Here is a 56,949-nt window from a genome sequence, read left to right as displayed (position 1 = left end):
CAAGGGCCAGGTGCGGGTGAACAGCGCCGACGAAGCCCGCGCCGCCTACGCCAATCTGGGCGGCCAGGCCTGTGTGCTGGAAAAAATGCTCGACCTCAAGCTGGAAGTCTCGGCCATCGTCACCCGCGTGTCGTCCGAGCAGCTCAGCGTGTTTCCGGTGGCGGAAAACATCCACAAAAACGGCATTCTGGACGAATCCATCGTGCCGGCGCGCATCGCGCCGGCCCTGGCCGCGCAAGCGCAACAGATGGCTCGCCAACTGGCCGAGGCGCTGGATTACGTGGGCGTGCTGGCGGTGGAGTTTTTTGTGCTGGCCGACGACAGCCTGGTGATCAACGAAATCGCCCCGCGCCCGCACAACTCCGGCCACTACACCATCGACGCCTGCGTGAGCGACCAGTACCAGCAGCAAGTGCGCGCCATGTGCGGCCTGCTGCCCGGCCGCACGGAGCTGCTGTCGCCAGTGGTGATGGTGAACCTGCTGGGCGACGTCTGGCAGGCCGACGGCGGCGAGCCCAACTGGAACGTGCTGATGGAAGCGCCCAACGCCCACCTGCACCTGTACGGCAAAAAGCACGCGCGCCCCGGCCGCAAGATGGGCCACTACACCGTGCTGGCCACAGACGTGGACGCCGCGCTGGAACAGGCGCGCGCCTTGAAGGAAACCCTGTAAGGCCGCTGAGCGTGTGTTGACATCCCCCGCCCCTGGCGGCAGCCTGTCCGCCAGACCGGCCGTGCCGAGCCAGGGGCATTTTGCTTTTCCGGGCGGGCGGCGCGCCTGCCCATCATTGAATTTGAATTGAGGCCCTCATGACCGGCATCACCACCACCCAACTGACCAGCCTGAAAAAAATCTATTCGGGCAAAGTGCGCGACCTGTACGAAATCGACGATAAGCGCATGCTGATGATCGCCACCGACCGCCTGTCGGCGTTTGACGTGATTCTGGACGAACCCATCCCGGAAAAAGGCAAGATCCTCACCGCCATTTCCAATTTCTGGTTCGACAAGCTCAAGGACGTGGTGCCCAACCACCTGACCGGCGACCGCGCTGAAGATCTGGTGTCGGCGGCCGATTTGCCGCAGGTGCAAGGCCGCGGCGTGGTGGCCAAGCGGCTGACGCCGGTGCCGGTGGAAGCCATTGTGCGCGGTTATCTGGCCGGTTCGGGCTGGAAGGAATACCAGCAGTCCGGCACGGTGTGCGGCATCACCCTGCCCGCCGGCTTACAAGAAGCCAGCCAGCTGCCTGAGCCGATTTTCACCCCGTCCACCAAGGCGGCGGTGGGCGACCACGATGAAAACATCAGCTTTGCCCGCTGCGAAGAAATCGTCGGCGCCGAGCTGGCCGCCAAGGTACGCGACACCGCCATCGCCCTGTACAAGGCGGCGGCGGAATACGCCGCCAGCCGTGGCATCATCATCTGCGACACCAAGTTTGAATTCGGCATCGACGAGCACGGCGTGCTGACGCTGATGGACGAAGCGCTGACCCCGGATTCCAGCCGCTTCTGGCCGGCGGACAGCTATGTGGCCGGCAGCAACCCGCCGTCGTTCGACAAGCAGTTTGTGCGCGACTGGCTGGAAGCCTCGGGCTGGAACAAAACCCCGCCGGCGCCGGCTGTGCCGCTGGATGTGCGGGAAAAAACCGCCGCCAAGTATCGTGAAGCGCTGGAGCGCCTGACTGGCTAAGCGCCGCCAAGCGCGCTGACAAAACCCGCCTGGCAACCATAAAAAAACCCGCAACCTGATTCAGGTGCGGGTTTTTTTATGGCACAGCGGCAAAACGCTTAGCGCATCACCACGGTTTGCACGTTCAAACGATCGGCCACATCGCGCGCGCGCGCCATGGTGGAGAACGGGCCGATGCGCACTTTGTACAAGCCATCGCGGTTGACCACATCCAGGCGGCCTTCCACGTCGTTGCTGGCCGCCAGCGACAACATGCGCTGACGGAAGCTTTCGGCATTGCTCGCAGTGCCAAAAGCGCCCAGTTGCAGCCATACGCCACTGCCATCGGCGCCAGCCGGTTGCGGCACGCGCGCCACGTCGGCAATGCCGGACATCGGCGCGGTCAGGCTGGCGTTCATCACCCGCACGCTGTCATCACGCGGGTTGACGTTGGCCAGGCGCACCGGGCTGTCGGTAGGCTCGACATCACCCGCACGCACCCGCTCGACCACCACTTCGGCGCTGCCATTGCCGGCATAACCCAGCTTGTAGGCGGCGGCGTAGGACAGATCAATCAGCCGGGACGAGTGAAACGGCCCACGGTCGTTGATGCGCACCACCACCGAACGGCCATTGCTGGTGTTGGTGATGCGGGCGTAGCTGGGGATGGGCAGCGTGGGGTGGGCGGCGGTCATTTCGTACATGTCGTACGCCTCGCCAGAGGCGGTGCGCTTGCCATGGAACTTCTTGCCATACCAAGAGGCCTTGCCGCGGGCGCGGTAGGCGGACTGGTTGCTTTCCGGAATGTAGGTCTGGCCCATCACCGTATACGGACGATTGGCCGAGGTGAGCAAGGGCTCATTGACCGGCACGGCGTCCGGAATGGCGTCCGGGTTGTCGGGCAGGCGGCGGTCTCCGGGACCGTCGTCTTTATAATAGCCGCCGCCCTTGGTCACCGGGACCGTGGTGCGGGCAGACTTATACCCAGAGGTGGATTTGTGACTGACAGACGCCGGATTCGGCGTCGAACAGGCGACCAGCAAGGCGGTCAAGGTCACTAACCACAGCCAGCGGAGGACAGATTGCATCTAGGGCTCCCTTTTGCTGTTGTGTGCCAACACGTCTTCGGGATACGACACAGCCAGAAGAAACGGCGTCCCGACATCCACTGCGGGATGTCGCCAGGGAAGCCAGGCCATGTCGCGCTCGGGCGCACGCAGGGTGTGACGCAGCGCGCGCCTGTCGCGATGGCGCGTCTGTAAAGCACATCCTGGACCTGTAAAGAGAGGTCGGCGCGGTTACACGCCGCCGGCGAATCCGTGTTGCCGCCACGCTTCAAAGACGGTGACGGCCACGGCGTTGGACAGATTCATGCTGCGGTTGTCCGGTCGCATCGGCAGGCGCAGGCAGCGTTCCGGCGGGATGCCCGCCAGCACGTCGGTGGGCAGGCCCCGGGTTTCCGGGCCGAACAACAAGACGTCGTCCGGTTGAAACGCAGCCTGATCGGGGCGAACAGCGCCCCGTGTGGTGGCGGCGAAAATGCGCCTTCCGGCCAAGGCCGCCACACACTCCGCCCAGCTTTCATGCACCACCAGGGTGGCAAACTCGTGATAATCGAGGCCGGCGCGACGCATTCTGGCGTCGTCCAGCGGAAAGCCAAGCGGCTTGACCAAATGCAGCTCGCAGCCGGTGTTGGCACATAAACGAATCACGTTCCCGGTGTTGGGCGGAATCTCCGGCTGGTACAAAACGACTGTAAACATTTGGTCAAAAACTTTGGTTGCGACGGATTATTCCGCGGGATCAACAAGTTAGTCAAGCGCCGTGTGTCAACGCCTTCATCAGCGCCCAGGCCTCGACCCGTCTCGCGCCTTGCCTGGCAAGGCTTTGCGCCGCCTCGGCCAGTGTGGCGCCGGTGGTGCTCACATCGTCGATCAGCACGATAAAACGGCCCTCGACCGGCCGATTGACGGCAAAGGCGCCGGCCAGATTGTGCAAGCGGCCAGCGCGGTTCAGCCCGGCCTGCGCCGGGGTGTCGCGCGTGCGCAACAGCGTGTCGGCCTGGCAAGGCAGCCGCAGTATTTTACCCAACTGGCGGGCGAGTTCCTCACTTTGATTAAACCCGCGCTCGCGCAGCCGCGCGGCGCTGAGCGGAATCGGCGCCAGCCAGTCCGGGCGCGGCGCGTGGCGGACGCCTTCCGCCATCAGCTCGGCCAAGGGTCGCGCCAGCGCCAGTTGCTGGCGATACTTGAACGCATGCAACAGCGCATCCAGCGGCCAGGCATAAGGATGCGCCACATGCAGCGCCTGCCACGGCGGCGGCGACTGCCGACAGGCGGCACACAGCGCGCCCTGCCGCCCCGGCGTCGCGCAACGCGGGCAGCGCCCAGCGGCCAGCCGGGGCAGGTCGGCGCGGCAAGGCGGGCACAGCCAACCTTGGCCGCCGACGCCGCACAGCACGCAATGCTGGCTGAGGCGGGCAGCGCTGTTCAAAAAATAGCGGTATAAATTTGACAGCATCAGGCAAAGCTCCCACCATGGTGACGGCTGCCACCCGGCAGCCCACGCTTTTGTCATCTTGCCACGAGCCGCTCATGAACGCTTCTGCCCCGATTGCCTTTCACGCCCGCCCCACCCCGCACCCGGAATCCGCCACCTGGACCGTGGACGAAATCGAGGCGCTGTACAGCCTGCCGTTTCTGGATTTGGTGTTTCGCGCCGCCGCGCTGCACCGCGAGCATTTCGACCCGCAGCGCATTCAATTGTCCACCCTGGTGTCGATCAAGACCGGCGGCTGTCCGGAAGACTGCGGCTACTGTCCGCAGTCGGCCCACCACGACACCCCGGTAGAAAACCAGCCGATGATGACGGTGAACGAGGTGCTCAGCGCCGCGCGCGCCGCCAAAGACAATGGCGCCGGCCGCTTTTGCATGGGCGCCGCCTGGCGCGGCCCCAAGGACGCCGACCTGGACGCCACGCTGGAGATGATCCGCGAAGTGAAAGCCATGGGCCTGGAAACCTGCGCCACCTTTGGCCTGCTGCAAAACGGCCAGGCCGAAAAGCTCAAAGACGCCGGGCTGGATTACTACAACCATAATCTGGACACCGCGCCGGACAAATACGCCGACATTATCTCCACCCGCGACTACCAAGACCGCCTGGACACCCTGGGCAAGGTGCGCGCCGCCGGGCTGAGCGTGTGCTGTGGCGGCATTGTCGGCATGAAAGAAACCCGCCGCGACCGCGCCGGCCTGATTGCCCAACTGGCCAACCTCAGCCCGCAACCGGAATCGGTGCCGATGAACAGCCTGGTGAAGGTAGAAGGCACGCCGCTGGACGACGCCGACGCGCTGGACTGGACCGAATTTGTGCGCACCATCGCCGTGGCCCGGCTGACCCTGCCGCACAGCTATATCCGCCTGTCCGCCGGCCGCCGCGACATGCCGGAAGCGGTGCAGGCGCTGTGCTTTATGGCTGGGGCCAATTCGATTTTTTACGGCGACAAGCTGCTGACCACCGGCAACCCGGAAGTGGACCGCGACCGCGCGCTGATGAGCAAGCTCGATCTGTTGCCGCTGTGATATGCGGCTGATCGCGCAACTGCAAGACAAGCTGGCCGCGCTGGACGGCGACCACCGCCGCCGGCGCTGCCCTGTGCTGGACAGCCCGCAAGGCCCGCACGTAAGCATCGACGGCCGCGACTACTTGGCCTTTGCCAGCAATGACTATCTGGGCCTGGCCAATCACCCGGCGCTGGTGGCCGCCGCCCGCGATGGCGCCTTGCGCTGGGGCGTGGGCGGCGGCGCCTCGCACCTGGTGGCCGGGCACAGCACCGCCCACGCCGCGCTGGAGCAGGCGCTGGCCGACTGGCTGCGCCTGCCGGCGGCGTTGTTGTTTTCCAGCGGCTATCAGGCCAATCTGGCGGTGATCACCGCCCTGGTGGGCCGGGGCGACGCGGTGTTTGCCGACCGGCTGAACCACGCCTCGCTGAACGACGCCTGCCTGTTGTCGCGCGCCGAATTCAAACGCTTTGCCCACCATGACCTGGCCCAGCTGGAGCGCCTGCTGGCGGCCAGCACCGCGCCGACCAAGCTGATTGCCGTGGATGCGGTGTACAGCATGGATGGCGACTGCGCGCCGCTGGCGGCGCTGCTGGCGCTGGCCGAGCGCTTTGACGCCTGGCTGTATGTGGACGACGCCCACGGCTTTGGCGTGCTGGGCGAGGGGCGTGGCAGTGTGGTCGAGGCCGGCTTGCACAGCGAGCGGCTGATCCAGATGGTGACGCTGGGCAAGGCGGCCGGGGTGGCCGGCGCGGCGGTGGCGGCGCATGCCGTGGTGATTGACTGGCTGGTGAACAGCGCGCGGCCGTTTATCTTCACCACCAGCACTTCGCCGCTGCTGGCGCACACCGTACAGGCCAGCCTGCGACTGATGGCCGACGAGCCCGAGCGCCGCGCCGCGCTGCGTGCCCGCATGGCCGAGCTCAAGCACCAACTGGCGGGCTTGCCGTGGACCCTGCTGCCGTCGGACACGCCGATTCAGCCGCTGCTGATTGGCGGCAACGCCGAAGCGCTGGCGGTGTCGGCCGGGCTGCGCGCACGCGGCATCTGGGTGCCGGCCATTCGCCCGCCCACTGTGCCGCCCGGCTCGGCGCGGCTGCGCATTGCCCTCTCCGCCGCCCACCAGCCGCAGGATATTGTTCGGCTGGCGGATGCGCTGCGCGAGCTGGCCGCCAGCTAAGAGCGGCTAACAAAACCCTCCTGGCGTCGTTGCCCGACCTTGCCGTACTGCTTGTACTGTCTGCGGTCGTGCGCCTAGCCAGGATCGCTGCGCTGGGTTTTGTTAGCGGCTCTAAGCGCCGCTAACAAAACCCGTCTGGCGTCGTTGTGTGACCTTGCCGTACGACTTGTACTATCTCCGATCACACACCTAGCCAGGATCGCTTCGCTGCATTGTGTAAGCGCTTCCGCACTCGACTCAGCGTTACTCCCAATATCTTTTGGGAGGGTGGCGTGTGGCTCTTGCCCGCGCGGCAGAGCCTGCTGGCCCTGGCTGCTATCATGGCGTTTTGCCCGCAGGATGCCCGCATGAGCCAGACCCCCGCCGATTCTTCCGCCCTGAAACCCTGCCCGCGCTGCGGCCAACCGGCCGAGCTGGTGAAAGCTGGCTCGCGCCGTTTTTGGGTGCAATGCTCGCGTTACCCCAAGCAAGGCACATGCAGCACCATCGCTGCCCAGGCGGCTAATAAAAAAGAAGCGATTCATAACTGGAACAGCCGCATGTGATGGCGAGGCTCCAATTAGATTGATTTGGAATTTAAACCGTCAATTTGATTCTTAAAAGAACTAAAGCCGCACCCGTATAGTGAAGCCTTCTTTGGGTTCTTACTCTGGCGTGTGGTCATGTCTGTTCCGTCTGTTTCTTCCGATGCTTCGCTGCCCGACGGCGCGCAGCCCGTGACAGGGCGGCCGGCGCGCATGCCTTTGCTGGCCCTGCTCGACCCCAGTCTGATGGCGCAATACGCGCCGCGCCCGCCAGCGCCGCCCAAACCGGTGGCCCCGCCGCCGGCTGCGCCTGGCCGTCCCGGCCGGCGCAAGGCGGTCAGCCACGATCCGCAGTTGGCGCATTTCAACGCCCGCTTTGTCGCCGCCGGCCACCCGGCCGACAGCCTGCGGCTGACGCCGCAACAGCAAGTGGTGGCTAGTTTTGATGAATGGCGGCTGAGCAGCCAGTTTGCCCCGATTCTGGCGCCGGGCGCGGCCACGCCGTTTGCCTATAAAGCACAACTGCGCATCACTGGCCCGGCCGGCCACAGCGTGGCGCCGCCGCTGCTGTTTGCCGTCGAGCGCGCGCCATCGCGCACCGTGCTGCTGGACCGACTGTGCCGGGTCACCCACTGTCTGAACTTTGTGCGCCACGGCCAGCCGGACGCCGCGCTGCATCTGAATGTGCACGCGCTGCATCTGATCAACCTGCCCGACGGCCATGGCGAATTTTTTGCCGAGGCGATTGCCGAGCTGGGCTTGCGCCCCTCACAGCTGACGCTGGAAATTGTCGAAGACGCGGAAGTCGATTTGCTGCGCCTGCAACGCTGCATGGACAGCTACCGGCGCTTTGGCTTCAAGCTGGCGCTGGACGACTTTGGCGCGTCCGAACTCAGTCTGCCGCGCGTGTGGTTGCTGGAGCCGGACGCGGTCAAACTGCACGAACGCTTGCTGCATCGCGCCTTGTCGCACCCGGCGGCGCGCGACGCCTTGCCGCGCGCGGTGGGCATCCTGCACGCCGCCGGCTGCCAGGTGATCGCCGAAGGCGTGGACACCGCCCGCCACGCCGAGCTGGCCGGGCAAGCCGGCTGCGATGGCCTGCAAGGCCGCTGGGTGGGCCCGCTGCACAGCCGGCCGCAGGCCACCAGTCGCTAACACCACCCGCCGGCCGTGTCTGCGCGCTGTGGTGAGCGCGCCTGACGGCGATGGGCGCGCCAGCGGCTTTCTGGCATGCTGTGGCAATGGTTTTTTCCGATTGCCGCCTGGCCGCGCGCCAGGGCGGCCCGTGTAAAGGCAAGTCATGACCTCCCCGATTTTTGAGCGCTACCATGTGCTGGTCGTCCCCGGCTGGCAAAACTCTGGCCCCGAACACTGGCAAAGCCGCTGGCAAGACGCCCATCCGGCCTGGCAGCGGCTACAGCAAGCCGACTGGCTGACGCCCAGCCGCGCCGACTGGGTGGCCACGCTGGACGCCGCCGTGCGCGCGGCGGATCGACCGGTGTTGCTGGTGGCGCACAGCCTGGGCTGCGCCACCACCGCCCACTGGGCGGCGCAACACCCGGACAGCGCCGCGCGGGTGGCCGCCGCCTGGCTGGTGGCCCCGGCCGACACCGAACGCGCCGACGCCCCGCCCGCCGTGGCCGGCTTTGCCCCGCTGCCGCGCGCGCCGCTGCCGTTTGCCAGCCAGATCATCGCCAGCGACAACGACCCCTACTGCGCCGCCGCGCGCGCCGATGCCTTGGCCCGCCAATGGGGCAGCGCGCTGACCGTGCTGCATGCCGCCGGCCATATCAACACCGACGCCGGCTTTGGCCCCTGGCCAGAAGGCCTGGCGGCGCTGGCCGACTGGCTGGCCACCCTGCCGCTGGCGCAACCCTGAGCGCCGCCAAGCCAGCGCACCCGCTCGGCACGCGCGGCCAATCTGCGCTATGCTGCCGGCCATGGAACTGGAAAGACTGCTGCACAGCCAGGGCTTTGGCAGCCGCAAAGCCTGCCGGGCGCTGATTGAGGCCGGCCGCGTGGCGCTGGCCGCGGGCCCATGCCTGAACCCGAAAACCCCGGTCAGCGCCGATCTGGCCTTCTGGGTGGATGGACACCCCTGGCAGGCGGCCAGCAAGGTGTATCTGCTGCTGAACAAACCCACCGGCTATGAATGCTCGCGCGCGCCGCAACACCACCTGCCGGTGTTGCGCCTGCTGCCCGCGCCGTATGTCGAACGTGGCGTGCAACCGGTGGGCCGGCTGGATGCCGACACCACCGGCTTGCTGCTGCTGTCGGACGACGGCCAGTTTATTCATCACTTCACCTCGCCACGCCGGCATGTGCCCAAAACCTACGCCGTCAGCGTGCGCCATCCGCTGGACGACACCCAGCTGACCGCCTTGCGCCAGGGCGTGCAACTGCACGACGAGCCAGCCCCGCTGGCGGCGCTGGCCTGCGCCGCGCGCGACAGCCACACCCTGCTGCTGACCATTGGCGAAGGCAAATACCATCAGGTCAAGCGCATGGTGGCCGCCGCCGGCAACCGGGTGGACGCCCTGCACCGCGAGGCGATGGGTGAGCTGGCCTTACCCGCGAATCTGGCCCCTGGCCAATGGCGCGAATTGACCGCTGAAGATTTTTCTCAACTGGGCTGGCCCTGCGGCGGTTGAGCATGTCACGCCCTGCCGCTTACACTGCGCGTTTTATTTTTTTCAAGCCAAAGTCATGATTATTCGCCCCCGCCCGCACTGGCTGGCCATTTTGTTTGCGCGGCGCGGCTCGGTGCTGCCCAGCATCCTGCCGCAACTGGGCCTGGTCACCGCCTTGGCAACCATCATCACCACCAGTCACGGCACGGTGCTGGGCTGGAAAACCCCGCTCACCCCGATGCCGTTCACCCTGGTGGGCATTGCCCTGGCGATTTTTTTGGGGTTTCGCAACTCAGCCAGCTACGACCGCTACTGGGAAGCGCGCAAATTCTGGGGGCAAGGGCTGAACGAATGCCGCACGCTCACCCGCCAGGCCTTGAGCCTGCTGGACAAGCAGGTGGATGTGCGGCCGTTTGTGTATGGGCAGATTGCCTTTATCCACGCCCTGCGCGGCTATCTGCGCCGGGTGCCGGTGGAACGCGAACTGGCGGCGCTGCTGCCAGCCGAGCTGCTGGCGCGGATGCGCGAGGCCCACTATCCGCCCACGCTGATTGTGGTGTGGCTGGGGCAATGGCTGCATGAACAACGCCGCGCCGGCCATCTGCAACCGGTGTTGGCCGCCAAGATGGAAGACGCGCTGTCTGGCCTCAATCAGGTGCAGGGCGGCTGCGAGCGCATTGTCAGCAGCCCGATTCCGTTTGCCTACACGGTGATTTTGTATCGCACCGTCGGCGTGTACTGCCTGCTGCTGCCGTTTGGCCTGGTGGACACCCTGGGCTGGATGACCCCGCTGGTGACGGCGTTTGTTTCATACACCTTTTTTGCCCAGGAAACCCTGCTCAGCGAAATCGAAGAACCCTTTGGCAACGCCGAGAACGACCTGCCGCTGGATGCGCTGTCCATCACCATCGAGCGCACCCTGCGCGAAATGCTAGGCGAAGCGACATTGCCGGACATGCCAGCGGCAAAGGATTTTGTGCTGACTTGATCTTGCCGGCCAATCTGGTACGGTCGGATGTTTTATCCAACGGTTTGTGTCCCATGCGTCAACATCCGCTGTTCTACGCCCTGGCCGCCATCGTGCTGTGGGCCTCGCTGGCCACCCTCGGCGCCTCGGTGGCCGCGCTGCCGCCGTTTTTCACCGTCGGCGTCAGCCTGATGGTGGGCAGCCTGTGCGCCATCCGCCACTGGCGACAATGGCGCGTGCCGCCCGCCACCCTGCTGCTGGGCGTGGTGGGGCTGTTTGGCTACCATTTCTTTTTGTTTGTCGCCTTTCGTCTGGCCCCAGCGGTGGAAGCCAATCTGCTGAACTACCTGTGGCCGCTGCTGATCGTGCTGCTCTCGCCGGTGCTGCTGCCGGGTTATCACCTGAACACCCGCCACATCCTGGGCGCGCTGGCCGGCTTTGTCGGCGCCGCGCTGGTGGTCACTGGCGGCAAGCTCAGCATCGACCTCACCGCCCTGCCCGGCTACGGCTGCGCCGCGCTGGCCGCGCTGTTGTGGGCCGGCTACTCGCTGCTGACCAAACGCGTGCCGGCTTTTCCCACCGCCGCCATCGGCGGCTTTTGCCTGCTATCCGGCGCGCTGTCGCTGGCCTGCCACGCACTGATGGAACCCGCCGTGCACCCCAGCGCCAGCCAATGGCTGACCCTGCTGCTGCTCGGCGCCGGCCCGATGGGCCTGGCCTTCTTTCTGTGGGACAAAGCGCTGAAACTGGGCGACCCCCGCCAGATCGGCGCGCTGAGCTACCTCACCCCGCTGTTGTCCACCCTGCTGCTGGTAGCCAGCGGCCGCGGCCAACTCGGCCCGACCACTGGCGCGGCGATTGCGCTGATTGTCGGCGGCGCGTTGGCGGGGACGGTGGATTGGAAGGGGTTGCGGCGGCGGTAAGCCCGCTTGGGAGGTGGCGCGGGGGAGGTGTTTTCGGCTGAGCGGATGGGGGTATCCGCTCAGGCTGGGTGTTTGCGTGGTGATAGGGGCCGTGGCGGTTTGTTTTGGGGGGCAGTAGCTAACCAATATCTGGCATTACACTTCACCATCTTCGCTAAAGAAGACGTCTTTGACACACGACTCAATCCAGTCATATGCCTCTGGCTGAACCAAGTGCTCATATTTCTTGCGCAACCCCTTTGATAAGCGGCCTTGCTGCTGATAGCAGCCATTAATCAGGGTAGGCAGAATGGTGGCACGGATGTCGAACTGGTCATTCACCATCCCAAAGACACGGTCGTAACAGGCCAAAAATCGGGTTTCTTTTTGCAGGTCATGCTCCAGCGCTTCCTTCGCCATGCGCAGCCCAAACTCGACAATCGGAGTGGCATCCCAATAGCGATAAAGGTCAGCATTGGTTTGGGTTTGAAAACTGAAGTCATTGTCACCCGTCTGCCGAACCTGCCAAAGATTGCGTGCGGGTTTGGAGAAGGTCTGCAAGGCGGCCAGATAGTCCATCTCGTGCCGTTTAATGGCCATCGACACCGGCAACAGAAACCCCTTGGCCAAGCGCCCGGATCGGCACAAGGCGTGATGGAACAAAAAGCGGGAAAGCCGGCCATTTCCATCCATGAAAGGATGAATGAATACGAAGCCAAACGAGGCAATGCTGGCCACCAATAGCGGGTCCAGCTGCTTTGGCGGATGGTTACAGAACTGGTTGAATGCCTCCATCAGATCATCGACGTGCTCAGGGCCGGGCGGAACATAAGTCACCCCGAGCGGGCCACGCATAGAGTTTCGCAGCCAGTTCTGTTCTGTGCGGTAGGATACGGCTTGATCGAACGGATTGCTCATGACACTTTGCTGCAGCTCAACCCAGTAGGCTTCACTCAGTTCACGGCCATCGTGCGCATGATGCAGCAGTTGGACAAAGCGCTCGGCCTTGGCAGCATTTGGCGTTTCCCGCTCGATTTCGAAGGAGCTTTCCGTTTCGCTGAGATAGGCCCATGCCAGCGCACGGTCGAGCATGCCTTGGCCAACTTCCGCGATAAATGCTTCCATCTGGGCAAAAATATCGACTTCTTGCAACGCCAGAATGGCCGGAGTGCGCCGAATGGTGACGCAATACGCCAAAGACCCCACCCCATTGAACCTGACTCGCCAGCGTGCGTCCTTGACCTCGTCGCCGGTGAAATACAGCCTGGGGTCAAACACATCGACGTAGGGGCCGGTTATTTTAGGCGGGTCCGACAGGCGCGCCTGGGTATAGTGCTCCCAAAGATAGCAAGCAACCCGCACAAAACGGCTGTTGGGCATGGCGCGCATTTTTGCGTCCAGCTCGGCAGCGGGCACATGGCGCAATGCGTGCGACAGCACACCAAGATTGGCGCCCTCGTGTTTCAGGGCAAACAGGATATGGTCGAGAACGGAGTGAAGCTCAGCGGCGACTGAGGCCGGTATCAGCCGCTTATCGCCCACCTCGGTGACCCTGGTAGTTGCGCCAACCATGGACACTGGAGAAACCGGCAACGTCGGGAGCGCAAGGGTTTCCCGTAGCCATCCGTATCCAAGGAGTCTCATTTTTTTTCACGCGGCCCAGAAAATTTTCATTTTGGCCAGTTTAGCTGATTTTTTTATTGTGAGATATCGTGCAGATGGGCATGTGAAGGCAATTGACTAATTGTCCGAACCCGGCCGTTCATGTTCCGTCAACTGGGCGTCCGCTCACGCCGAAATCCAAACGTCTCTGCTGCGAGATGTCCATGAAAAAAGCTCCCTCAGGAGCTTTTTTCATTATCTTGGCAAGAGTTTCACTAACCGTGTCAACCGACACCCCTCACACATCAATATTCCGCGCAATCAGCGCATTGCTCTCGATGAAGTGCCGGCGCGGCTCCACCTGGTCGCCCATCAGCGTGGTGAACACGTCATCCGCGCTCATGGCGTCTTCGATGCGCACTTTTAGCAGACGGCGCACGGTGGGGTCCATGGTGGTTTCCCACAGTTGTTCCGGGTTCATTTCGCCCAGGCCTTTGTAGCGCTGGATGCTGATGTTGCGGCGGACTTCGTTCAAGAGCCAGTTCAGCGCTTCGCCAAATTCGTTGATCTGGCGGCCTTGTTCGCCACGCTTGATGGCAGCGCCGCTGTGCAGCAGGCCTTTGAGCAGGGCGCCGGTGGCTTTGATCTGGGTGTAGTCGCCGGATTGCAGGAAGCTTTGGTCGAGGTAGCTCACCATCACATTGCCATGCAGTTTGCGGATGATCTTCAGCAGATAGCCACCGTTTTTCTCGTCGGCGGTCAGCGACAGGTCAATGCTGTCGGCCGGCAGCAGGGCGCGCAGGGCGGCCAGGGCGGCTTCGGCGCTGGCGGTTTCGGCCAGGTCCACCGGGTCGGTTTTCAGCAGGGCTTGCAGCACGCTGGGGTCGATCAGCCGGCTTTCGCGTTCGATCACCGCTTGCGCCAGCAGGTATTGGCGGGCGATTTCGCCCAGGGTGTCGCCGGTCAGCGGGGTCATGCCGTCGCCGGGGATCAGCTGGGCGTTGCTCAGCGCCAGTTTCAGCAGGTATTGGTTAAGCTCGTGCTCGTCTTTCAGGTATTGCTCGGTTTTGCCGTGCTTGACCTTGTACAGCGGCGGCTGGGCGATGTAGATGTGGCCGCGCTCGACCAGCTCGGGCATTTGCCGGTAGAAGAAGGTCAGCAGCAGGGTGCGGATGTGGGCGCCGTCCACGTCGGCATCGGTCATGATGATGATGCGGTGGTAGCGCAGTTTTTCCGGGTTGTAGTCGTCTTTGCCGATGCTGGTGCCCAGCGCGGTGATCAGGGTGGCGATTTCCTGGCTGGCGATCAGTTTGTCAAAGCGGGCGCGTTCGACGTTGAGGATTTTGCCCTTCAGCGGCAGGATGGCCTGAAATTTACGGTCGCGGCCTTGCTTGGCCGAGCCGCCGGCAGAGTCGCCCTCCACCAGGTAGAGTTCGGACATGGCCGGGTCTTTTTCCTGGCAGTCGGCCAGTTTGCCGGGCAGGCCCAGGCCGTCCATGATGCCTTTGCGGCGGGTGATTTCGCGGGCTTTGCGCGCGGCTTCGCGGGCGCGGGCGGCGTCCACGATCTTGGAGCAGATGCTCTTGGCGTCGGCGGGGTTTTCCAGCAGGAAGGTTTTCAGCGATTCGCTGATGACTTCGTTGACCACCGGGCCGATTTCGCTGGACACCAGTTTGTCCTTGGTCTGGCTGCTGAACTTGGGGTCGGGCAGTTTGACCGACAGCACGCAGGCCAGGCCTTCGCGCATATCGTCGCCGGTGGTGTCCACCTTGGCTTTTTTGGCGATTTCGCTTTGTTCGATATAGCCGTTCAGCGTGCGGGTCATCACCTGGCGCAGGGCGGTGAGGTGGCTGCCGCCGTCACGTTGCGGGATGTTGTTGGTGAAGCACTGCACGGCTTCTTGATACGAGTCGTTCCATTGCATGGCCACTTCGACGGTCATGCCGTCTTTTTCGCCGATGCCGTAGAACACCTTGGGGTGCAGCGGGTTTTTGTTGCGGTTCATGTACTGCACGAAGCCGGCCACGCCGCCCGAGAAGGCAAAGTTTTCTTCTTTGCCGTTGCGCTCGTCGATCAGAGTGATGGCCACGCCGTCATTCAAGAAGGACAGTTCGCGGATGCGCTTGGCCAGGATGTCAAAGTGGAACTCCACCTTGCCAAAGGTGGCTTCGCTGGCGTGAAAAGTCACCTTGGTGCCGCGATGGCTGGTCTGGCCGGTTTTCACCAGCGGGGCCACCGGCTCGCCGTGGTTAAACTCCATTTCGTGCACTTCGCCATTGCGCCAGATTTTCAGCTTCAGCCAATCGGACAGGGCGTTGACCACCGACACGCCCACGCCGTGCAGGCCGCCGGAGATTTTGTAGCTGTTGCTGTCGAATTTACCGCCGGCATGCAGCACGGTCATGATCACTTCAGCGGCGGAGCGGCCTTCTTCCGGGTGGATGTCGGTGGGAATGCCACGGCCGTTGTCTTCCACCGAGATGGATTCGTCGGGGTGGATGATGACTTTGATGGTGTCGGCGTGGCCGGCCAGGGCTTCGTCGATGGCGTTGTCCAGCACTTCAAACACCATGTGGTGCAAGCCGGTGCCGTCCTGGGTGTCGCCGATGTACATGCCGGGACGTTTGCGCACGGCGTCCAGCCCTTTGAGGACTTTGATACTGCTGGAGTCGTATTCCTGCTCGCTCATGATGTGGTTCTCTGCTGTGTGTGCTGCGACAGCCCCCGCCGGGTGTGGCGGAGGCGTTCAAGCCGGAGCGGCTCCGGCGGGCCGGGGTGGCTCAGATGCGCATCGGCATCACGATGTACTTGAAATCCGCCTGCTCGGGCAGGGTGAACAGCGCGCTGCGGTTGGCGTCGCCAAACGCCAGTTGCAGTTGCTCAACTTGCAGATTGGTCAGCACATCGGTCAGGTAGTTGATGTTAAAGCCGATTTCCAGCGGCGCGCCCTGGTAGGCGATTTCCAGCTCTTCTTCGGCTTCTTCCTGTTCGCTGTTGGTGCACTGGATCGACAGGCTGCCCGCCGCCAGGGTCAGGCGCACGCCACGGAATTTCTCATTGGCCAGAATCGCCGCGCGTTGCAGCGCCTGCAACAGCGGCTGACGGTTGATGACAAAAATCTTGTCGTTATCCAGCGGAATCACCCGGTTGTAGTCGGGGAATTTGCCGTCCACCACCTTGCTGACAATCACCGACTGACCAAAGGCAAAGCGCGCCTGATTGGGCAATAGCTCGATGCAGACGGTGTCGTCGCTGTCGGCCAGCAGCTTGGCCAGCTCGACAATGGTCTTGCGCGGCAAAATGGCCTCGGCGCGCGCCACTTCGGCATCCAGCGTCATGCAGGCAAAGGCCAGGCGGTGGCCGTCGGTGGCCACCAGCTTGAGCTGATTGCCTTCGGCGATAAACAGCATGCCATTAAGATAATAACGAATGTCCTGCACGGCCATGGCGTATTGCACCTTGGCCAGCAGCGCTTTCAGCGCCTTTTGCGGCACGGTCAGCTTGGACAGCGGCTCGGCGCCCACCGATAGCAGCGGAAAATCCTCGGCCGGCAGGGTTTGCAGATTAAAGCGGCTCTTGCCGGCTTTCAGGGTGAGCTTGGCGTCTTGTTGGTCCAGCGTCACCGTGGCGCCGTCGGGCAGCGCGCGCAGGATGTCCTGGAGTTTTTTGGCGGAGGTGGTCAACCGAAAATCTTCGCCGGCCACTTCGCCCTGGCTGGCGGTGGTGATCTGGATTTCCAGGTCGGTGGCCAAAAAGGACAGCGCGTTGCCGCGCTTTTCAATCAGCACGTTGGCCAGAATCGGCAGGGTGTGGCGGCGCTCGACAATGCCGGTCACCGCATTCAGCGGCTTGAGCAGCGCATCGCGTTCAGCTTGCAGGATGTGCATGGCGGGATCTCCCGGAATCGTGAGGGGCGGCGCCCCAGGGTTCATGTTTTTGTATCAGTCCGTGTGCGGCTAGTTTTTCAGCATTTGCAGCAGGGCATTGTAATCGCGTTCAATCACCGTATCGGTGGTGCGCATTTCGGCAATGGTCTTGCAGGCGTGCAGCACGGTGGTGTGGTCGCGGCCGCCAAAGGCGTCGCCAATATTGGGCAGCGACAGCTGGGTGAGCTCTTTGGCCAGCGCCATGGCGATCTGGCGCGGCCGGGCGATGTCGCGGCTGCGCTTTTTGCTGTGCATATCGGCCAGCTTGATTTTGTAATACTCGGCCACGGTTTTCTGGATGGTTTCGATGGAAATCACCCGGTTGCCGGCGGCCAGGATGTCTTTCAGCGCTTCTTTCACCAGCTCAAGCTCGATAGCCTGGTTGGTGAAGCGCGAATACGCCACCACGCGCTTGAGCGCGCCTTCCAGCTCGCGCACATTCGAGCGCACGTTCTGGGCGATGAAAAACGCCACGTTATTGTCCAGCTTGAGGTTGTCCGCCTCGGCTTTTTTCATCAGGATGGCCACGCGCATTTCCAGCTCGGGCGGCTGGATTTCTACCGTCAGCCCCCAGGAAAAGCGCGAAATCAGCCGCTCGTCCATGCCTTCGATCTGCTTGGGGAAGGTGTCGCAGGTCATGATCACCTGCTTGCCGCCCTCGATCAGCGCATTAAAGGCATAGAAGAATTCTTCCATGGTGCGGTTCTTGCCCGCAAAAAACTGGATATCGTCGATCAGCAGCAAATCCAGGCTGTGGTAATAGCGCTTGAATTCGTCAAACGCCTTGTGCTGATAGGCGCGCATGATGTCGGCCACATAGCGCTCGGCGTGGATGTAGCGGATGCGCGCCTTGGGGTTTTTCTGGAACACATGGTTGCCAATCGCCTGCACCAAGTGCGTTTTACCCAAACCCACACCGCCATAGACAAACAGCGGGTTATACGCCGGGTCGCCGGGGTTGTCGGCAATCTGCATGGCGGCAGCGCGCGCCAGCTGGTTGCCCTTGCCGGTCACCAGGCTTTCAAAGGTGAACGACGGATTCAGCCGGGTGCTCTCATGGCCGCCGCCAATCGCCTGCACGGCCGCCGGGCGCGCCGATGGCGAGGTGGGCGAAGACGGCGGCTGGGCGCCAGCGGAGGCGCTGGGGCTGGCGGAAGAAGACGTCATCACTGGCGGCTCGACCTTCACCGGCGCGCCGATTTTGAGCTCCAGCAGGGCCGGCTCGCCCAGCACCTCGCTGGCCAGCGCCTCGATGCGCGCCAGAAAGCGATCCTTGATGAATTGCAGCACAAAGCGGTTGGGCGCCAAGAGCACCCAGCCCTCCGCCCCCGGTTCGCAGCGCAGCGGCTTGATCCAGGTGGTGAACTGTTGTGCCGACAGTTCCGCCTCCAGTCGTTCGAGGCAGGTCGGCCAGAATGTGTGCAGATCGGTCATTGATTCATCTAAGAATGACAAACCCGCCGGGCACGATGGCCAACGGCGGGAGAGCAGGCGGGGCGGGCGCGCCCGCAATCCGGCGCGGCCTGTTGTCAGGTGCGCCACATCGGGTTCTGGCGCGCCTGGCGCGCCGGCCGGATGTCTGCCGCCGTCAGGCCAAACCGGGCCACAACAAGGAAGCAGAACAAAATCAGCAGTATCCCCATTCTACCTGTTTGCCGCGCAGTTATCCACAGCCCACACAGGGCCAATTGCAACATTCAGTTGACAAAGCTGATCCAAGACGGTCTAATCTGGCGTTTATTCTCCTGATTTTTCATAGGGATCAAGCTCATGAAGCGCACCTACCAGCCTTCCGTCGTGCGTCGCAAGCGCACTCACGGTTTCCTCGTTCGCATGAAAACCCGTGGCGGCCGCGCCGTGATTCGCGCCCGTCGCGCCAAGGGTCGCGCCCGCCTCGGCCTGTAATCGCCTTGGCCTATCGCTTCTGCCGGGCGCAGCGACTGTTGAAAACGGATGATTTTTCATCCGTTTTTCGTTTGCGCAACAGCCGCAGCCAACGCTGGTTTCAGGTGTACGCCCGGCCCAATGGCGGTCTGCCGGCCCGGCTTGGGCTGGTGGTGGGCAAACGCACCGCCAAGCGCGCCGTGGCGCGCAACTATATCAAGCGCACCATCCGCGAAGTGTTCCGCCTGCAACAGCCGGCGCTGGACGGCGTGGATTTTGTCGTGCGCGCGCGCGAACGCTTTGATCGCGCGCAAGGTCATGAAGCACGCAAGGCATTGGCCGGATTATTTGCTAAACTGGCGCGATGTCGCGCATCCTCATCGCCCTCGTCCGCTTCTACCAGTTAGCCATCAGCTCATGGCGACCGCCCAGCTGCCGGTTTCATCCGAGTTGCTCGGCCTATGCCGTGGAAGCCATCCAGCGCCATGGCGCGTTCAAGGGCGGCTGGCTGGCGCTGCGCCGCATTGGCCGCTGCCACCCCTGGGGTAAAAGCGGCTACGACCCGGTTCCCTAACCCCTCGCAACGGTTGCCTTTACAGATGGATTCCAAACGTTTAATCCTGTTCATTGCGCTGTCGTTCGGCATTTTGCTGCTGTGGCAAGAATTCTTTGCCCCGCCGCCCAAGCCTGCTGCCGTCGCTGCCGCCAATGCCCCGACAACCGCCGCTGCACCGGCCCCGGCCCCAGGCGCTGCGCCTGCGGTGGCTGACGCTGGCGCACTGGCTGCCGGCCAGACCGTGCACGTCAAGACCGACCTCTTCGACGCCGCCATCGACACCACCGGCGGCGACCTGCGCGGCCTGACGCTGAGCGCCTACGCCGCCGCCGAAGACGAGAGCAAGCCGCTCAAGCTCTTGCAAACCGGCGAAGGCCGCACCTATGTGGCGCAAACCGGCCTGATCAGCGCCGGCAACCCGGCCCTGCCCACCCACCGCAGCGTATTTGCCGCCGAAAAAACCGACTACGCCCTGGCCGACGGCCAGAACAGCGTGGAAGTGCGCCTGACCGCCCCGGCGGCACAAGGCGTGCAGGTGAGCAAGGTGTACACCTTCACCCGTGGCAGCTACCTGATTCGCGTGCGCTACGAAATCCGCAACGGCGGCGCCATTCCGCTGGCGGCCTCGGCCTACTATCGCCTGCTGCGTGATGGCAAGGCGCCGGAAGGCGAAAGCCGCATGGCCTACACCTTTACCGGCCCGGCGGTGTACACCGAAGCCGACAAGTTCCAGAAGGTGAAATTCGAAGACATCGACAAGAACAAGGCCAACTACGCCCACGCTGCCGACAACGGCTGGGTGGCCATGTTGCAGCATTACTTCGTGTCGGCCTGGATTCTGAAAGCCAATGACGGCAAGAGCGTGTGCGTGACGGCGCAAAACTGTCGCTTCGAGCTGAAAACCGCACCGGGTGGCCTGTACTCCGCCGGCACGGTGGTCGATCTGCCGGCCATCGCCGCAGGCGCCACCCATGTGATCGACATGCCGCTGTACGCCGGCCCGCAGATCACCCATGTGCTGAAAGACACCGCACCGGGCCTGGAGCTGACCAAGGATTACGGCTGGGTGACCATCATCGCCACCCCGCTGTACTGGCTGCTGGAAAAACTGCACGCCATGGTCAATAACTGGGGCTGGGCGATTGTGCTGCTGACCATCCTGGTGAAAGCCGTGTTCTTCCCGCTGTCGGCCGCCAGCTATCGCTCGATGGCCAAGATGAAAGCCTTGGCTCCGCGCATGGAGCGTCTGAAGGAGCAATACGGCGACGACCGCATGAAGTTCCAGCAGGCCATGATGGAGATGTACAAAACCGAGAAGGTTAACCCGTTGGGCGGCTGCCTGCCCATCGTGGTGCAGATTCCGGTATTCATCGGCCTGTACTGGGCGCTGCTGGCGTCGGTGGAACTGCGTCAGGCGCCGTGGCTGGGCTGGATTCATGACCTGACCCGCCCGGATCCGTTCTATGTGCTGCCGGCCTTGATGGCCATCACCATGGTGGGTCAGACCTTCCTGAACCCGCCGCCGGCTGATCCGGTGCAGGCCAAGATGATGAAGATCATGCCGATTGCCTTCTCGGTGATGTTCTTCTTCTTCCCGGCTGGTTTGGTGTTGTACTGGCTGGTGAACAATATTCTGTCGATTGCTCAGCAGTGGTATATCAACCGCAGCATTGAGCAGGCGGAAGCCGCCAAGAAGCTTGGTTAAGCGTTATTGCGTGGTGTGAGTCTCTGGCAAGCCCGTTTCTTTGGAAACGGGCTTGTTGCATGGAGGGTGGGGTTTCTGTGCCTACGATGTTAGTTTGCTGGGATTGAATTAGGGCGGGGTTTCACCCCGCACCCGACCCTATTTCTTTGTCTCGCCAAAGAAATAGGGGAAAGAAAGGCGACCCGGGTGGCACGCCCTACGCCTGCGGCTTCGGGTGCCCTGCGCTTCTCGAAAACCGGGGCCGTCCCGAACTTGCGCCGGCTGCGCCGTCGCTTCGGACATGCGGGCCGGAAAGCCCCCCGGTTTTCTGCGATGCTCGGCGCGCCACACGGGAGTCAACGGCGGCTAAGCACAACGGTCGGTAAGATGGCCCATGTGCTGAAAGCGCGCAACACGGTGCTATCCCATATAGGCCGCACCACCCCGGCGCCACCCTCACCCCACGCCACTTCACCCGTTTTCAGGAATTTGTCATGTCCGCTGTTCGTTTGCCCACCATTGCCGCCATTGCCACCGCGCCCGGTCGCGGCGGGATTGGCGTGATTCGTTTGTCCGGTCAGGATTTGCTGCCGATGGCGCGCGCGCTCAGTGGCGGCAAGGCGCCCAAGCCGCGTGTGGCGGTGTTCACGGATTTTCCGGATGCCGACGGCCAGCCGCTGGATAACGGTTTATTGCTGTTTTTCCCGGCGCCGCATTCGTTTACCGGGGAAGACGTGATCGAGCTGCAAGGCCATGGCGGGCCGGTGGTGATGCAGCGCTTGTTGCGCCATTGCCTGAGCCTGGGCGCCCGATTGGCCGAGCCGGGGGAGTTTACCCGGCGGGCGTTTTTGAATCACAAGCTGGATTTGGCGCAGGCGGAGAGCGTGGCGGATTTGATCGACGCCGCCAGCGAAACCGCCGCCGCCAGCGCGCTCAAGTCGCTGAAAGGGGAGTTCTCCCAGCGCATTCACGCCTTGGTCGATCAGCTGATTCACCTGCGCATGCTCACCGAAGCCACGCTGGATTTCCCCGAGGAAGAAGACGTCGATTACCTGGCGGCGGCAGATGCGCAGGGCCAGTTGCGCGGCATTCAGGCCACGCTGGACGGGGTGCTGGCCAGCGCCCGCCAGGGCGCTTTGCTGCGTGAAGGCATGCATGTGGTGCTGGTCGGCCAGCCCAATGTCGGCAAATCCAGCCTGATGAACGCGCTGGCCGGCGACGACATCGCCATCGTCACCGACATCGCCGGCACCACCCGCGACACGGTACGCGAGCAAATCCTGATCGACGGCATTCCGCTGCACCTGATCGACACCGCCGGCCTGCGCGACACCGACGATGTGGTCGAGCAACACGGCATCGCCCGCACCTGGGCGGCGGTGGAGCGCGCCGATCTGGCCTTGGTGCTGCTGGACGACCGCGCCGGATTGACCGACGCCGATGCCGAGATTCTGGCCCGCCTGCCAGCGCGGCTGCCCCGACTGGTGGTGCGCAATAAAATCGACCTGAGCGGCCAGGCCGCCGGCGAAGGCGAGCACGACGGCGAGCGGGTGCTGCGGCTGAGCGCGCGCAGCGGCGACGGCGTGGACGCGCTGCGCCGCGCGCTGCTGGCGCAAATCGGCTGGCAAGGCGCAGGAGACGGCGTGTTTCTGGCCCGCGAACGCCACCTGGACGCCCTGCGCCGCGCCCGCGCCTTTCTGGACGCCGCCGAGCTGGACTACGCGCACAGCGAACTGTTTGCCGACCACCTGCGCATGGCGCAGCTGGCGCTGAGTGATATCACTGGCGAATTCAGCGCCGATGATTTGCTGGGCGAGATTTTTGGGCGGTTTTGTATCGGGAAGTGAGCGCAGCCAAGCGTCGCACACAAAACGCCGCGCAGCACCAGACAGCACCAGCCACCACGCCAGAGGGTTGTGTGCGCGACGTAAAAAAACACTGCCCCGCAGGGCTTGCCTGCGGGGCAGTGTTTTTTTAAGGCCGACCCATCACTGCAAATCAAACCGATCTGCGTTCATCACCTTCACCCAGGCGGCGACAAAGTCATGCACAAACTGCTCGCGGTGGTCGTCCTGGGCGTACACCTCGGCGCAGGCGCGCAGCACGGCGTTGGAGCCAAACACCAAGTCCACGCGGGTGGCGGTCCATTTCAGCGCGCCGGTCTGCCGGTCGCGCAGGGCGTAGCTGTGGCGGCCGGTGGGCGCCCAGGTGTTGCCCATATCGGTGAGGTTGACGAAAAAGTCATTGCTCAACACCCCCACCCGCTCGGTGAACACGCCGTGTGCGCTGCCGCCGTGATTGGCGCCCAGCACGCGCAGGCCGCCGACCAGCACGGTCATTTCGTGTGCGGTCAGGCGCATCAGCTGGGCGCGGTCCAGCAGCATTTCTTCGGCGCTGACGGCGTAGTCCTGCTTTTGCCAGTTGCGGAAGCCATCGGCCAGCGGCTCCAGCACGGCAAACGATTCAGCGTCGGTTTGCTCGGCGCTGGCGTCGCCCCGGCCTGGCGCAAACGGCACGTCCACCGTCACCCCGGCCGCCTGGGCTGCTTGCTCGATGCCGACATTGCCGGCCAGCACAATCACATCGGCCACACTGGCGCCAGAGGCGGCGGCAATCGGCTCCAGCACCGCCAGCACGCGGGCCAGGCGCTCGGGCTCGTTGCCAGCCCAGTCTTTTTGCGGGGCCAGGCGGATGCGCGCGCCGTTGGCGCCGCCGCGCTTGTCTGAGCCGCGGAAGGTGCGGGCGCTGTCCCAGGCGGTGCTGACCAGGTCGGCAATGCTCAAACCGCTGGCGGCGATGCGGGCTTTGACCGCCGCCACGTCGTAGCCGGTGGGGCCGGCGGGAATCGGGTCTTGCCAGATCAGATCTTCGGCCGGCACATCCGGGCCAAAGTAGCGCGCTTTCGGGCCCATGTCGCGGTGGGTGAGCTTGAACCAGGCGCGGGCGAACACCTCGGAGAAATACGCCTGATCGTCGCGGAAGCGCTCGGCAATCTTGCGGTAGTCCGGGTCCATTTTCAGCGCCATGTCGGCGTCGGTCATGATGGGCATACAGCGGATGCTCGGGTCTTCCACATCAACCGGCATGTCGGCTTCGTCGATATTCACCGGCTGCCACTGGTGCGCGCCGGCCGGCGATTTTTGCAACTGCCAGTCGTGTTTGAACAGCATGGCAAAGTAGCCGTTGTCCCATTGCGTCGGGTGGGTGGTCCACGCGCCTTCGATGCCGCTGGTGACGGCGTCGCGGCCGATGCCCCGGCTGTGCTGATTATTCCAGCCCAGGCCTTGTTCGTGCAGTTCGGCGCCTTCTGGGGCCGCGCCCAGTTTGGCGGCGCTGCCATTGCCGTGCGCCTTGCCCACGGTGTGGCCGCCAGCGGTCAGCGCGACGGTTTCTTCGTCGTTCATCGCCATGCGGGCAAAGGTGACGCGCATGTCCTGCGCGGTTTTCAGCGGGTCGGGCTGGCCGTCCACACCTTCCGGGTTGACGTAAATCAGCCCCATCATCACCGCCGCCAGCGGGTTTTCCAGCTCGCGCTGGCCAGAATAGCGACTGCCTTCGCCGCCGCTGGGCGCCAGCCATTGGCGTTCCGAGCCCCAGTAGATGTCTTTTTCCGGACGCCAGATGTCTTCACGGCCAAAGGCAAAGCCAAAGGTTTTCAGGCCCATCGACTCATACGCCATATTGCCGGCCAGAATCATCAAATCCGCCCAGCTGACCTGATTGCCATACTTTTTCTTGATCGGCCACAGCAGGCGGCGGGCTTTGTCCAGATTGCCGTTGTCCGGCCAGGAATTCAGCGGGGCAAAGCGCTGATTGCCCGTGCCAGCGCCGCCACGGCCGTCGGCGATGCGGTAGGTGCCGGCCGAGTGCCAGGCCATGCGAATCATCAGGCCGCCGTAATGGCCCCAGTCGGCCGGCCACCACGGCTGGCTGTCGGTCATCAGGGCCTTGAGGTCGGCTTTCAGCGCGTCCACGTCCAGGGTTTTCAGCGCTTCACGGTAGTTAAAGCCGGCGCCCAGCGGATTGGTTTTGCTGTCGTGCTGGTCGAGGATGTCCAGATTCAGCGCCTTGGGCCACCAATTGTGTTGCTGGGCCATGCCCGTGGTGGTCTGGCCGCCATGGGCAAACGGGCAGCCGCCCGTTCCTTGTTCGATTGCGTGTTCCATTGTGCCTCCTTCGTGGGGTGTGGGGTGCGCCGCCGGGTGAGGCGGACGCCATGCGCTGACGACCTGGCTGTGTTCTCACCTTAGCAGGCGACATGGCGTTTGCCTGTGCTTGGGCGACATCAGCGTGTGGCAGCAGATGGAAGGAGTGTGGACCAGCGATGATGATTAATCTAATTAAACGTTTTTCTTGTGTCGATTGCTTAAAGCTATACACCCACCTCAGCAAATCATGAACAAGGAATAAAATTCTGGCTTAGCCATTCATTCTTCACCCGATTGTCCGATGAAAAGCCATTGCGCCCGGCATACGCGCGGCTCACACAACTCAGTGCAGCACTCCTGGCCAGACGCACAAGCGCAGACCGTGCGCGTTGTACAACAAGGTCGGGCAACAACGCCAAGCGCGTGTGTGAGCGACGCTCAGCTCGGGCAGAGAACCCGCAGGACAGAACACAGGAGCGCAGCCCATGGGCAGCTACACCATTGTTGACACCAACCAGACCAGCTATTACGGCAACACCACCACTATTTCCACCCCGGCCAGCAATGCCAGCTTTTATGGCCAGGATGCCGGTTATCAGGGCAAGCAGCCGTCCTACGTGGACAACGGCAACAGCACGGTCACCGACCTGAACACCGGCTTGACCTGGATGAAAAGCACCACCAGCCAGGAAATGACCTGGGCGCAGGCAGTCAGCTATGCTTCCACGGCGGTGATTGGCGGCTATAGCGACTGGCGGTTGCCCACCATCAAAGAGCTGTATTCGCTGATTGAGTTTTCTGGCTACACCGGCACCAGCATCAGCACGTCTTCGCCGTATCTGGATACCCGCTATTTCAATTTCTCTTACGGCGACACCAGCGCAGGCGAGCGGGTGATTGACGCGCAAGAATGGTCGTCCACCCGCTACGTCAGCACCACCATGAGCGGTGACCCCACCGCATTTGGCGTCAACTTTGCCGATGGCCGCATCAAGGGCTATCCGATTTCGATTGGCGGCACCACGCAAACCATGGACGTGCGCCTGGTGCGCGGCAACACCAGCTATGGCCAGAACGCCTATGTGGACAACGGCAATGGCACCATCACCGACAACGCCACCGGCCTGATGTGGTTGCAAGCCGACAGCGGCTCGGCGATGAGCTGGCAGGATGCGCTGGCCTACGCCGAAGCCTCCACCGCCAGCGGCTACAGCGACTGGCGGCTGCCCAATGCCAAAGAGCTGCAAAGCATTGTTGACTACACCCGCTCGCCCGACACCACCGGCACAGCCGCCATCGACCCCTTGTTCAAGGCCACCAATATCGGCACATCCAGCGCGCCGGAATATGGCTTTTACTGGAGCGGCACCAGCCATGTGGAAAACGGCTCAGGCGACTACGCCGTGTACGTGGCGTTTGGCCGCGCGCTGGGCTGGATGCAGCAAAAAGACGGCAGCTACAAGCTGATGGACGTGCACGGCGCTGGCGCCCAGCGCAGCGACCCGAAAACCGGCAACGCCAGCGACTACCCGCATGGCTTTGGCCCGCAAGGCGACGTAATCCGCATCAACAATATGGTGCGGCTGGTGCGCGACGCCAGCAGCACCAGCAGCGACAACACCAACCAAAGCTTTACTGGCACCAGCGGCAACGACAGCTTTACCGGCGGCACCGGCAACGACACCATTGATGGCGGCGCCGGCATCGACACCGCCGTGTTCAGCAATAAAATCGCCGACTACACCCGCAGCAAGAGCGGCAGCGTGTGGACCATCAAAGCCAATGTCGGCACCGATGGCACCGACACGGTAAGCAATGTCGAGCGCCTGCACTTCAGTGATGGCAATGTGGCGCTGGACACCGACGGCGCCGCCGGCCAGGCCTACCGCCTGTACCGCGCTGCCTTTGCCCGCGAGCCGGACAAGGGAGGAGTGGGTTACTGGATGGCGCAAATGGACAAAGGCATGAGCCTGGCCACCGCCGCATCCAGCTTTATCGCCTCCAGCGAGTTCCAGGCCCGCTACGGCAGCGCCCCCAGCAATGGCGACCTGCTGACCAAACTGTATTCGAATGTATTGGGACGCGCCGCAGATCAAAGCGGCTACGACTGGTGGCTGACGCAGATGAACAACGGCCTGAGCAAAACCAATGTGCTGGTGGAATTTGCCCAATCCGCCGAAAACCAAAGCGCCGTGGCCACGCTGATTGGCAGCACGGGCTTTGCGTATACCGAGTGGCTGGGTTGACCGCCCCCGTCCTCTCGCTGCGCGAACCGGCCTTGAAACCAGAAAGGGCGGGGTAGCGTCTGGCCGCCGCTAGCACAGCCGCTACACTGAGTTTGGTGAGCGGCTCTAACGTGGGCTGTCCGGTATTCTTTTCTTGTCTTGCAGACTGTCGGGGTCGATCACCTCGACAGCACCTGCCCGGCCAGTTTTGCACTCGCCAAGCGATTAAGACTTACCCCTTGCTCCGCCGCCATCAGCGCGAGCTGACGGTGCAGTTCGGGTGGAATACGCACGCGAAACTCCCCGCTGTAGTGCTTCTCTGCCAAAGGCTGTGGGATCAACTCTCCATTCGCCTCCAGATCAGCAACCACCTCGGCAACCACCTTGCGCACACCTGCCAGGGCCTCTTCTGGCGTTTCTGCCAGCCAGCTTAGCGAGGGAAACTCGATGCACAACCCAACATGCTCACCATCCTCGGGGGACCATGTTACGCGATAAGTATAATGATCAAGGCTCATTGCCTACCCTCCAGTTTGTCTATTGCTTGCAGCACCTGCCGCACTTGATAAGGCTTGGCCTTACCACCAGCGTCTTGAATATTGACTCGCGGGTCCCCTGGCCATGGCATTTTGAAAATCAGGTGGCTTGTGCCGTTTTGGCGTGGCTCACCAAAAAACGCTTCACAAACTTTGCGCAAATCAACAAAGCGGACATTTGTCGGCTCTCGGCGTAACTGTTCGAGAATCTTTTTGACTGAGCTCATACGGAGGATGGCTCCATTAATGGAACCATCCATCAAGCAGGATACAAGCCGCGCAGATGCGCACATTTGGGCGTTACGTTGAACAATCGGGAGAGCTGAAAACCGGGGTCTGTCCCCATTTCTATTGCTCGCCCTACCGTTCCTGATCAGATTGCCAGCCGGAGGTGTCAGGCGTGCAGCGCTGCGTACTCGAGTGCGGTGGGCAGGCTACGCGGCATCGACCGGGCCTCCGGCTTGACCGCCTCCCAGCCCAAGCATGCCAGCCAGGTCTGACGGGGAATGGACTTGTGGGCGGTGCGGTAGTAGCTAACCATGCGCCGACTGATGCCCAACGCCTCGGCCGCACCACTCAAAGACAAGCCGTTGCGGCTCATCCAGTCATCGAACATCTCATGGCTGACCTCGCCGGCCTGCTCCTTGGCCCAGGCGTACACATTGTCCGCGCCGAACTCCTCGTCGATCCACTCGATACCGTGGCCCCACTCGCTGATGTGGACACGGGTAAACATGGCTGGATCAAGGATGGGGGCCAGGGCCGAATGGCGGCGCAGGCGATCCTCGACGTCGATCTCCAGCACCTCGCCGGTACTCCAGGTGGTACGCAGGCGGTACGGCGCCATGGCCTCGACCGCCTGCAACTGCGGAAAGAAGTAGTCGCTCATGCTCGATTCCTTTGCCATTGATGTTGTAGATCGACCTGGTGGGTCTTGATCCAGACGAGCGCCTCGCGGATTTCCCGCGAGGCAACCCGACCTTTGATCTCGAAGCTGTCCAGGTCTACGGTGCAGTCTCGGCCATCGCGTAGCTTGACGTACACATGCGGTGGCGGGTGGTCGTCCAGGTACATCACAGCCCGGCTGCTATCGAAACGCTGAAGGGTGCTCATAGAGCCAGTCTAGTGCAATGGTTGCCCTGGTACAATCCTCTCCCTGGGCCGGGGGGCCCACGTCCGCCACCGTCTGGCGGGTAGCGCGCAGGGTCTGGGTGTCCAGGTGGGCGAGCGGACATCGCCCAATGCGAATAATCGGGGTCTGTCCCCTATTATTGTTATTTCTTCAGCACACGTTCGCTGACACACCAAACCTCAGGCCCGTCGCCTTAAGCACCGCATTGAGCGTCCGAATGGTTGGATTGCCCCGGCTTGACAGCGTGCGATACAGCGTTTCACGCGACAAATGGGTTTTTTCGGCCACCACGGCAATGCCGCCACGAGCCTCGACAACCTTCCGCAATGCCACCAGATAGATAGCGGGATCGTCGTCCTCGCTGGCTGCATTCAGGTACTCGGCGGCAAACTCGGCATCCGCGAGTTGTGCCATCAACCAGTCATCGTGTTTGGCGCACGTTTTCATCGATTGCTCCTTGTTTGCCATTCGTTCCAGCGCTGAATCGCGCATGCAATGTCTTTCGATTGCGTCCGCTTGTCGCCACCCTCGCAGAGCAGAACCACCCGTTTACCGGCAATGGCGTAGTAAACCCGGTAGCCCGGCCCCCAATCCACGCGTAGCTCCCACACTCCTGAGCCGACCGGTTTACAGTCACCGAAGTTGCCGTTCTGCAACCGCAGCAAACGCACAGCGATGCGTGCCTGAGCCACTCTATCCTGGAGGTGATCCAGCCAATGGGCAAAGACATCCTGCCCTTCAGAATCAATGTAATGGCGCAATTCGTACATGGAATTATTGTAGCCCAAAGGCTACTGAGCGGAAAATATCTTGAGTCATGCCCCCGCCAAGGAAAAACCCCACCCCGCTGGTGGCGGGATGGGTTGAAGGGCTTGCCCCCGGTGAGCTGGGGGATAGGGGATATAGCTAAATAATTGGGGTCTGCCCCCCTATTGCTTTTTCAGCTAAGCACCTGAATGCCGTATTTCTGAACAATCGACAGGAGCTTGATCGCCATACCGCTTGGGCGTTTTGCGCCACTCTCCCACTTCTGGACGGTCGATTCGCTAGTATTCAGATAGCGGGCAAAAACCGGTTGGCTGACGTGGTTTTGCTCCCGAATCTGCTTGATCTGCTCGGGCTTGATCTCCTCAGGAACGACCAGGCATGCATCATCAAAATTGCGCAGCGTCGCCTTGTCTATGGCGCCCACCTTGAAAAGTGCGTTGGCTGACGAATGAATCGCCTCGAATGCATCGCTCTTGTATTTCATCTTAGCCATGGCAGATCTCTATCCAGTCCTTGTCACGCAACAACTGTTCGACTTGTAGCGCGGTCAATCCAGCATATGCCTTGGCAAGCGCTCGAAAGCTCACCAATTCGTCATCCTCGATATTTGCCTTGTTCTGTTTGGCAAACAGGTACTCATGCATCCTGGCCGTTCTGTGTTGTCTCAACAACAGCGTATTCGACATGACGCGCAAACCAGCGACGCCTTCCGCCGGCCTGAAGGCCGAAGCTTGTCGCGCACCGGGTCAAAAATCGGTATTGGTGAAACGGTGCTCAAATGGGCAAAGCCTGCTGTTTCTGCTGCATTTCATCCGGCAGCGCCATTTTGCGCGGTCGTCCGCGCGGGCGCACCTCGCAGCGCCGGCCGATCATGCGCTCAATCTGGTCGAGAAACCTCCCCTTGCCCAGTGGCTGCCCTTGCTCCAACGCCAGACGAATATCCGCCACCGCTTCACGATCAAGCTCACTGCGAAACAGGAACCGATACACCGCCTGGCGATTAGCCGCGTCGCCATCCAGGGCAAGATACAAGTCATGTGGCGTCAGCAACGCATCTGCTTGTCCCAGGCCATTGCTGCGATAGCTGCTCCAACGGTAATGGGCGGGATCGTCGGTCATGCCGGCGCGCACCGGATTCAGTTCGATATAGCGTTGGCAGAGCAACAAATAATCCTCAGCATGCACCAGCGAAGACTTGTAACGGCTGTCCCACAATGTCCCGGTGCGGCGATAGGTCTTGTTGATGTACTGCACATAGCGTCGGCCGAGCGACATGACCAGTTGCGATACCGCTTCGGCGCTGGTCGGCGTCAGCAGCAGATGCACATGGTTGGTCATCAGCACGTAGGCATGCAAGGCGCAGCCGGTCTTCTTCAACGCATCACCCAGCCACTCCCGATAGGCCAGATAATCCTCATCAGTAAAAAAGCAGGCATCGCGATTGTGGCCTCGCTGCACCAAGTGGATGGGCGCGCCGGGCAGATGGATGCGGGGACGACGGGGCATGGTCAGATTTCCGTACTTTCCAGGTACAGGCTTTCCGGTGCGATATCCACATCTTCGTTCCAGACCACGGTATTGTGCGCTACCCGCGCTTGCGCGAAGAGGCTGCGGGACTTCAAGGCCTCAAACGCCGGGTAAGCAAGATAAGGACTGACATCGAACTGCCGTATTTCGCCATTATTAAAAGTCACATTCAGCGAATAGTTCTCGGCAACTGAGACCGATACCGGTCTGGGTAATTTTCCTGATGCGCTCATTTCATGCTCACCTCAAGGGCTCAATCTTATAGGGCGTCGCACCGGAAACGGCCAGCTTCCAGTCTGCCATCAGCTCATCCGCATGCAACGCTATCCAAGCCTGCACCAGCTTGTATTGCTTTCCTGGCAACTCACCTTCCAGCAATTCACCGTCAGGAATCTGGAAGATGGCCTCTGCCTCTGCGTATTCAACGTGAATGTGCGGAAGGTGGTGCTACTTGGTATCAAGCACATACATTCTGATGAGTATTCCGTAGAACATGCTGATTGTTGGCATGAGAGTGCTCCGAGAACTTGATTGAGGCAGTGTACCAGATTTATATTGACCCTGACCCCTTTGACCCTTTTATTATGTTGCAATCGGCATTGCTAGCCGATGTGTTGCCACGCTTGCTGAGTTTCAAACACACGCTGCAGCTTTGGCTGGCATGGGATAGAACAGCGCGTCACGCCAGTGATGAAGAGAGCCCTGAGGCGTTGTTACTGCTAGTAGCCAAGCAGTCAGTAGGCAACCGCCCCGGGCGAATTGAACCACGCGCGCTAAAACGAAGGCATAAACCTTATCCCTTGATGACTCAAACGCGAGCTGCAGCAAGGGCTTATGTGCAAAAATATGGGCACTCAAAGAAGGTTAAGTAAGTGCCATTCGGGTCTGCCCCCTATTGTTCCCGATTGTTCTATGCGAGTAAAAATAGAAAACCCCGCCACTAGATGGTGACGGGGTTACAACATCCGGCAAATCAATTTACCGGATGATCATCTAGGCGAAATCAGCCGTAGATGAAAGTCGAGGAAGTACCGGCACCGCTAAACGAGGAGCTCGACAAATCAACCAGGCCGGTCAGTTTGACGAGCATATCTGCCGTACCATCATAAGCACCGTTGGTTTGGTCGCTGACCAAGTAGGTGTTACCGTCGTACTGGAACCACTTGATCAAACCATTTGAGCCACCGTTGCCAGCAGCAGCAAGGCCAACTGCTGCGGTCAGATCCGCTGCGCCGCTGACATCCACCTTGGTTTGGTAGAACACTTCATCACCCTTGTCCTTGAAGAGAATCTTCTCGCCCTTGGCCAGATCGGTAATCGTGGTCAGTACTGCTGCATGACCGAGTGCCTTGCTCACATCAAACGTATCCACACCTGCACCACCGGTCAGGGTACCGCCATTGATGGCTGCCTTCAGGGTATCGTTACCGGAGCCACCAATCAGGATGTCACCGATGGTGGCGGCGGTGCTGCCAGCAGCAGTGGTGTTGCCAGTCAGGGACAGGGTGCCGGTAAAAGCGCTACCGTCGATCTTGCTGCCAGTAGTTACGTTACCCGTGGCAGCCAATTTCAGCGACAAAGTCAGGTCCGAAGAGCCAGTCAGAGTCACAACGGAGTTATCAGCCGTAACCAACTCAGTGATGGTATTGGTGCTACCCGACACCTTGCCAGTCGAGCTCAAAGCAACAGTGTTAGCACCGTTCAGTACCAGTTTGGACACGGTGTGAGTACTAACATCTTGGTTATCCAGAGCCACCGAAGTGCTGGTCTCACCGGCCTTGTTGGTAACAGTCACCGTGCCCAGGTTGGTGCTGCTATCCAGGCTGTACTTGGTGGTGGACAAGGAGTTGGTGACGGTGCCGCTTACGCTACTACCTGCCACGGCAATCGCATTGATACCATTGGTTACCTTGGACAGGTCCACAGCCATGGTGCTGGCGCCAATACCCAACACTTCAAAGTTCTTGGCGGCATTGATGGCAGCATAGTTGTCGGAGGTCAACGAACTCGTTTCTTGCAGTACCAGGGTGTCAGTGCCTGCACCACCATCCAGCTTATCCGCCGCAGTCAGATAGCCAGCCTTGAACACCAGCTTGTCATTGCCCGAACCACCAGTGAAGGTCAGATTGTTGTCTGCACCAAGGCCGCTGGCATCAATGCTCACTTTGCCGGTGGCGCTGGCGGCATTGATGGTTTTCAGTGTGGTGATGCTCTCAACAATGGTGATGTCTTTGTCACCAGACAGGTTCAGCGTGGCCAGCGGGGCAGCGCTTGCAGTCAGAGAGATGTTGTTAATGGCAGAGGCCGAAGCAATGTTCAGCGTAGCCAAGGAAGCGCCTTGCACGTCCAGAGTACCAGCGGCACCTGCTTTGCCCATACCATTCAGGTTAACAGTAGCACTGGCTACCGATGCGCCATACTTAAAAGTATTGTTTTGAACCGTCGTGCCATTATCGTTGCTGACAGTCACAGCCTGGGTGCCTGCCAGCGTGTAAGTGCCAGCACCACCTTGCTGGTCAATGGTCACGGCGGTCACATCCGCATAGCCAGACAGATCAGCAGTCACTGCGCCGCCGCCATTGATGTACAGATTTTCCACGCTGGTCAGCGTAGCCATCGGAACGGCAGTGTCAGTAGTAGCCAAGTAAACTTTCAGGGTGTCATTGCCCAAGCCACCATTGACCACATCGACAACACTCAATTGCTTACCAGCAGCGGTGTTATCAGCAACAAACACATCGTTACCGTTGCTGCCAGTCAGGTTATCCATGCTGGTAGTCAGCGCAGTAGTGGTGATAGCTGCACCATTGCTCACAACAGTGGCGGTAATCTTGTTCACGCTATCGGTGTTCGGCACGGTCGAGGCATCGCTGGTCACGGCGGCAAGCCAAGCTTTCACAGCAGTCAGGCCAGTGCTGTTCACGCCAGCGTAGGCAACCACTTCAGCGGTGGTGTCCAACGCGGCGGTGAAAGCAGTAGCAGCAGCCACTTTGTTAGCAATGATGCTGGCGTCAGTGCTTTGCGCACCCTTGTTGATGGCATCAGCGATGTTGCCGATGGACAGCTTGCCTTGGTCCAGCTGGGTCACCCAGTAGGTCAGGCCAGCCACGTCCGGGGTGTGACCGAACAGGTTTTGATAAACAGCATTCACCAGTTGGGTGTTGTTCATGCCGGAGTACAGGCCCTTGTACTCGGTGGACTGGGCAAAGGTGTTCAGCAGGTCAGCGGTGCTGCCAGCGTAGGAGCTCCAGTAGGTCAGGCCAGCCACGTCGGCCGGACGGTTGAAGAAAGCCACGTAGGCGTTTTGGATCTGGGCAGTGGTCAAAGCCATTTGTTCACAACTCCTGAAAAATTCTCGGTAAAAAGGCGTCCGCTGTGTCACCGGAGACAAAACGAACACGCGCTCGCAAGGATGCAGGGCGTATGTTGGCAGCTTGTGGGTGACAAGGGTGTGATGTGCATCACATTTTCTTGCGGAATGTGCCTATGTTGCACAGACGCAACAGCCGGCATTTTATGGGGAGGGAATAGAGTGTCAAGCTTGCGCCTGTGGGTAGTTTTGTGGATAAGCGGTGGGGTATTTGTGGGCTTGGATTATTATCCATATAAATTATGAACTTGCATCAATAAAAGCAAACCTTGGCAGTGTTGGGGTTTTGGTCTTTTGCCATTTTGTTTTGCCAGCGTGCGGGCAGTCGGCAGAACAGCGCACGCGCGCCAGGTTAAGCGGCGCATGGGCGGAGTGTGCAACCGCCCCTATCGGCACCGGCTGGCCACGGCGCGGCACCCCCAGGCCGCCGCACAGGCCAGCGCAGGCGCGGCGCATGCCTGTGGCTACGCCAGCGGCTGATTTGCGTATTCTCCCGAATAGTCTATGCCCGTATCCCGTCCTATGCTGGGCACTTCGCCACTGCCGAAAGCCCAGCATGGATAGCCCTGATGACTACGACAGCCCGTGGAAAGAGGCTGTAGAGAGTTACTTTCCCGAGTTTATTGCGTTCTACTTTCCCGAAGCCAGCCGGCAAATAGACTGGGCGCGCGGCCATGTGTTTTTGGACCAAGAGCTGCGCGCCGTGGTGCAGGATGCTGAGCTGGGCAAGCGCTTTGTCGATAAGCTGGCCAAAGTAGCGCTGCGCGACGGCAGCGAGCGTTGGGTGTATGTGCATCTGGAAGTACAAGGCAGCGCCCAGGCGGAATTTGCTGAGCGGATGTTTGTCTATCATTACCGGCTGTTTGACCGCTACCGCCAGCCGGTTGCCAGCCTGGCGCTACTGGCAGATACCACTACCAGCTGGCGACCCAGCCAGTTTGGTTATCAGGCACTGGGTTGTTCGATCGAGTTGAACTTCCCTACGGCGAAATTGTTGGACTACGCTGCCCAGCAAGACCAGCTGTATCAAAACCCCAATCCATTTGCTTTGGTCACCTTGGCCCATTTGTTGACCCAAGCCACCCGCCAGGACATGAATGCCCGTTTCGCCGCCAAGTGGAAATTGGTGCAGTTGTTGTATCAAAGAGATTGGGATAAACAACAGGTAATTGACTTGTTCAGCGTGCTGGACTGGATGATGCGCCTGCCAGAACAGCTGAAACGTTCGCTGTGGCACAATATCGAAGTGCTTGAGGAGCAAGAGAAAATGCGTTACGTGACTTCTGTTGAGCAGATCGGGATTGAGAAGGGCCTTTTGCAGGGGATGCAGCAGGGGATAGCGCAAGGCATGCAACAAGGCATGCAGCGGGGTTTGATGAAGGGCCGTGCCGAAGGCGAGGCCTACGCGCTGCGCCGTCTGTTGCAAAAACGCTTCGGCCTGCTGTCGGAAGACGTGCTCGCCCGCCTGCAAGCCGCCAGCATCGACGAGCTGGAACTGTGGCTGGATCGGGCGTTGGACGCCGATAGTCTGGCTGGGGTGTTTGCCCAGTAATCCCTATTGTGTACGGGGTTTACGCACGGGCGGCCACTCCAGCCGCCCGTTTGCGTATTCCCCCGAATAGCCTATGCCCGTACCCAGTCCTATGCTGAGCGCTTCGCCACTGCCGAAAGCCCAGTATGGATAGCCCTGATGACTATGACAGCCCGTGGAAAGAAGCTGTCGAGAGTTACTTCCCTGAGTTTATTGAGTTCTACTTTCCCGACGCTCACCGGCAAATAGACTGGGCGTGCGGTTACCAATTTCTCGACCAAGAGTTGCGCGCCGTGGTGCAGGATGCTGAGCTGGGCAAGCGCTTTGTCGATAAATTGGCCAAAGTAGCGCTGCGCGACGGCAGCGAGCGTTGGGTGTACGTGCACCTGGAAGTACAAGGCAGTGCCCAGGCGGAATTTGCCGAGCGGATGTTTGTCTATAACTACCGCTTGTACGACCGTTACCGCCAGCCAGTGGCCAGCTTGGCGGTGTTGGCGGATAGCTCCGCCAATTGGCGGCCAAACCATTTTGGATTTGCGGTCTTGGGCTGCGAACATGAACTGCGCTTTCCGGCGGTGAAGCTGCTGGATTACACCAACCAGCAAGACCAGCTGTATCAAAATCCTAACCCCTTCGCCCTGGTCACCCTGGCCCATTTGTTGACCCAAGCCACCCGCCAGGACATGAACGCCCGCTTCGCCGCCAAGTGGAAATTGGTGCAGTTGTTGTATCAGCGTGGCTGGGATAAACAACAGGTGATTGATTTGTTCAGCGTGCTGGACTGGATGATGCGTCTACCAGAGCAGCTGAAACGTTCGCTGTGGCACAATATCGAAGTGCTTGAGGAGCAAGAGAAAATGCGTTACGTGACTTCTGTGGAGCAGATCGGGATTGAGAAGGGCCTGTTGCAGGGGATGCAGCAAGGCATGCAGCGGGGCCTGATGCAGGGCCGCTTAGAAGGCGAGCAAAGCGGCATCGCCAAGGGCGAGGCCTACGCGCTGCGCCGTCTGTTGCAAAAACGCTTCGGCCCGCTGTCTGAGGACGTGCTCGCCCGCTTGCAAGCCGCCAGCATTGATGAGTTGGAGCTGTGGCTGGATCGCGCCTTGGATGCCGACAGTCTGGCTGGGGTGTTTGCTCAGTAATCCCTTTGTGCACGGGCGGCCACGCCAGCCGCCCGTTTGCGTATCTTCGCGTATTGTTTACGCCCTTATCCGGTTTTAAGCTGAGCGCTTCGCCACCGCCGAAAGCCCAGTATGGATGCCCCAGACGACTACGACAGCCCGTGGAAAGAGGCTGTTGAAAGTTACTTTCCTGAGTTCATTGAGTTCTACTTTCCCGATGCTCACCGACAAATAGACTGGGCGCGCGGCCATGTGTTTTTGGATCAGGAACTGCGCGCCGTGGTGCAGGATGCTGAGCTGGGCAAGCGCTTTGTCGATAAGCTGGCCAAAGTAGCGCTGCGCGACGGCAGCGAGCGTTGGGTGTATGTGCATCTGGAAGTGCAGGGCAGCGCCCAGGCAGAATTTGCCGAGCGGATGTTTGTCTACAACTACCGCTTGTACGACCGCTACCGGCAACCGGTGGCCAGCTTGGCAGTATTAGCCGACACTACCGCCAATTGGCGGCCAAACCATTTTGGATTTGCGGTCTTGGGCTGCGAACATGAACTGCGCTTTCCGGCGGTGAAGCTGTTGGACTATGCCACCCATCAAGACCAGCTTTACACCAACCCCAACCCATTTGCCTTGGTGACTCTGGCCCATTTGTTGACCCAAACCACCCGCCAGGACATGAACGCCCGCTTCGCCGCCAAGTGGAAATTGGTGCAGTTGTTGTATCAGCGTGGCTGGGATAAACAACGGGTGATTGATTTGTTCAGCGTGCTGGACTGGATGATGCGTCTACCCGAGCAGCTGAAACGTTCGCTGTGGCACAATATCGAAGTGCTTGAGGAGCAAGAGAAAATGCGTTACGTGACTTCTGTGGAGCAGTTGTATAGCGAGAAGTGGATGCAGCAAGGCATGCAGCGGGGTTTGATGCAGGGCCGAGCCGAAGGCGAGGCCTACGCCCTACGCCGTCTGCTGCAAAAACGCTTCGGCCCGCTATCCGAAGATGTGCTCGCCCGCTTGCAAGCTGCCAGCATCGACGAGCTGGAATTATGGCTGGATCGCGCGCTGGACGCCGACAGTCTGGCCGGGGTGTTTGCCCAGTAACCACGTTGTCCACGGGCGGCGATTTAGCCGCCCGACCGCCAAACAGCCCGGTTCTCGGGCTGCAATTTCGTTCAATACCCGCTCCCTTGCCTGTTTATACACTGCCCGTCATCTGGATTGAGAAGGGGGCGGGGTATGTCGGGCAATCTTATTTGGGCGATGGCCACGTTTGCGCTGGCTGGGGCGATTTCGCCGGGGCCAGTGAATGTGCTGGCCACGGCAGTGGGTGCGCGCGCCGGGTTTGTGCGCGCCTTGCCGCATGTCACCGGCGCCAGCGTGTGTTATGTGTTGATCGTCTGGCTGTCCGGCGCCGGTTTGCAGCAGCTGTGGCGCGGCTGGCCGTGGTTGGGCGGCGCTTTGCCGTATGCGGGGGCCGGGTATTTGCTGTATCTGGCCGCGCGCATTGCCCTGGCGCCGGTGCGTGCGGAGGATGACGACAGCGCCGAGGCGCAGTCTGGCCTGTGGCGCGGCGCGCTGTGCCAGGGGCTGAACCCAAAAGCCTGGTGGGTGGCGATGTCGGGCGTGAGTGTGCTGGTGGGGGTGGGTGAAGGCCAGGCGCTACGGCTGATGTGGTTTTGTGCACTGTCCGGGGTGATTTGCTGGCTGTCGGTGGCCACCTGGGCCGGTTTGGGCCGGGTGTTGCGGCCTTGGCTGGCGCAGCCGGCGCGCCAAAGGGTGTTTAACTGGCTGATGGCGGCGGCGCTGTTGGCGGCGGTGGGGCCGTTGTTGTTGCCGGTATGAGCGCCGGGCCCGCCGTCACGTATGGATTTGGGAGCATGGTGATGATCGAAGCCGACCCTCATTTGAGCCTGCAACGCAGCGCGGCGCTGCCGTGGGTGGACATGCGCCGCGCCAACCGCTCGTCCGCCTGCTATCAAACCCACAGCCATGACGAGTTTTCTTTTGGCGTGATCGACAGCGGCCACGCCCGCTATCTGAACCACGGCCGTCAGCACCATATTGGGCCAGGCATGACGGTGTGGATCGACCCCGGCGTGGCGCACGCCTGCAATCCGGCGCTGGGCGCGTGGTCGTATCGCATGCTGTTTGTCGAGGCCGGCTGGATGGGTCGGCTGCAAGAAGAATTACCCGGCCTGCCGCATCAGGACTACACCCCGTTTGCCGCGCCGCACGGCGACGATCCGCGCGCCTGGGCGCAGTTCAACGCGCTGTACGCCAGCCTGAGCGAGCCGGGCGCGGCGCTGGCGGCAGAAAGCCAGCTGATTGCGTATTTGGCCGCGCATGGCTTTGCCCGCCTGGATGCCGCGCCGCCGATGCGCCCGGCCGATCCGGCCTTGCGTCAGGCGCACGCGCGCATCATGGATCAGCTGGCCGAGCCCTTGTCGCTGGGCGAGCTGGCGGCGGTGGCCGGGCTCAGCCGCTATCAGCTGATTCGCGGCTTTAAACACGCTTATGGGCAAACCCCGCACGCCTACCAGTTGGATCAGCGCATCAACCGCGCCAAACGCCTGCTCAAGCGCGGCGAGCGCATCGCCGACGTGGCGCTGCAACTGGGTTTTGCCGACCAGAGCCATTTTCAGCGGCACTTCAAACAACGGCTGGCCACCACGCCCTGGCATTATCAGCAGTGTTTGCGGCGGGCATAGCGACCCACGCTACGCCCCCAGTTGGGCCAGCAGCCGGTGCAAACCGTCGGTCAGTGCCTGCACCGAGCCGGCCATGTCCCAATCGTCCTCGCCGGGCTGCGCCACATTGGAAATCGCCCGCAGCTGCAAAAAGCGGACATTCTCCTGCAGGCAGACATGAAAAAATGCCGCACCTTCCATATTTTCAATGTCCACCGCCGCACTGTTCACAAACGGCGCCATCGCCGCATTCAATGACAGGCTGCGCGCCAGCTGAAAACCGCTGACAGCCTCAATATGCGGGCAGTGCAAGGTGTGGCGACGTTCAAAGTCCATGTCCAGCGGCAGCGCTGACAAATGGGCAAAGCCCTGTGGGGTGAAAAACCCCAGGTCGCCTTCCGCTTCAGATGCCACCAGGGCCACCTGACCCACCGACAGCGGCGCATGCGGGTACACCCCGGCAATCCCGGCCAGAATCAGCCAGTCCGGGCGTTCCTGGTGAATCAGCTTGCCCGTGGCGTAGGCGGTGGCGGTCAGCCCGACACCGGAAATCACGCTGCGCACCCTGGGGTGCTGAAACCGGCTGGCCTCGGTGGCGGTGGGAAACAAGACGGTGATGGTCATCGGAGAGTCCGCTGCATGCGCAAAACCGCATTGTACGAAACCTGGAGTCACTGGGGCAGGCTGCCGCAGTGATCTGACTGCTTGCCCTGTCAAAATGGAGAGATCAGCATGAAAAATTTGACGCCATATATATTGACCTACCTTCACTTGCGCTTTATGGCCGCCAAAGCGGCCAAAGCCATAGGAGCTGAAGGGGATATTCACAATATCAATGTGAGAAAGATGCAATCGACTTGGGATAAGAGCAGTGGCTATAGCCCGCAAATGCTGATTTCCAAGACCCGTGATACCATGGAACTTGCCGCCTGTGGTGCTCTCTTGAACTTAGTAGGGGCGGGCAGCATAGCCGCCTGCATCGCCATGCTTTTGTTGGCCAAACATCAGAAAGCCCGTTACCTTGGCCTTCCTGAGCACTCCAATCAAAGTCCGCCCAAATAACCCCCGCCCAACTCACGCCCGATATGTGCGTCTGCGCATATCGGGCACTGCCACGCAAGTTTGTCAGCCTGCGCCCTGCTCCTACACTCAAATCTCGCTCAGCACCTCGTCCATCGGCAAGCGCGACTTGGGCAGGGCGGCGTTAAAGTCATCCGCCGCGCGATAGCCCAGCGCCACCAGCGCCACGGCGGTAAAGCCCTTGCCGCGCAGGTCCAGCGCATCGTTCAGCAGTTTCACGTCAAAGCCTTCAATCGGGCAGGCATCGATTTCCAGCGCGGCGGCGCCCAGCAGCAGCGTGCCCAGCGCCAGATAAACCTGTTTTTCCATCCAGTGCTGGGCGTCTTTCAGGTCAAAGCGGTGCATATTGGCAAAGTAGGTGCGGCCGTTGTTCTGGCCGGCCTTGGCCTCGGGCGTGGCAAAGCGGCCGTCTTGCTCTTCCTGCGCCAGCAGGCGCGCCAGATGGGCATCGGTCATCTCGCTGCGCGCGCACAGCACCACCACATGCGAGGCGTTTTGCACCTTGGCGGCGTTGAACACATAAAACCCGCTGGTGGACTCGGCCACCTTGGCCTTGCCGGCCTCAGTGCTGGCCAGCACAAAGTGCCAGGGCTGCGAATTGGTGGACGACGGGCTGTAGCGCAGCAGAGTTTTCAGCTGCTCGATCTGCGCGGCCGGAATCTTGCGGCTGGGGTCGAAGGCTTTGCTGGTGTAGCGGGTGGTGGCGATGCGGGCGATGTCCATGGCGGGCCTCTCACGAAATGGCAAATTGACAACAAAAAACACGACCCTCAGTGTGCCCGCTTTTACTTTGCAGATAAACTTGCCAATCAGCAATTTACTTTCAACAGGAAATTGACAATGCGCGGCCTGCAAGACCTGCAAATCCTGGTGCGCACCGCCGAGCGCGGCAGCGTCTCCGCCGCTGCGCGCGAGCTGGGCGTGTCGCCCGCCGTGGCCAGCCTGGCCATCAAGCGGCTGGAAGACGAGCTGGGCTGTGTGCTGTGCCTGCGCTCCACCCGCAGCCTGCGGCTGACCCAGCACGGCGAACGCTTTGTCGCCCACGCCCGCCAGATGCTGGCCAGCTATCAGCAAGCGCTGGCCGAGCTGCACCCACAGGCCGCGCCGCTGCGCGAAGTGCTGCACCTGTCGATGCCGTCCGACTTTGGCCGCAACCTGGCGCTGGGCTGGCTGGACGACTTTCAGCGCGCCCACCCGCATGTGCAGCTGCGCCTGAGCCTGTCTGACCGGCTGGCTGATATGTACCGCGAGCCGGTGGACCTGGCCATCCGCTTTGGCCTGCCGCCGGATTCCAATCTGGTGGCGCTGCCGCTGGCCGAATGCCGGCGCGTGCTGTGCGCCGCGCCCAGCTACCTGGCCCGCCACGGCGCGCCGGGCTGCCCGCAGGCGCTGGCCGAGCATAACTGCCTGTGTTTTACCGTCGGCGAACGCCTGCATAACCGCTGGCGCTTTTGGCGCGACGGCGGCGAGTGGGTGCAGCAAGTGGCCGGCGACCGCAGCGCTGACGACGCCGACGTGGTGCGCCGCTGGGCGGTGGCCGGCCACGGCCTGGTGTATAAATCCCAGCTTGACCTTGCCCCCGACCTGGCCGCCGGCCGGCTGCTGCGGGTATGCCCGGAATGGCAAGGCGAACCCGCGCCGCTTTACCTGCTGTGCGCCGACCGCCGCCAACTCTCGCCCACCGTGCGACAGCTGCGCGAATTTTTGCGCGAACGCTGCCTGGCGCTGCTGGCGGGGCGGGCCGCCACCGACAGCATGGCTGACAAGCAGGGTTAATCCCCCTACACCAAAGTCCGGGACAACGCCTGGCCCACGGTATTGGCCGCCTCAATCAACGCCGCTGGCGACAAATGCGCGTAACGCATGGTCACCTTCGGGTCGTGATGGCCCAGCAAGCGCTGCACCTCATACAAAGAACGCCCGGAATTCACCAAGAAACTGGCAAAAGAATGCCGCAAATCATGCATGCGCACCTCAGCCAGCCCGGCGCGCCGACGGGCGGCATCCCAGCTCGCAAACAGCGTGGCCCACGGCAGGCGAGTGCGTGGATTGAAAAACACCCAAGGCATGTCTGGCTGACGCTGCACACCCTGCAACACCTCCATCGCCGCATCGGACAATGGAACATGCCTTTTCTTACCCGATTTGGATAAAGGCACGGTCAACAAGCGCCGCTCCATATCCACATGCTCCCAACGCGCGTCCAACACCTCCCGCTTGCGCGCCCCAGTAAACAGCAACAAGCGGATAATCTGCCCTATCTGCGGCTGCGGCGAACGATCCAGCTCGGCAAACAAGCGCTGCACCTCGTCCGGCGACAAATACCGCTCGCGCGCACCTCGGTCTTCAAACAGCGGCACATTGGCGCAGGGATTATTCTTTTCCAGCACTTCCCAGCGAATGGCGCAATTGAATACATATTTAATAAGCACCAGCACCCGATTACACGTCCCTGCCGCATAGCCGCCCTGGCGCAGCGTCTCGTGCATGGTCAGCACATCGTGGCGGCTGATCTCATCCAGCCGCTTATTGCCCATCCACGGCAACACATGCAGGCGCAACAACACCTCATCCAGCGCCCAACTGCGCTTGCGCGACTGCACATAGGGCAGATAGCGGCTGGCCACAAACTCCGCCAGCGTAGGCAACGCCACCACAGGCCGCACCACCTCTTGCGGCGCCTGCCCAGCATCCACCCGCTCGCGCATCTGCAAGGCGCGCACCCGCGCCTGCGCCAGCGGCAACTCGGGGTAAGCGCCAATCCGCTGCTGACGCACCACTCCGCCCGCATCCCGGTAGCGAAAATACCAAGTTGCCCCACCGCTGGCGCGATGCTCCAGCATGAAGCCCTTGGTTTCTGTATCAAAATAATTCACCGAACCTCGTCTTGGCACGCGCAACGGCAGCCCAGCCAATAATTCGGAAGTCAGCGCACAACTTGGCATTGCATTTCCCTTCACCACAAAAATCCAGCTTCGCCCATACGGCCATCGCCTCGCCACATATAATGGCAAAAACTATATATTGACCGTCCATGATTCATCTCCAGATAAAATGAGCAAGGGGAAATGCAGATTTAAATCTATCGCAGGAAGAGGGTATTTTCCAGCTCGGCAACAAAATATTGCTCGCCCCGAAAAATCAAAACCAGTAGGAAACCAGTAGGAAGAAACCCTGCCCGCGCACTTTACTACAGCGCGGCGCAGAATAAAGCAAAAGCAGGGTATTGACAAGCCGGAAGAGAAAACCAATAAGCCAATAGAATCTAATTAGGCAGGTAAATAGTAAGAATCCCGGATTTTATTTAAATAGGATTTACACAACACCTTGAAAACAAAGGAAAAGATGCCTTGCAAACTTTCAGGAGTTGTGAAGATGGCCTTGACCACCGCCCAAATTCAAAATGCCTACGTGGCTTTCTTTAACCGTCCGGCCGATGTCGAAGGCCTGAACTACTGGCTGGCCTACACCGGCAACTCTGCCGAGCTGCTGAATACCTTTGCTCAGTCTGCCGAGTACAAGTCACTGTACTCTGGCATGAACAACACCCAACTGGTGAACGCAGTATACCAAAACCTGTTCGGCCATGCCCCCGACATCGAAGGTCTGAACTACTGGGTGAACCAGCTCACCCAAGGCAAGCTGGCCATCGGCAACATCGCTGACGCCATCAACAAGGGCGCCCAAGGCACCGACGCCACCATCATCACCAACAAAGTCGCCGCTGCCGGCGCCTTTACCACCGCACTGGACACCACCGCTGAAGTGCTGGCCTACGCTGGCGTGAGCAGCACGGGCCTGGAAGCAGTGAAAGCCTGGCTGGCCGCCGTGACCAGCGATGCCGCCACCGTGCCGAATACCGACAGCGTCACCAAAATCATCACCACCGTGCAAAACAACGTGGCCGCCAGCGGCTCCACCATTACCCTGACCACGGGCGTGGACAACCTGACCGGCACCGCTGGCAACGATACTTTCCTGGGCAGCGTTGGCTCCCCGACTACTTTGAGCACTGCCGACCAACTGGATGGTGGCGCAGGCACCGACACCCTGAAGATTTATGGCGGCGCTACTGTGCCGCTGGGTCTGAAAAACATCGAAGTGCTGGATTATGTCAATCCGGGTAACACAGTGAGCATCGATATTTCCGCCCTGACCGGTGTAACCAAGCTGGCAGTGGAAGATGCCAGTGGTGGCGTGAGCCTGACCACGGGCAAAGGCGTTGCTGTATCGCTGGCTACCGCAGCGGGCGCTGCCGCTGGAGCGGGTACAGTTTGGACTGCCGACAACACCGAAACCTCGGTCAACCTGAACCTGAACGGCTTCCAATACAAAAAAGGTATTACGCCGACCGGCCTCACGGTTAATGGCACCGCCACCACCACCGTCAACATCTCCTCCACCGGCAACAGCAACAAGATCGGCACCCTGGACGTAGGCTCCGCAGTGACCAAACTGGTGGCCAGCGGCGATAAAAGCCTGAGCTTCACCCTGGCTGGTACCGATGTCCCGAACCTGGATAGCCTGGACAGCAGCGCGATGACGGCTGGTGGCGTCAGCGCCAATCTGAGCAACGCTACGCTGAAAGCTGGCTTCACTTTTGCCGGTGGCGCAGGTGATGATGTGCTGACCTTCGCCAATGATCAACTGGGCGCCTTTACCTCTGGCGCACAACTGGACGGCGGCGCAGGCACCGACAAAGTGGTGATCAGCGACACGGCTTTGACCGCTGCTGAATACAAGGCGCTGAATGACCTGAAAAACTTTGAAGTGCTGGGCATGAACGCCAGCGCAACAGCGCTGACCGTAGATGCCAGCAAGCTGACCAGCATCAAGACCTTCTCGTTTGATGGCAATGGCGCGCAAAGCGTCACCAATATGGCAACCGGCAGCACTGCCTGGATCACTGGCGACCACTCCAACAACATCACCATGGCATCGGCGGCTGGCGTGAGCGACCTGGCTTTGAAAATTGGTGGCGCCACCAGCACGGGCCTGACCGTTGGCGGCACGCTGAGCATCGGCCAAACTACCGTGGCACTGGCATCCAATGGCGATGGCACTGGCACCAACACCATCACCACCCTTGGCAATGCCGACAACTCGGCTTACACCATCACCGGCTCTAACGACCTGACCATCACCAACGCCCTGGCTGGCACGGCGATTGGCTCCAAGGTTGATGCCTCGGCATTCACCGGCAAACTGACGGTGACTGGTTCTACCAAGTCCGATATTCTGATTGGTGGCGCAGGTAATGATGTGATCAATGGCGGCGACATCACCGGCGCTGGTACAGTTACACCCGCAGTCACCGAAAACGCAGCAGTCACCTTCTCCGCGCTGTCCAATGGCCAAACCGTGACCCTGGGCAGTCTCACCTTTACTGCTGGCTCCGCTGGCGCCAGTGCGGCACAAGTGGCGGCCTTCTTTGCTGGGCAAGCAGCAAATGGCACTGGGACGACGATTGCGGCAGCGGGTTCGTTCAGCAATACTTTGTCGTCCTCATGGACTACGGTTGCGGCTACCTCTACGTCGGTGACTTTCACGGGTGCTAACAATGGTGACCTTACCCCTTTGACGACAAGTGGCACCGGTGTCTCTGTAGGGACTCCGAGTGATGGCACCGCAGGCAGCAAAGAGACAGTTGTCGTGAGTTTTAGCAACCTCACAGCCGGCCAAAGTTTCACCATTGATGGCCTCACCTTCACCGCTGGCGCCAACGGCGCCACTGCTGAACAAGTAACCGCTGCTTTTACCGGTTTGTCGGCTAGCTCCACTGGCGGCACCGTGCCGACTGTTGGCGCTGGCGGTGGCAACCTGACGAACTGGACCACGGGTAATGTGACGGGCGGTAATGCAGTCACCTTTACCAGCACCACGGCGAACACCGATGTGGGCGACTTGACAAAAACTGGTTCTGGCACGGCAACAGTAGCGAGCGGTGGTAGTTATCACCAAGGCACCGCCGGCGCCGCTGGCACCGCCGCCTCGCTGGACACCCTCACCGGTAACGGCGGCAGCGACACGTTCAAGTTCTCGTCGGCAGACCTGGATGGCAAAGCTGGTGTTGTCACTGCGGTCATTACCGATTTCAAGAGCGGTGTGGACAAGATCCAAGTGACTGGCGGCGCAGATGCCGGAGCAGGCTCGACGACCAACTTTGTCAAGGCAACGGCTGTGGCTGCTGATCTGACCACGCTGTTGACTGCCGCAAGTGGGGTGTTGAACGGCACTGTGGACTACTATGTTGGCCAAGTGGGTTCCGATGCGTACCTGGTGACGGATGCTGATGGTGCATCTTCGGGCGGCTACACCAACGTCATCAAGCTCACTGGCGTGGCGCTGGATGGTATTGTGGCAGCGGATCTGATCGCCTAAAGCCCGGCCCAGGTGCTAAACAGCGCCTTAGCCAGCTTTGAACCCCACCCCGCATCTGCGGGGTGGGGTTTTTCACAGTCGCCCACCCATATTTCAGGCACCATGCCCCCTTGACACAGGAGCACCCCACATGGCCTCACCATACTTCTCAGCATCCAATAGCGATACCCGTGCAAGCAACAACCCCCTGATTGCCGCCTTGCTGTCTGGCGATCAATGGGGCAGCACCACCGGGCAAGGCGTGCAACTGAGTTACAGCTTTGCCTGGAAAGACGGACAATCCGCAGTATTCAGCGGCTATGACGGCTCACGGTATGGAAATTATTCTTCTACGGACGAAGCAAATGCGCAAACACGCTTTGGCTTGAACACCACCCAGCAAGACGCCTTTCGGGCAGCCTTGCAAAGTTGGTCCAATGTCGCCAATCTGCGTTTTAACGAGCTGAGCGAAACCAGCACTCAAGTGGGGGATATCCGGGTAGCCTGGACTTCGGCGGAGAATAATCTGGATGATGGTTCCCCATCGTGGGGTTGGGCTTATTATCCCGGCAGTTGGCCCAGTGCTGGGGATGTGTGGCTCTCCACCCGAATTTCGTCCTCGTATAACGATTCCTGGGCAGCGGGCGATTATAATTTCGAGGCTTTGATTCATGAGCTTGGCCATGCATTGGGCCTGAAGCACCCTTTCTCGTCGCCCACCCTGCCGGCCAATCTGGAAAACCGTCTGTACACGGTGATGTCGTACAGCAATCCTGCCAAGGATATTTACCCAGAGGCAGGCTATGTAAACGGCAAATATACCTGGCTGCAATACCGTATATGCCCAGAAACCCCGATGGTGTTGGACATCGCCGCCATGCAGTATCTGTATGGCGCCAATATGCAATACCACAGCGGCGATGACCGCTACGAGTTTGACCCGACACAGCCCTTTTTCAAGACGCTCTGGGATGCCGGCGGCGAGGATACCCTATCTGCCAGCCGCTATACCCTGGATTGTGTACTGGATTTAACGCCAGGGCATTATTCCAGCCTGCGGATTGCGCCAGCCGCCAATACGGGTGGCACCATACCCACCTATGATGGGACAGATGCACTGGGGATTGCCTATGGCTGCATTATCGAGAACGCAGAAGGCGGTAGCGGCAACGATACGCTGGAGGGCAATAGCGCCAATAATCGGTTGGATGGCAATGATGGGACGGATACCGCCCGGCTGCATGGTAAGCTGAGTGATTACGAGATTGCCTATGATAAAGCGCAATCTGCTTTTATTTTACAGGATAAAACCAGTGGTCGTGATGGTAAGGACACGCTGCTGGATATCGAGATTTTTCAGTTCAGCGATGTCAGCAAAACCGCCGAGCAACTGATACAGCTGACCGGCAGCGCCCTCAGCAGTGGCGTGCAGCGCACCGGCAGCGCCAATGCGGATAATTTGAAAGGCAGCGTACTGGCCGATACATTGCTGGGCCTGGCTGGCAACGATACCTTATCTGGCCTGGGCGGTGGTGATACGCTGAATGGCGGCGATGGCTTGGATACTGTGGTTTACCTGGGCGCCAGCAGTGGGTTTCAGGTTAAACGGGGCAGCAGTGAGGTATTGGTCAGCGAAAATGGTGTGCAAGACCATTTGCTGCAAGTCGAGCGCATTCAATTCAGCGATAAAACCCTGGCGCTGGATATTGATGCCACAGCAGGCAAGGCTTATCGGGTGTATCAAGCGGCATTCAATCGCACCCCGGATACAGGTGGACTGAAATACTGGATCAGCAAAATGGATGGCGGGCTGACGCTGGATGGCGTGGCATCTGGCTTTATTGCCAGCCAGGAGTTCAAAACGCTGTATGGCAGCGCCCCCAGCACGCAGACGTTTGTGTCTAAATTGTATTCCAATGTATTGCACCGCGCGCCAGATGTCAGCGGTTATGACTATTGGGTGAAGCTATTGGAACAGGGCAAGATCAGCAAGGTGGTGGCCTTGGCACAGTTTTCTGAGTCACCCGAAAACCAGGTGGGTGTGGCCGGAGCCATTCAGGATGGGATTTGGCTGTAACGACCGTAATAATAAGGGACAGACCACAGTTTTCTGCGGCATCCTTCAGGCGGCATCCTTCAGGCGGCAGCGGTCGGGCCGAGGGCGGCAGGGGCGCTGATAGCAGCCATTCCTGCCGAGCGGCTGGCCTTTGTCTTCCGCAGTCTGGTTTGGCTGGTGAAGCTGGGGGTGCTGCGGGTATGCTTGGACGAGAAAGATAGCAATGACTACAATGAAGTCATTGCTATCAATCAGGAGGCGCTCCTATGGCAGTCTTGACGATTCGTAATGTGGATGATGCCATCAAGCAGTCGCTACGTATTCGTGCCGCACAGCATGGGGTGTCGATGGAAGAGGAGGCCCGCCGCATTCTGCGTGAAGCCTTGGTCCGCGTATCCCAACCGCAACCTTTAGGACAGCGGCTGAAGCAACGCTTTGCCGAGGTGGCCGATGCGGATTTTGAACTTCCCTCGCGCCAGATCTCGCGCACGCCGCCCAATTGGGATGACACGCCGTGAATCTTCTCGACACCAATGTGCTGTCCGAATTCATGCGCCCCCAGCCCGCCGAAGCGGTGACGGTATGGTTGGATCGCCTTCACCCTGAACGGGTGTGGACCAGCGCCATCAGCCGTGCCGAAATCGCGCTCGGGCTGGCACTGATGCCCGCCGGCAAGCGCCAGGCAGCGCTGGCGCTGGCGGCACAAGCGATGTTTGAGGAAGACTTTGCGGGGCGCTGCCTGCCTTTCGATGAGCATGCGGCGCTGCACTACGCCGCTATCGTCGCGCAGCGCACGCATGTGGGCCGCCCCATCAGCACCGAAGATGCCCAGATCGCCGCCATTGCGCTCGCGCACGACGTGACCCTGGCTACGCGTAATGTGTCTGACTTCGAAGGGATTGACGGTTTGCAGATCATCAATCCGTGGCTGACAAACCCATGAACATACTCTTTACCCACCAGAACTTCCCCTAAAAATAGGGGACAGACCCCGATTATTCGGTAAAGTCCCCTATCCCCCAGTGCACCAGGGGCCAGCCCTTCAACCCCATCCCGTCACCAGCGGGGTGGGGGTTTTCCTTGGCGGGGGGTGCAGTGCTCAATCAACCCCGCTCACCCCTTGGCAGGCGCGTGACATATTCGGTGTCCTTTGGGCGAAGGGATTGTCCCATCTATCGGTTTAGTGGAAAAGATCAGACCATGACGCTCTGGCGCACAAAGTCACGCATCGGGCATGATGGCGCATCTCGCACTATTCACAGGACCCCACGCCATGCCGCTCACATCGTGGCGGGAAAATCTCTCATCGCCCACCCTGATGCGGGCCAGGCAAGCTTTGTTGGCGCAGCAGGCGGTGAGCGTGCTGGTGTGTGACACCGAGCAGTGTCAGGCGCGGGTGCAAGATGGCCAGCACAGTTATCGGGTCACGCTGGCGGAACAGAGCACATGCGAGTGCGGGACAGACAATCAGGGCGGCTGCGCGCATATGGCCCTGGCAGCAACACAGTGCCGCCGGGCTGACCGCGCCGCGCAAAGCCAGCAAAACCATCTCACCCCAGGCCAGCGCCGGGCCCTTGCGCACACGCCTGGAACAACACTCCAGCGCCGAACTGGCGCAATTGCTGGACACCTTGTGCCAGACCTATCACCGGCGGCGCAACTTGATGCTCCTACTGAATCAAGCGTTTTGAGCCAGCAGGGTTTGCTGAGCGGCGCTTAACGCAGCTGCGGCGGCACATCCGCCAGCCGCGCGTGCAGCTCGGCATGGGCGGCGAGGTCGGCCGGGCGGTATTTCACCGTGGTGCTGGCCGGGTCGTTGGCCAGGCAGTTGCCGTTTTTCCAGTTGCGCGCCGGCCGAATCGGGCGCGGGGCAAAGCCGCCGCCGCAGTTGGGGCAGACATTGCCCAGAATGGTTTCGGCGCATTCCGCACAAAACGTGCATTCATACGAGCAGATGCGCGCGTTCAGCGCGTCGGGCGGCAGCGGGGTGTTGCAGTGTTCGCAGGTGGGGCGCAGTTCCAGCATGGCGGGCTCTCGGCAGCAAAAGAAAACATCAGCAGCATAGCCCGGCTGTTTCGCCCCACGCCATGCCAGCCGCGGACAACAGGCGGACGGTTTGCGCCAATAGGTAAAAAAGCCCCGGATGGATGTCCGGGGCTTTTTTACCGCAGCGAGTGGATTACAACGCCTTGCGCACTGGCGGTTTGGCGGTCAGGGCTTCCAGCGCCGCCACCATGTCCGGGGCGGGCTCGATCGGCTCCTGACGCTGACCCTGGCTGACCATCACACTGAGCACCGCCACCGTGTCGGTGGCCAGTTCCAGCACAGCCTGCGGCGACAGCGGGCGGGTCAGTGCGCTGGCCAGAGCAGCGGCCAGGCTGGCCATGGCGCTGACGCCAGCCTCGCTGGCGTTGTGGCCCAGCTCATCAGCGGCGGCAACAAAACCGGGGCCGATGCCCTGGGTGCGCGCGGCGCGGCATTCTTGCACCATGCGCTGCACCCGGCCTTGCGCCACCACCAGGAAGGCGGCCAGATCAATGGCCGGATCGGGGCGTGGCTCGGAAGGCTCGGCGTCCAGCGAGGCAAAAAACGCCGCCAGTTGCGCCGGCCCCAGTGGGGTGACTTCCGGCGCAGGCGCGGCCGGCTCTGCCGGCGTGTCGGCGGAGGCCGCATCCGCCTCAGCGCTCGGGGCGGTCGGCGGCGGGGTTTCTTCCACTGGCTCGATGCGTTCCAGCAGCGCTTCCAGCGTGCCGGCGCGCAACAACGGGATGTCGTCCACCGCAATGCTGTTGGGGAAGGCCGGGGCCATGGCGGGCTCAGCCAGCGCCTGGGCCACGGTGGGGAAGCCACTGCCCAGCGCCTGACGCAGGTGCGGGATGTCTTCCAGCGAGATGCTGTGCGACAGCGCCTCAGCGGCGGGTGGCACATCCGCGGGCTCGGCACTTGCCGGTGTGTCTTCCACCGGAGGCGCTTCGACGACATCAGGCTTGGCAGCGACAGCAGCATCGTCCAGCGCGGTCGTGGCCGGGGCAGGCTCGGCATCGCTGGTGGCCAGCGGAGCAGGCTCGTCGGCGCTGCCCAGTTCCGGCAGCACGTCAAACCCCGGCAGCAAGGCGGCTTCTTCGTCGGCAGGCCAGTGGGTCACCACATCCGGCGCAGGGGCGGCAGGCTCGATGATTTCGGCGTCGGGTTCTGGCGTGGCCAGCGGGGCCTCCTTGGCCAGCCGGGCCAGCTCTTCCAGCGGCGGTTGTGTCCAGTCGTCGTCTTCGGGCAAGACTTCGGCATCGACAGCCGGGATGCTGATGACGGTGGCCAGCCGGGCTTCGTCTTCTTCGCCCAGCGGGCGCTCGGCCAGCCAGCCAGCCAGACTCTCACCTTCTTCGGCGTCAGCCAGCGGCTGTTCCGGGGTGTCGGCCACGACGTCGGTTTCCGGTTCGGGCTCGATGTCCGGTGCGTGTGCCAGCGCGGCAGCCAGCGCCTCAGGCGAAGGTTCGTCTTCCAGCACATCGGTCAATGCCGGAAGCTCGGCCAGCATTTCAGCCAGATCCACATCACCGGCAGCCAGATCGGCAGCGGCCTGTTCGTGCGGCAGCACCTGGGCCGGCCATGCCATTTCTGCTGGCGGCAACTCGGCCAGGTTCTCATCACCCTCATCCATGGCAGGCAGATCCACCGGCGCATCCATTCGCTCAGCCGGGTGGTCAGCTTCGGGGGCGGGGTCGGGCAACACGGCCGGCTCGACAATGGCCGTGGCCTGCGGGACGGTGTCTGGCGACGTGTCAGGGGTATCAACTACGGCACTGTCCACGCTGGGTTCAACAGCCGGTTCTGCCGGCATATCGTCGTCAACAACAGGCACCATCGGCGCAGGCGGGCCAGCACGCAGTTCACGGCTCAGCATCTGCACCGCGGCACGCTGGGTGGTGCTGGGATGCGGCAAGCTGATCAGCGTATCACTCAGCAATTCCAGGGCGCGGCTGACGGCGTCGGCCGTCCATGGGGACGGGCCAGAAATCGGCAGGCTGTCGGCCAACTCAATCACCGCGTCCAGCAAGCCGGGCAGGCCGGTGGCCGACAGCCCAGTCAGGCGCTGGCTCAGGGTATCCAGGCCACGGCGGAAGGTGCGGAATGGCATTGAGCTGCCTTGCACAATCGCCAGCCAGTTGCCTTCCAGCGACTGCGCCAGCATGGACAGCACATCGCCATCCGGCGCAGGCGGCACCGCCACGGGAACCGGCGGCGGAGCAGTCACCGCAGGGGCTGGCGTATCGTCGTGCAGTGCCTCCAGCACCGGCGGCGGGGTCAGCGGCAGATCCAGCTCCAGCATGTCTTCGGCAGCGGCCGGAGCCGGCACGCGGGCATCAGCATCCAGCAACAAGGGGGTTGGCTCGCGATCGTCGTCCGGGTCCGTGGCCAGCGACAGCACCGGGGCAGATTCAATGCTGTCGGCTTCCAGCAGCGGGGCGGCGTCCTGCTCCGCTAGGGGAGCCTCGTCCACGACCAGCGCGGGCTCATCCAGCAGCATGGCATCCAGATCCAGTGTCAATTCACTGGCTGGCATGGCATCGCTGAGGCCGGCCGTCACCGGGTCGCGCGGTTCATCCGCCATCAGCATGGCGTCCAGATCCAGTTCTGCGGCAGCAGGCGCCAGCACCTCGTCGGGCACCGACACGGCATCGGCGCTGGCCATCAGCATGGCTTCCAGATCAAGGCTCACCTCAGCCAGAGGCTCGGCCACGGCCTCCAGCACCGGAGCATCCACCGCCAGCACCTCATCCGATGGCTCAGGCTGGGCCGCCGATGGCAATTCCGCCATCAACAGCGCATCCAGATCAAGTTCCAGCATATCGCCAGCGTCTTCAGCAGGTTCGGCCGGCAGCATGGCGTCGCTTGGGGGAAGCCCGGCATCCTGCGCCACCCAATCGGCCTCGACGGCTTCAATCACTTTTTCAGCCAGCGGCGCTGCCGGGGTTTCACCCAGCAGCATCGCATCCAGGTCCAGCGTCAGCGCATCGTCCGATACCACTGGCTCGGCAGCCGGGTCGGCAGCTTCGGCCGTGTCTTCCACCAGCGACGCCGCCGGAGCATCGCCCATCAGCATCGCATCCAGGTCCAGCGTCAGCGCATCATCCGATACCACTGGCTCGGCAGCCGGTTCGGCAGCTTCAGTCGTGTCTTCCACCAGCGGCGCCGCCGGAGCATCACCCATCAGCATCGCATCCAGGTCCAGCGTCAGCGCATCGTCCGATGCCACTGGCTCAGCGACCGGTTCAGCAGCTTCAGTCGTGTCTTCCACCGGCGGCAACGCAGCTGGAGCATCGCCCATCAGCATCGCGTCCAGATCCAGCGTCAGCATGTCCGTTTCTGGCGGTACGGCAGCCTGGGGGCTGACCGGTTCGACATCCGGCAACGCGGCGGCGGGCGGAGGCGTGTCGTCGGCGGTGTCATCCAGCGGCGCATCCAGAACCGGGGCCAGTGCTTCGGCCATCAGCATGGCGTCCAGGTCCAGGCTCAGGGCTTGATCAATGTTTTCCGCGACAGGCGGATCAAGTTCATCGGCCAAGGTTTCCAGGGCGGCCAGCGCCTCGGCTTCGCTATCGTCCAGGGCCGTCACGGCGCTCAGATCTGCCGGCGGCAGCACAGGCGCCTCGGCTTCGGCCACGGCGTCGAGTTGTGGTGCAGCTTCTACCGGACTGGCGTCCAGCAGCATGGCATCCAGATCAAAATCCAGTGCATCGTCCAGTGCGCTCACTTCGTGGGGGGTGGCCAGCGGGTCGTGCTCTGCTGCCAGCACGCCATCGTCCGCCGGACGTGTCATCAGGGTGGGCGGCACGGTTTCTGCCTGCAACAGGCTGTCCAGATCATCCGCCAGTTGGGCCAGATCGGCCGAGGTGCGGTCTTGGCTGGCCGGTTCATCCTGTACCGAAGGCGGCGTCAGGCGGGCTTCCAGCGCGGCCAGATGGGCTTCAATCTGCTCGCTATCGCCCTCGGCCAGTTGGGCGGTATCCATCACCACCGGAGGCTCGGCTACCGGGGCGCTGGATTCGCGGCTGGCAAACTGGCTGAGCAGGGCCTCTTCAAAGGCAAAATCCAGTCCATCGGCCTCATCAGCGACTTCCGGCAGCGGTGCGCTGCTCGCTGGCGCGGCCGGGGCTTCGGGCACCGGCAACACAGGAGGCATCTCGCGCTGGCGATCACGTTCAGCACTGGCCAGCAGCTCGCCAACAAAAGCGTCCAGTTCTTCACTGGCCGGCAAGGCCGGCGCAGCTTCATCAGCTGGCGCCAGCTCTTGCGCCAGCACCGGCGGCGCGTCGATCTGGCGGTCGTGCTCGGCACTGGCCAGTAACTCACCGACAAAAGCGTCTAGTTCTTCACTGGCCGGCAGGGTAGGCGCTGCTTCATCAGCGGGAGCCAGTTCTTGCGCCAGCACTGGCGATGCGTCGATCTGGCGATCGTGCTCGGCACTGGCCAGCAGTTCGCCAACAAAAGCGTCCAGTTCTTCGCTGGCCGGCAGGGTAGGCGCTGCTTCATCAGCGGGAGCCAGCTCTTGCGCCAGCACCGGCGGTGCGTCGATCTGGCGATCGTGCTCAGCACTGGCCAGCAACTCACCGACAAAAGCGTCCAGTTCTTCACTGGCGGGCAGAACGGGCGCGGCCGTCACGGTGTCGGCGGGCGGCAAATCAGCGGCAGAAGGCTCGCTCACTGGCGCGGGCTTCAGTGGAGGCGCAGCAGGTGCCGCACTGCGCGCACGCGCCGGCTTGCCCTTGCGGAAGATGCGCGCAAAGGCTGCTTCTTCTCGCGCCAGCAGGGCCTGCATGTCCACGCTGGCCGGATTGGCAGGCGAGCGGGTGGGCAAGCCTTCAGCAGGGGTGAGTTCTGTGAGTTCAATATCCACATCCAGCGAGATCGGTTGCGGACGGGAGGAAGGCGAGGAAGGAGTCGTCATGACAGGCGCTGCGCTTCAGGTGACGGGGCAAAAAGCCGATGCGCCATGATACTGAATTGCGCCTGCTTACGGTAGCGGCAATGCAGGGCGCATGCGGCAATTATATTGCAACGCATCATGGCGCCCCGGCACTGACAAGAGTTCCATTCGGATCAGGGGGTGCTTCATGCGACACACCACCCGGCAAACGGCTTGGTAAATCCATCTGGCGCAGCGGAGCCGCCTTGCCTACCCGCGCCAGGTGGATGGGCGCTTTTTAGAGCCGCTAGCAAAACTCAGCGAAGCGGCCCTGGCTAGTAGCCAGTCACCATGATCTGAACAGATAATAGGCACAGCCGCTGCATACAGGACAGCACAACCCCGCTGAGGAAATCACCATGCCCGCCAT

The 56,949-nt window shown here is 61.5% G+C and carries 52 protein-coding genes and 2 pseudogenes (1 of these 54 only partly in view); 28 read left to right on the top strand and 26 right to left on the bottom strand.

What is annotated here, in order from left to right; all coding sequences use genetic code 11:
- On the top strand, positions 1–673 hold the 3' portion of the coding sequence (locus DFR34_RS10585; protein ID WP_110391124.1) for a 5-(carboxyamino)imidazole ribonucleotide synthase. The gene continues 458 nt to the left of window position 1, outside the view; the window shows 673 of its 1,131 coding nt (coding positions 459–1,131); its start codon lies off the left edge, out of view; its stop codon occupies positions 671–673.
- Between the two features lie 137 nt (positions 674–810).
- Positions 811–1,689 carry a phosphoribosylaminoimidazolesuccinocarboxamide synthase gene (locus tag DFR34_RS10580; RefSeq protein ID WP_110391123.1) on the top strand — a complete coding sequence of 293 codons (879 nt, stop codon included), beginning with the start codon at positions 811–813 and terminating at the stop codon, positions 1,687–1,689.
- A gap of 98 nt (positions 1,690–1,787) precedes the next feature.
- Here DFR34_RS10580 and DFR34_RS17770 read toward each other — a convergent pair whose 3' ends face one another.
- From DFR34_RS17770 to DFR34_RS10565, 3 genes are all read right to left on the bottom strand, one after another.
- The gene (locus DFR34_RS17770) at positions 1,788–2,756 is read right to left on the bottom strand and encodes a septal ring lytic transglycosylase RlpA family protein (protein ID WP_110391122.1); all 969 of its coding nucleotides are present in this window, start codon (positions 2,754–2,756) and stop codon (positions 1,788–1,790) included.
- 210 nt (positions 2,757–2,966) lie between these two features.
- Entirely contained in the window at positions 2,967–3,431 is a 465-nt protein-coding gene (locus DFR34_RS10570; protein WP_110391121.1) for a tRNA (cytidine(34)-2'-O)-methyltransferase, read from the bottom strand.
- 52 nt (positions 3,432–3,483) lie between these two features.
- Positions 3,484–4,188, bottom strand: coding sequence for a ComFC family protein (locus DFR34_RS10565; protein ID WP_110391120.1), 705 nt, complete (start codon positions 4,186–4,188; stop codon positions 3,484–3,486).
- Between the two features lie 74 nt (positions 4,189–4,262).
- On the opposite strand from DFR34_RS10565, the gene bioB reads away from it, so the two are divergent.
- The 8 genes from bioB to DFR34_RS10525 all read left to right on the top strand — a co-directional run bounded on the left by bioB (position 4,263) and on the right by DFR34_RS10525 (position 11,452).
- Positions 4,263–5,249: a biotin synthase BioB gene (gene bioB, locus DFR34_RS10560; protein ID WP_110391119.1), complete on the top strand. Its 987-nt coding sequence runs from the start codon at positions 4,263–4,265 to the stop codon at positions 5,247–5,249.
- 1 nt (position 5,250) lies between these two features.
- Entirely contained in the window at positions 5,251–6,408 is a 1,158-nt protein-coding gene (gene bioF, locus DFR34_RS10555) for an 8-amino-7-oxononanoate synthase (protein WP_110391118.1), read from the top strand.
- A gap of 347 nt (positions 6,409–6,755) precedes the next feature.
- Positions 6,756–6,953, top strand: a complete 198-nt coding sequence (locus DFR34_RS10550) for a Lar family restriction alleviation protein (RefSeq protein ID WP_110391157.1) — start codon at positions 6,756–6,758, stop codon at positions 6,951–6,953.
- Positions 6,954–7,070: 117 nt separating this feature from the next.
- On the top strand, positions 7,071–8,087 hold the full coding sequence (locus DFR34_RS10545; protein WP_146215122.1) for an EAL domain-containing protein: 1,017 nt from the start codon (positions 7,071–7,073) through the stop codon (positions 8,085–8,087).
- A gap of 145 nt (positions 8,088–8,232) precedes the next feature.
- Entirely contained in the window at positions 8,233–8,811 is a 579-nt protein-coding gene (locus DFR34_RS10540) for an RBBP9/YdeN family alpha/beta hydrolase (RefSeq protein ID WP_110391116.1), read from the top strand.
- A gap of 61 nt (positions 8,812–8,872) precedes the next feature.
- Positions 8,873–9,583 (top strand): pseudouridine synthase, encoded by a 711-nt coding sequence (locus DFR34_RS10535; protein WP_110391156.1) that lies wholly within the window; start codon positions 8,873–8,875, stop codon positions 9,581–9,583.
- Between the two features lie 55 nt (positions 9,584–9,638).
- Entirely contained in the window at positions 9,639–10,550 is a 912-nt protein-coding gene (locus DFR34_RS10530; RefSeq protein ID WP_110391115.1) for a bestrophin family protein, read from the top strand.
- Between the two features lie 53 nt (positions 10,551–10,603).
- Complete coding sequence (locus DFR34_RS10525; protein WP_110391114.1) at positions 10,604–11,452, top strand: DMT family transporter; 849 nt, start codon at positions 10,604–10,606, stop codon at positions 11,450–11,452.
- A gap of 135 nt (positions 11,453–11,587) precedes the next feature.
- Here the strand turns inward: DFR34_RS10525 and DFR34_RS10520 are convergent, their stop codons facing one another.
- From DFR34_RS10520 to dnaA, 4 genes are all read right to left on the bottom strand, one after another.
- Positions 11,588–13,075: a Fic family protein gene (locus DFR34_RS10520; protein WP_110391113.1), complete on the bottom strand. Its 1,488-nt coding sequence runs from the start codon at positions 13,073–13,075 to the stop codon at positions 11,588–11,590.
- A 256-nt stretch (positions 13,076–13,331) separates the two neighbouring features.
- The gene (gene gyrB / locus DFR34_RS10515; protein WP_110391112.1) at positions 13,332–15,722 is read right to left on the bottom strand and encodes a DNA topoisomerase (ATP-hydrolyzing) subunit B; all 2,391 of its coding nucleotides are present in this window, start codon (positions 15,720–15,722) and stop codon (positions 13,332–13,334) included.
- A 91-nt stretch (positions 15,723–15,813) separates the two neighbouring features.
- A complete protein-coding gene (gene dnaN / locus DFR34_RS10510; protein ID WP_110391111.1) occupies positions 15,814–16,920 on the bottom strand; it encodes a DNA polymerase III subunit beta in 1,107 nt (368 codons plus the stop codon).
- A gap of 69 nt (positions 16,921–16,989) precedes the next feature.
- A complete protein-coding gene (gene dnaA / locus DFR34_RS10505) occupies positions 16,990–18,393 on the bottom strand; it encodes a chromosomal replication initiator protein DnaA (RefSeq protein ID WP_110391110.1) in 1,404 nt (467 codons plus the stop codon).
- Between the two features lie 336 nt (positions 18,394–18,729).
- On the opposite strand from dnaA, the gene rpmH reads away from it, so the two are divergent.
- The 5 genes from rpmH (at position 18,730) to mnmE (ending at position 22,930) form a co-directional block, all read left to right on the top strand.
- A complete protein-coding gene (rpmH, locus tag DFR34_RS10500; RefSeq protein WP_110391109.1) occupies positions 18,730–18,864 on the top strand; it encodes a 50S ribosomal protein L34 in 135 nt (44 codons plus the stop codon).
- Positions 18,865–18,869: 5 nt separating this feature from the next.
- Entirely contained in the window at positions 18,870–19,250 is a 381-nt protein-coding gene (gene rnpA / locus DFR34_RS10495; protein WP_110391108.1) for a ribonuclease P protein component, read from the top strand.
- A complete protein-coding gene (yidD, locus tag DFR34_RS10490) occupies positions 19,208–19,417 on the top strand; it encodes a membrane protein insertion efficiency factor YidD (protein ID WP_110391107.1) in 210 nt (69 codons plus the stop codon). Before rnpA ends, yidD begins: the two co-directional genes overlap by 43 nt.
- Positions 19,418–19,442: 25 nt before the next feature.
- Complete coding sequence (gene yidC / locus DFR34_RS10485) at positions 19,443–21,104, top strand: membrane protein insertase YidC (protein ID WP_110391106.1); 1,662 nt, start codon at positions 19,443–19,445, stop codon at positions 21,102–21,104.
- A 473-nt stretch (positions 21,105–21,577) separates the two neighbouring features.
- Positions 21,578–22,930, top strand: a complete 1,353-nt coding sequence (mnmE, locus tag DFR34_RS10480) for a tRNA uridine-5-carboxymethylaminomethyl(34) synthesis GTPase MnmE (protein WP_110391105.1) — start codon at positions 21,578–21,580, stop codon at positions 22,928–22,930.
- A gap of 141 nt (positions 22,931–23,071) precedes the next feature.
- Here the strand turns inward: mnmE and katG are convergent, their stop codons facing one another.
- Positions 23,072–25,249 (bottom strand): catalase/peroxidase HPI, encoded by a 2,178-nt coding sequence (gene katG, locus DFR34_RS10475; protein ID WP_110391104.1) that lies wholly within the window; start codon positions 25,247–25,249, stop codon positions 23,072–23,074.
- A gap of 467 nt (positions 25,250–25,716) precedes the next feature.
- On the opposite strand from katG, the gene DFR34_RS10470 reads away from it, so the two are divergent.
- Complete coding sequence (locus DFR34_RS10470; protein WP_110391103.1) at positions 25,717–27,477, top strand: Lcl domain-containing protein; 1,761 nt, start codon at positions 25,717–25,719, stop codon at positions 27,475–27,477.
- A 158-nt stretch (positions 27,478–27,635) separates the two neighbouring features.
- Here DFR34_RS10470 and DFR34_RS10465 read toward each other — a convergent pair whose 3' ends face one another.
- The 11 genes and pseudogenes from DFR34_RS10465 to DFR34_RS17890 form a co-directional block, all read right to left on the bottom strand.
- Positions 27,636–27,974 carry a type II toxin-antitoxin system HicB family antitoxin gene (locus tag DFR34_RS10465; RefSeq protein WP_110391102.1) on the bottom strand — a complete coding sequence of 113 codons (339 nt, stop codon included), beginning with the start codon at positions 27,972–27,974 and terminating at the stop codon, positions 27,636–27,638.
- The gene (locus DFR34_RS10460) at positions 27,971–28,219 is read right to left on the bottom strand and encodes a toxin HicA (protein ID WP_110391155.1); all 249 of its coding nucleotides are present in this window, start codon (positions 28,217–28,219) and stop codon (positions 27,971–27,973) included. Before DFR34_RS10460 ends, DFR34_RS10465 begins: the two co-directional genes overlap by 4 nt.
- 167 nt (positions 28,220–28,386) lie before the next feature.
- Positions 28,387–28,881 (bottom strand): DUF2442 domain-containing protein, encoded by a 495-nt coding sequence (locus tag DFR34_RS10455; protein WP_110391101.1) that lies wholly within the window; start codon positions 28,879–28,881, stop codon positions 28,387–28,389.
- A complete protein-coding gene (locus tag DFR34_RS10450) occupies positions 28,878–29,105 on the bottom strand; it encodes a DUF4160 domain-containing protein (protein ID WP_110391100.1) in 228 nt (75 codons plus the stop codon). The genes DFR34_RS10455 and DFR34_RS10450 overlap by 4 nt, the downstream gene beginning before the upstream one ends.
- A 169-nt stretch (positions 29,106–29,274) precedes the next feature.
- On the bottom strand, positions 29,275–29,571 hold the full coding sequence (locus tag DFR34_RS10445) for an addiction module antidote protein (RefSeq protein ID WP_110391099.1): 297 nt from the start codon (positions 29,569–29,571) through the stop codon (positions 29,275–29,277).
- Positions 29,568–29,894 (bottom strand): type II toxin-antitoxin system RelE/ParE family toxin, encoded by a 327-nt coding sequence (locus DFR34_RS10440; protein ID WP_110391098.1) that lies wholly within the window; start codon positions 29,892–29,894, stop codon positions 29,568–29,570. The genes DFR34_RS10445 and DFR34_RS10440 overlap by 4 nt, the downstream gene beginning before the upstream one ends.
- A 170-nt stretch (positions 29,895–30,064) precedes the next feature.
- Entirely contained in the window at positions 30,065–30,385 is a 321-nt protein-coding gene (locus DFR34_RS10435; protein ID WP_110391097.1) for a helix-turn-helix domain-containing protein, read from the bottom strand.
- Positions 30,378–30,578, bottom strand: a complete 201-nt coding sequence (locus DFR34_RS10430; RefSeq protein WP_110391096.1) for a type II toxin-antitoxin system RelE/ParE family toxin — start codon at positions 30,576–30,578, stop codon at positions 30,378–30,380. The genes DFR34_RS10435 and DFR34_RS10430 overlap by 8 nt, the downstream gene beginning before the upstream one ends.
- An 88-nt stretch (positions 30,579–30,666) precedes the next feature.
- Positions 30,667–31,398, bottom strand: coding sequence for a transposase (locus DFR34_RS10425; protein ID WP_110391095.1), 732 nt, complete (start codon positions 31,396–31,398; stop codon positions 30,667–30,669).
- Positions 31,399–31,400: 2 nt separating this feature from the next.
- Entirely contained in the window at positions 31,401–31,652 is a 252-nt protein-coding gene (locus DFR34_RS10420) for a DUF2442 domain-containing protein (protein WP_110391094.1), read from the bottom strand.
- Positions 31,653–31,659: 7 nt separating this feature from the next.
- Positions 31,660–31,854, bottom strand: a pseudogene (locus DFR34_RS17890) (DUF4160 domain-containing protein); the annotation flags it as partial.
- Positions 31,855–32,000: 146 nt separating this feature from the next.
- On the opposite strand from DFR34_RS17890, the pseudogene DFR34_RS16890 reads away from it, so the two are divergent.
- Positions 32,001–32,291: pseudogene (locus tag DFR34_RS16890) on the top strand (IS4-like element ISCARN115 family transposase); the annotation flags it as partial.
- Between the two features lie 131 nt (positions 32,292–32,422).
- On the opposite strand, the gene DFR34_RS10410 reads toward DFR34_RS16890, so the two are convergent.
- Positions 32,423–34,750 (bottom strand): DUF4214 domain-containing protein, encoded by a 2,328-nt coding sequence (locus tag DFR34_RS10410; RefSeq protein ID WP_110391093.1) that lies wholly within the window; start codon positions 34,748–34,750, stop codon positions 32,423–32,425.
- 595 nt (positions 34,751–35,345) lie between these two features.
- Between DFR34_RS10410 and DFR34_RS10405 the strand changes: the two genes are divergently transcribed.
- The 5 genes from DFR34_RS10405 to DFR34_RS10385 all read left to right on the top strand — a co-directional run bounded on the left by DFR34_RS10405 (position 35,346) and on the right by DFR34_RS10385 (position 40,140).
- The gene (locus DFR34_RS10405; protein WP_110391092.1) at positions 35,346–36,341 is read left to right on the top strand and encodes an RpnC/YadD family protein; all 996 of its coding nucleotides are present in this window, start codon (positions 35,346–35,348) and stop codon (positions 36,339–36,341) included.
- Positions 36,342–36,466: 125 nt separating this feature from the next.
- Positions 36,467–37,462, top strand: a complete 996-nt coding sequence (locus DFR34_RS10400) for an RpnC/YadD family protein (RefSeq protein ID WP_110391091.1) — start codon at positions 36,467–36,469, stop codon at positions 37,460–37,462.
- Positions 37,463–37,573: 111 nt separating this feature from the next.
- The gene (locus DFR34_RS10395) at positions 37,574–38,533 is read left to right on the top strand and encodes a DUF4351 domain-containing protein (protein ID WP_110391090.1); all 960 of its coding nucleotides are present in this window, start codon (positions 37,574–37,576) and stop codon (positions 38,531–38,533) included.
- Between the two features lie 135 nt (positions 38,534–38,668).
- Positions 38,669–39,274: a LysE family translocator gene (locus DFR34_RS10390; protein ID WP_110391089.1), complete on the top strand. Its 606-nt coding sequence runs from the start codon at positions 38,669–38,671 to the stop codon at positions 39,272–39,274.
- Positions 39,275–39,309: 35 nt separating this feature from the next.
- A complete protein-coding gene (locus tag DFR34_RS10385; protein WP_245906866.1) occupies positions 39,310–40,140 on the top strand; it encodes an AraC family transcriptional regulator in 831 nt (276 codons plus the stop codon).
- A gap of 9 nt (positions 40,141–40,149) precedes the next feature.
- On the opposite strand, the gene DFR34_RS10380 is transcribed toward DFR34_RS10385, so the two are convergent.
- Complete coding sequence (locus DFR34_RS10380) at positions 40,150–40,743, bottom strand: phosphorylase family protein (protein ID WP_110391088.1); 594 nt, start codon at positions 40,741–40,743, stop codon at positions 40,150–40,152.
- Between the two features lie 108 nt (positions 40,744–40,851).
- Between DFR34_RS10380 and DFR34_RS10375 the strand changes: the two genes are divergently transcribed.
- Entirely contained in the window at positions 40,852–41,181 is a 330-nt protein-coding gene (locus tag DFR34_RS10375; protein WP_110391087.1) for a hypothetical protein, read from the top strand.
- An 87-nt stretch (positions 41,182–41,268) separates the two neighbouring features.
- Here DFR34_RS10375 and nfsB read toward each other — a convergent pair whose 3' ends face one another.
- Positions 41,269–41,922 (bottom strand): oxygen-insensitive NAD(P)H nitroreductase, encoded by a 654-nt coding sequence (gene nfsB, locus DFR34_RS10370; protein ID WP_110391086.1) that lies wholly within the window; start codon positions 41,920–41,922, stop codon positions 41,269–41,271.
- A 117-nt stretch (positions 41,923–42,039) separates the two neighbouring features.
- On the opposite strand from nfsB, the gene DFR34_RS10365 reads away from it, so the two are divergent.
- Entirely contained in the window at positions 42,040–42,975 is a 936-nt protein-coding gene (locus DFR34_RS10365) for a LysR family transcriptional regulator (RefSeq protein ID WP_110391085.1), read from the top strand.
- A 5-nt stretch (positions 42,976–42,980) separates the two neighbouring features.
- Here the strand turns inward: DFR34_RS10365 and DFR34_RS10360 are convergent, their stop codons facing one another.
- On the bottom strand, positions 42,981–44,075 hold the full coding sequence (locus DFR34_RS10360) for a site-specific integrase (RefSeq protein ID WP_158281794.1): 1,095 nt from the start codon (positions 44,073–44,075) through the stop codon (positions 42,981–42,983).
- Complete coding sequence (locus DFR34_RS17135; RefSeq protein ID WP_158281793.1) at positions 44,062–44,235, bottom strand: hypothetical protein; 174 nt, start codon at positions 44,233–44,235, stop codon at positions 44,062–44,064. The genes DFR34_RS10360 and DFR34_RS17135 overlap by 14 nt, the downstream gene beginning before the upstream one ends.
- 339 nt (positions 44,236–44,574) lie before the next feature.
- On the opposite strand from DFR34_RS17135, the gene DFR34_RS10355 reads away from it, so the two are divergent.
- The 4 genes from DFR34_RS10355 to DFR34_RS10340 all read left to right on the top strand — a co-directional run bounded on the left by DFR34_RS10355 (position 44,575) and on the right by DFR34_RS10340 (position 50,558).
- Complete coding sequence (locus DFR34_RS10355) at positions 44,575–47,580, top strand: DUF4214 domain-containing protein (protein WP_158281792.1); 3,006 nt, start codon at positions 44,575–44,577, stop codon at positions 47,578–47,580.
- A 37-nt stretch (positions 47,581–47,617) separates the two neighbouring features.
- Positions 47,618–49,636, top strand: coding sequence for a DUF4214 domain-containing protein (locus tag DFR34_RS10350; protein ID WP_146215119.1), 2,019 nt, complete (start codon positions 47,618–47,620; stop codon positions 49,634–49,636).
- Positions 49,637–49,881: 245 nt separating this feature from the next.
- Positions 49,882–50,133 carry a FitA-like ribbon-helix-helix domain-containing protein gene (locus tag DFR34_RS10345; protein WP_110391081.1) on the top strand — a complete coding sequence of 84 codons (252 nt, stop codon included), beginning with the start codon at positions 49,882–49,884 and terminating at the stop codon, positions 50,131–50,133.
- Positions 50,130–50,558, top strand: coding sequence for a type II toxin-antitoxin system VapC family toxin (locus DFR34_RS10340; protein WP_110391080.1), 429 nt, complete (start codon positions 50,130–50,132; stop codon positions 50,556–50,558). The genes DFR34_RS10345 and DFR34_RS10340 overlap by 4 nt, the downstream gene beginning before the upstream one ends.
- A gap of 773 nt (positions 50,559–51,331) precedes the next feature.
- On the opposite strand, the gene DFR34_RS10335 is transcribed toward DFR34_RS10340, so the two are convergent.
- Positions 51,332–51,640 carry a DUF1272 domain-containing protein gene (locus DFR34_RS10335; RefSeq protein WP_110391079.1) on the bottom strand — a complete coding sequence of 103 codons (309 nt, stop codon included), beginning with the start codon at positions 51,638–51,640 and terminating at the stop codon, positions 51,332–51,334.
- 154 nt (positions 51,641–51,794) lie between these two features.
- On the bottom strand, positions 51,795–56,561 hold the full coding sequence (locus tag DFR34_RS10330) for a hypothetical protein (protein WP_146215118.1): 4,767 nt from the start codon (positions 56,559–56,561) through the stop codon (positions 51,795–51,797).
- Positions 56,562–56,949 lie beyond the last annotated feature (388 nt).

This window comes from Rivihabitans pingtungensis, from assembly GCF_003201855.1.
In the GTDB taxonomy this organism is placed as follows: domain Bacteria; phylum Pseudomonadota; class Gammaproteobacteria; order Burkholderiales; family Aquaspirillaceae; genus Rivihabitans; species Rivihabitans pingtungensis.
This window is presented reverse-complemented; position numbering and strand designations above follow the sequence as displayed.

Excerpts from the sequence above, each read along its gene's own strand:
- DFR34_RS10530 (WP_110391115.1), top strand. The coding sequence starts at position 9,639 with ATGATTATTCGCCCCCGCCCGCACTGGCTGGCCATTTTGTTTGCGCGG.
- DFR34_RS10580 (WP_110391123.1), top strand. The coding sequence starts at position 811 with ATGACCGGCATCACCACCACCCAACTGACCAGCCTGAAAAAAATCTAT.
- DFR34_RS10570 (WP_110391121.1), bottom strand. The coding sequence starts at position 3,431 with ATGTTTACAGTCGTTTTGTACCAGCCGGAGATTCCGCCCAACACCGGG.
- DFR34_RS10565 (WP_110391120.1), bottom strand. The coding sequence starts at position 4,188 with ATGCTGTCAAATTTATACCGCTATTTTTTGAACAGCGCTGCCCGCCTC.
- DFR34_RS10430 (WP_110391096.1), bottom strand. The coding sequence starts at position 30,578 with ATGTCGAATACGCTGTTGTTGAGACAACACAGAACGGCCAGGATGCAT.
- DFR34_RS10380 (WP_110391088.1), bottom strand. The coding sequence starts at position 40,743 with ATGACCATCACCGTCTTGTTTCCCACCGCCACCGAGGCCAGCCGGTTT.
- DFR34_RS10345 (WP_110391081.1), top strand. The coding sequence starts at position 49,882 with ATGGCAGTCTTGACGATTCGTAATGTGGATGATGCCATCAAGCAGTCG.
- DFR34_RS10520 (WP_110391113.1), bottom strand. The coding sequence starts at position 13,075 with ATGAGACTCCTTGGATACGGATGGCTACGGGAAACCCTTGCGCTCCCG.
- DFR34_RS10405 (WP_110391092.1), top strand. The coding sequence starts at position 35,346 with ATGGATAGCCCTGATGACTACGACAGCCCGTGGAAAGAGGCTGTAGAG.
- dnaA (WP_110391110.1), bottom strand. The coding sequence starts at position 18,393 with ATGACCGATCTGCACACATTCTGGCCGACCTGCCTCGAACGACTGGAG.
- DFR34_RS10450 (WP_110391100.1), bottom strand. The coding sequence starts at position 29,105 with ATGAGCACCCTTCAGCGTTTCGATAGCAGCCGGGCTGTGATGTACCTG.
- DFR34_RS10540 (WP_110391116.1), top strand. The coding sequence starts at position 8,233 with ATGACCTCCCCGATTTTTGAGCGCTACCATGTGCTGGTCGTCCCCGGC.
- DFR34_RS10410 (WP_110391093.1), bottom strand. The coding sequence starts at position 34,750 with ATGGCTTTGACCACTGCCCAGATCCAAAACGCCTACGTGGCTTTCTTC.
- DFR34_RS17770 (WP_110391122.1), bottom strand. The coding sequence starts at position 2,756 with ATGCAATCTGTCCTCCGCTGGCTGTGGTTAGTGACCTTGACCGCCTTG.
- DFR34_RS10390 (WP_110391089.1), top strand. The coding sequence starts at position 38,669 with ATGTCGGGCAATCTTATTTGGGCGATGGCCACGTTTGCGCTGGCTGGG.
- yidD (WP_110391107.1), top strand. The coding sequence starts at position 19,208 with ATGTCGCGCATCCTCATCGCCCTCGTCCGCTTCTACCAGTTAGCCATC.
- bioB (WP_110391119.1), top strand. The coding sequence starts at position 4,263 with ATGAACGCTTCTGCCCCGATTGCCTTTCACGCCCGCCCCACCCCGCAC.
- DFR34_RS17135 (WP_158281793.1), bottom strand. The coding sequence starts at position 44,235 with ATGGACGGTCAATATATAGTTTTTGCCATTATATGTGGCGAGGCGATG.
- DFR34_RS10330 (WP_146215118.1), bottom strand. The coding sequence starts at position 56,561 with ATGACGACTCCTTCCTCGCCTTCCTCCCGTCCGCAACCGATCTCGCTG.
- DFR34_RS10440 (WP_110391098.1), bottom strand. The coding sequence starts at position 29,894 with ATGTACGAATTGCGCCATTACATTGATTCTGAAGGGCAGGATGTCTTT.
- bioF (WP_110391118.1), top strand. The coding sequence starts at position 5,251 with ATGCGGCTGATCGCGCAACTGCAAGACAAGCTGGCCGCGCTGGACGGC.
- katG (WP_110391104.1), bottom strand. The coding sequence starts at position 25,249 with ATGGAACACGCAATCGAACAAGGAACGGGCGGCTGCCCGTTTGCCCAT.
- mnmE (WP_110391105.1), top strand. The coding sequence starts at position 21,578 with ATGTCCGCTGTTCGTTTGCCCACCATTGCCGCCATTGCCACCGCGCCC.
- gyrB (WP_110391112.1), bottom strand. The coding sequence starts at position 15,722 with ATGAGCGAGCAGGAATACGACTCCAGCAGTATCAAAGTCCTCAAAGGG.
- DFR34_RS10550 (WP_110391157.1), top strand. The coding sequence starts at position 6,756 with ATGAGCCAGACCCCCGCCGATTCTTCCGCCCTGAAACCCTGCCCGCGC.
- DFR34_RS10435 (WP_110391097.1), bottom strand. The coding sequence starts at position 30,385 with ATGGCTAAGATGAAATACAAGAGCGATGCATTCGAGGCGATTCATTCG.
- DFR34_RS10400 (WP_110391091.1), top strand. The coding sequence starts at position 36,467 with ATGGATAGCCCTGATGACTATGACAGCCCGTGGAAAGAAGCTGTCGAG.
- DFR34_RS10365 (WP_110391085.1), top strand. The coding sequence starts at position 42,040 with ATGCGCGGCCTGCAAGACCTGCAAATCCTGGTGCGCACCGCCGAGCGC.
- DFR34_RS10355 (WP_158281792.1), top strand. The coding sequence starts at position 44,575 with ATGGCCTTGACCACCGCCCAAATTCAAAATGCCTACGTGGCTTTCTTT.
- nfsB (WP_110391086.1), bottom strand. The coding sequence starts at position 41,922 with ATGGACATCGCCCGCATCGCCACCACCCGCTACACCAGCAAAGCCTTC.
- DFR34_RS10470 (WP_110391103.1), top strand. The coding sequence starts at position 25,717 with ATGGGCAGCTACACCATTGTTGACACCAACCAGACCAGCTATTACGGC.
- DFR34_RS10385 (WP_245906866.1), top strand. The coding sequence starts at position 39,310 with ATGGTGATGATCGAAGCCGACCCTCATTTGAGCCTGCAACGCAGCGCG.
- DFR34_RS10445 (WP_110391099.1), bottom strand. The coding sequence starts at position 29,571 with ATGAAAACGTGCGCCAAACACGATGACTGGTTGATGGCACAACTCGCG.
- DFR34_RS10420 (WP_110391094.1), bottom strand. The coding sequence starts at position 31,652 with ATGAGCGCATCAGGAAAATTACCCAGACCGGTATCGGTCTCAGTTGCC.
- rpmH (WP_110391109.1), top strand. The coding sequence starts at position 18,730 with ATGAAGCGCACCTACCAGCCTTCCGTCGTGCGTCGCAAGCGCACTCAC.
- DFR34_RS10545 (WP_146215122.1), top strand. The coding sequence starts at position 7,071 with ATGTCTGTTCCGTCTGTTTCTTCCGATGCTTCGCTGCCCGACGGCGCG.
- DFR34_RS10455 (WP_110391101.1), bottom strand. The coding sequence starts at position 28,881 with ATGAGCGACTACTTCTTTCCGCAGTTGCAGGCGGTCGAGGCCATGGCG.
- DFR34_RS10425 (WP_110391095.1), bottom strand. The coding sequence starts at position 31,398 with ATGCCCCGTCGTCCCCGCATCCATCTGCCCGGCGCGCCCATCCACTTG.
- DFR34_RS10375 (WP_110391087.1), top strand. The coding sequence starts at position 40,852 with ATGAAAAATTTGACGCCATATATATTGACCTACCTTCACTTGCGCTTT.
- DFR34_RS10460 (WP_110391155.1), bottom strand. The coding sequence starts at position 28,219 with ATGAGCTCAGTCAAAAAGATTCTCGAACAGTTACGCCGAGAGCCGACA.
- DFR34_RS10335 (WP_110391079.1), bottom strand. The coding sequence starts at position 51,640 with ATGCTGGAACTGCGCCCCACCTGCGAACACTGCAACACCCCGCTGCCG.
- dnaN (WP_110391111.1), bottom strand. The coding sequence starts at position 16,920 with ATGCACATCCTGCAAGCTGAACGCGATGCGCTGCTCAAGCCGCTGAAT.
- yidC (WP_110391106.1), top strand. The coding sequence starts at position 19,443 with ATGGATTCCAAACGTTTAATCCTGTTCATTGCGCTGTCGTTCGGCATT.
- DFR34_RS10465 (WP_110391102.1), bottom strand. The coding sequence starts at position 27,974 with ATGAGCCTTGATCATTATACTTATCGCGTAACATGGTCCCCCGAGGAT.
- DFR34_RS10535 (WP_110391156.1), top strand. The coding sequence starts at position 8,873 with ATGGAACTGGAAAGACTGCTGCACAGCCAGGGCTTTGGCAGCCGCAAA.
- DFR34_RS10395 (WP_110391090.1), top strand. The coding sequence starts at position 37,574 with ATGGATGCCCCAGACGACTACGACAGCCCGTGGAAAGAGGCTGTTGAA.
- DFR34_RS10525 (WP_110391114.1), top strand. The coding sequence starts at position 10,604 with ATGCGTCAACATCCGCTGTTCTACGCCCTGGCCGCCATCGTGCTGTGG.